Raw genomic sequence first — 57,040 nt, 5'->3', positions numbered from 1 at the left:
GCCCGCCGATGCCGATGACTATCGACGGGCAACGCAGTTTGCTGGCCAGCAGCCAGGGCGAAATTGATCGCAGCCAAGTGGTCTCGGTGACGCTGTCGATTCCGCAGCCCAATGCCGCGCAAAGCATCCTCCTGGAACGCTTCGGTGTGCAGGACGGCGCGGGTGTGATCAAGACCGTTTATGGCTCGATTGTCGATGGCTACGGCCAGTCCACTCGGGCCAAATGGCCAGAGCGTGTGTCCAGCGATGAGCAACTCAAAGCCGCAGCAGCTAAAGAGCAGCAACAGCTCAAGGGCTGGCTGGCGGCGCGCAACGGGCTGGATCAGTACGGCGGGTTGCTCAAAGGCCCGGCGTTTGAAGCGTCGGGTTTTTTCCGTACAGAAAAACGTAATGGACGTTGGTACCTGGTCACCCCAGAAGGTCATCCGTTTTACTCGTTGGGCCTGAACGCGGTGACTGCAGAGGACAGCCAGACCTACGTGACTGGGCGTGAGTGGATGTTTACCGATTTGCCCAAGCCCGGTGCGCCTTTGGCCGGTTATTACGGGACTTCGGATCATGACAGCAACAACGGCTCCTCCCAGGGGCGGGCGTTTGATTCGGGGCGCTGGTACAACTTCTACGCGGCCAACTTGCAGCGCCTCTACGGTGAGCCGTGTGCGGTCGGCAAAACCGGGCCGGGCGCCGAACCCGCAATTCCTTGTGCCCCTGAAGCCTTTGATGCCAAACGTTGGCAGGCTCACACCCTGGATCGCCTGCAAGCCTGGGGTTTTAATACGATCGGTAACTGGAGCGACCCGGCGCTGGGCCTTAACGACCGCGTGCCTTACACCTTGCCGTTGTCGATTGTGGGTGATTACAACAGCATCAGTACCGGCACCGATTGGTGGGGCGGCATGCCCGATCCGTTTGACCCGCGCTTTGCCATGGCCACCGAACGCGCAGTGGCTATTGCCGCCCGTGATCACCGTGATGACCCGTGGCTGATCGGCTACTTTGCCGATAACGAACTGGCCTGGGCTGGCGGCGGTGACGACCCTCAGTCACGTTTTGGTCTGGCGTTGGGCACCTTGCGCATGACCACGGATGCGCCGGCCAAGCGTGCGTTCCTCAAGCAACTGCGCGACAAGTACCGTAACCAGCAAGGCCTGTCCAAAGCCTGGGGTGTTGATATCCCGGCGTGGGAGTTGATGGAAGACCCGGGGTTCAAAGGCCCGCTGCCGAACGCAGAGCATCCGGAAATTGAAGCGGATTACACCTACTTCCAGAAAGTCTTTGCCGATACGTACTTCAAGACCATCTCCGATTCGCTGAAATGGCATGCGCCGAATCACTTGTTGCTGGGCGGGCGCTTTGCGGTGAGTACCCCTGAGGCAGTGGCGTCGTGCGCGCAGTATTGCGACGTGCTGAGCTTCAACTTCTACACCCTGCAACCGCAGGACGGTTATGACTTCGCCAAGCTGCGTGAACTGAACAAGCCGGTGATGATCACCGAGTTCAACTTCGGCTCCCGCGACCGTGGCCCGTTCTGGGGTGGCGTGACTGAAGTGGCCAGTGAAGAAGCGCGTGGCCCGGCGTATGCGAAGTTCATTAAGCAGGCCGTCGCCGAACCGTCGATTGTCGGGGTTCACTGGTTCCAGTACCTGGACCAGCCGGTAACCGGTCGCTTGCTTGACGGTGAAAACGGCCACTTCGGCATGATCGGCATCACCGACCTGCCGTTCACCGGTTTTGTCGACAGCGTGCGCAAGACCAACCTGCAAGCGCTCGACCAGTTGGGCCAGGAGGCGGTTAAAGCCCAAGTTGACGCCGACAAAACCCTCAAGGCTCCGGTGCAAACCCCGCAGGACGCCAACGGCGGCCGCGCTGGTGCGGGCCATGCAGGCGGGCATTCGGGCAAAGGTCACTGATATTTCTGATTAGCGGCGATACATTTTGTCGCACCAGCGGGCTTGGAGCTTCACTTCTTGGCGTCGGCGACTAAGGTTTGCGTTCCAATTGAAGGGAGTCAAACCAATGGATGCAAAAGGATCGTGTGATAGTCGGTTTGCAGCGGTGCAGCAAGCCTTTGAAGAAATCTTTGATGACCCCCAGGAACTTGGCGCAGGGCTGTGCATCCAGGTCGGCGGCGAGACGGTAGTCGATCTCTGGGCGGGCGTGGCGGATTTAGAAAGGACCAAACCCTGGAATCGGGACACCCTGGTCAATACCTACTGCGCGATAAAACCCTTTACTGCGGTTGCCACCTTGATGTTGGTGGAAGAGGGCAAGCTGGCGCTCGACCATCCGATTGCCCATTACTGGCCTGAGTTTGCCCAGGGTGGCAAGGATCAGGTCACCTTGCGCCAAGTGTTGTCACATACCTCCGGGACCCCTGCCTTGCGTCTGCCGAGTCGCACGCCCGAGATGTATGACTGGGATGAGATGGTCAAAAAAACAGCCGCAGAGCCGTTATGGTGGCAGCCCGGTACAGAACTTGGGTACGGCGCCACGACTTACGGGTGGATTCTCGGTGAATTGATCCGTCGGGTTGATGGTCGGGAGCCCTGCCGGTTTATTCGAGAGCGCATTACTCAGCCCAACGGACTGGAAGTACAGCTGGGGGTGGCTGAGCAGGACTTTCACAGAATCGCCCACTTCGGCCGGGCTGAAGGGCGAGAAGGCGACAGCTTTGCGATAGCCTTGCGGCATGTGATGTCTAAACAACCCGAGCACGTGGCGACACTGGCATTTACCAACCCTGCTGTAGGCCCTAAACAAACTACGGATCCTCGCTGGTGGTCTTACCGTCAACCGGGTGTGAACGGTCATGGCACGGCTCACGGTCTGGCCGGTTTTTACAGTGCGCTGCTCGGTGGGCGTCTGATTGGCCCTGAACTGCTCAGCGAGTTCACCCGCGAGCACAGCAACAGCATGGATCGCGTGTTATTGCGCCCGATGCGCTATGGGTTGGGCTGCATGTTGGAGCAGCAAGCTGACCAGGCCGCGTCCAAGTGCATGGGCCCCAATACCTTTGGGCATGTCGGGTTGGGTGGCCCCGTCAGTTTTGCAGACCCGGAACGGGATGTGAGCTTTGGTTTCGTGACCACGACCATCGGCAGCCATGTTTTGCTGGATCCGCGGGTCCGCAAGCTTGCCACGTTGGCCTACGCCGCACTTTAACGTCCTGGGCGGCCTGATAAGTGCTGCAGATTGCGATCTTCAACCCCGCGAAGATCGCAGTCTCTTGGCGCGTTCGACCAGGGCGCTGCCCCGGACTTTTTCACAAAAAATCCATCTCGCGCCTGATACCCTGCGCACCTCGATGAAAATGCCCAAAAATTGTGCGATCTGACCGGCTTGCTCTGTTTCAAAATCCTACGGGTACTGGAACAATGCACGCCTTGTAGAGCCATGCTTGATCCAGGAGGTAGGGGTGCACATTCAAGGGTTTCACGACCTTAAGTTCGAAGCCGTGCGTGAGGCGTTTGCTGATCTGTTTAATGATCCGCAAGAGCGCGGCGCAGCGCTGTGCATCCAGATCGCGGGCGAAACAGTGCTCGACCTGTGGGCCGGCACGGCTGACAAAGACGGCGAGCAGGCCTGGCACACGGACACCATCGTTAATCTGTTTTCGTGCACCAAGACCTTTACCGCAGTGACGGCCTTGCAACTGGTCGAAGAGGGCAAGCTGGCACTGGATGTTCCCGTTGCTCGCTATTGGCCTGAATTTGCTGCGGCTGGCAAAGAGTCCATCACCCTTCGCCAATTGCTGAGCCACCGTGCGGGTTTGCCTGCACTGCGTGAATTACTGCCGGCTGGCGCGTTGTATGAATGGCAAACCATGGTCGATGCGCTGGCTGCAGAGGCACCATGGTGGACTCCGGGCGAAGGGCACGGTTACGCCGCGATTACCTACGGCTGGTTGCTGGGTGAGCTGATTCGTCGTGCAGACGGTCGCAGTCCCGGGCAGTCGATTGTGGCCCGTACAGCCAGGCCATTGGGGCTGGACTTTCATGTCGGGTTGGCAGATGAAGAGTTTTACCGCGTCGCGCACATTGCCCGCACCAAGGGCAACATGGGCGATGAAGCGGCCCAGCGGATGTTGAAAGCGATGATGAATGCCCCGTCTTCCCTGACGACACGGGCATTTACCAATCCGCCGTCTATTATGACCAGCACCAATAAGCCGGAGTGGCGTCGTATGGAACAGCCCGCAGCGAATGGTCATGGTAATGCGCGAAGTTTGGCCGGCTTTTATAGCGGGTTGTTGGAGGGGAGTTTGCTGGAAGCCGAAATGCTTGAGCAACTGACCCGTGAACACAGTCTGGGCGAGGATAAAACCTTGCTCACCCGGACGCGTTTCGGGCTGGGCTGCATGCTGGATCAACCGGGCGTACCCAATGCCACGTTTGGCCTTGGGCCAAAGGCGTTCGGTCACCCTGGAGCAGGTGGTTCAATTGGCTTTGCCGACCCTGAACGCGAGGTTGCATTCGGGTTTGTGACTAATTCACTGGGGCCTTATGTATTGATGGACCCACGCGCGCAAAAGTTGGTGAAAGTATTGGCACAGTGTTTATAACCGGGTTTTTATAAACCGTAGGTCGGAACGCGATAGCTTTTATGTGTTCAATACGTTTTTTTATATGGGCGTAGTGCCTTTTATTTTTAATTCATTGTGTGGATATTCAATGTCATCTAATAAGACTCTCGCTCTGGCTCTTTGCCTGGCTATTACCGGTTGTGCACAAACTCCACAAAATGACGCCGAAGGTGGCCACAAATGGTGGCAGTTCGGGTCGTCTGATCAGGCTTCGACCGCTGGAGACAAAACTGCCAGCGCTTCAGCCAAACCAACGAACACGCCAGCTACGGCGCCAGCAGCCAAAACCGCTGCTGCGGCCCCAGCCCCTGCAGCGGCGCCTGCGCCAGTGGCCGCCGCAGCCAGCACGAGCAAAGACAGCGGTTCTAGCTGGTGGCCTTTTGGTGGTGGCGACACGGCCAAAAAAGACGCCCCGGCTGATAAAGCACCCGTCGTTGCCAAGGTAGCCTCGGCGCCTGCCGCGCCAAGCACGTCGAAAAACTGGTGGTGGCCGTTTGGTGGTGATGACAAAGCCACCAAGGCCGCACCTATTGGCGTGATCCCGATGCCGGATCCGAAAATCACCCAAGCCTGGCTGGACGAGTACGAGCCGCGCCTGCGTGTTGCCATCAAAGACTCTAACTTGCAGTTGGAGCGTCGCGAGAACTTGATCGTGATCGTCGCCGCTGCTGACAGCGCGTTCAAACCTACGCGTCCGGATTTGCTGATGCCGTCGATGCTCGGCCCGTTCACTCGTGTGGCCAAAGTGGTCGAAGGCGACCCTAAAACCGCTGTACTGGTACTCGGTCATGCCGACGCTTCGGGCACCATGGCAGCCAACACCCGCTTGAGCCTGGACCGCGCCAAATCGGTGGCTGCGATCTTCCGCATGAGCGGTCTGCAAGGTAACCGTCTGACCCTGCGTGGCATGGGTTCTGTCATGCCGCGTGCGGCGAACGACAGTAACGAAGGCCGTGCATTGAACCGCCGCGTAGAAATCATGATGACCCCGCAAGCCACCATGTTGGCGCTGGTCAGCAAATACAGCCAACCGGTACTAACCCCTGAAGAGCTGGTTGCCGCTCAACCGGCCGTAGCGCCTTCGACGCTGGCCAAGACAGGTTCTGTGTCGACCACCAAGAAAGCAGCACACGCCAAGAAAGCCGCACCGGCTAAAAAAGCTGCCCCGGCCAAAAAACCGGTAGTGGCCAAAGCCGCAGCGGACAAAAAAGTCGCTGCCAACGATCAGAACAAGAACTGATTGTTTTAGGGAAGGATTGCCCTCATGACCCAAGCGCTGGCCGATATGCGCCGCGATTACACCCGTGACGGGCTGGCCGAGGCGCACGCCCCGGCTGAGCCTTTTGCGCTGTTTCATCAGTGGTTCAATGACGCGGTAAAGACTGAGCAACCGCCGGTTGAGGCCAATGCCATGACCCTGGCCACGGTGGACGCCGAAGGGCGCCCGCATTGCCGGGTGCTCTTGCTTAAAGGGCTGGATGAACAAGGTTTTACCTTTTTCACCAACTACACCAGCGCCAAGGGTGAGCAGTTGGCAGCGCGTCCTTTTGCCGCCATGACGTTCTTTTGGCCCACCCTGGAGCGACAAGTGCGCATCGAAGGCCAAGTGGTCAAGGTGACACCGCAGGAGTCCGACGCTTACTATCAGGTGCGCCCCTTGGGTAGCCGGATCGGGGCCTGGGCTTCACCGCAAAGCCAGGTGATTGCAAACCGTGAGGCGTTGACCACACTGCTGGCGGCCACTCAGGCACGTTTTAGTGACACGCAGCCGCATTGCCCGGAACACTGGGGCGGTTATCGTTTACTGCCACAGCGTATTGAGTTTTGGCAGGGGCGCCCGAGCCGCTTGCATGACCGGCTCAACTATCGCCGTGAGGGCGCTGCGTGGGTGCGTGAGCGTCTGGCGCCTTGAAAACCTGATAAACAACGGTAGCGTGCAAGTCAAAACGGCTATTTCGCGCTACCCTTGTGGTTAATTTACAAGCGTCTGTCACCCACGCTGTGTCTGTACAGGCGCTGAATAAAGACCACATTGTCTGCGCTGCGCGGTGACAGGCACCCGGTTGCAGAGTTTAATGAATCCCTGATCTTTTGGAGTTGATCCTATGCGTAAGACCGCACTGTTAGTTGCAGCTTTTTCGACCATGACAGTTCTGTTGAGCGGCTGTGCCTCGAACTTGACCGGTGACACCTATTCGCGTGATGAGGCGCGTCGCGTACAAACCGTACGTACCGGCACTATCGTTGCCCTGCGCCCTGTACAAATCGAAGGTACCAAAACCCCAATCGGCGCCGCCACAGGTGCTGTGATCGGCGGCGTTGGCGGCAGCGCCATCGGTGGCGGGCGTGGCAGCATCGTGACTGCAGTGATCGGCGCAGTAGCCGGTGGCCTGCTGGGTTCGGCTGCTGAGTCGGGCCTGACCAAGACCCAAGGTGTTGAAATCACCGTGCGTGAAGACGACGGCAGCACCCGTGCTTATGTTCAACAGGTTGAGCCGAACCAGGTATTCCGTACCGGCGAGCGCGTACGCATCATGACGGTTGACGGCACTAGCCGCGTAACCCAATAAGCGTTAGTAGCGCGCTTAAACAAAACCCCGGCCAGTACGAACTGGCCGGGGTTTTTTGTGAGGCTTGAAAACCGTCGGGCTGGCTCACGACGAGCGTCTGAACGCCTGCTCGGCACCCGACAACGAGATGGCGATGCGATCCAGCAGCCTTTCGGCCGAGTATTTGGGTGCGACAGCGCACACCAGTACCACAGCCAACCCTAGCGCCAGCGCCGGGCGAGGTATTTTGCCGATGTTGGACTGGCTCAGCATGACCAGAAAAATGAATGCGGCGATCGTGCCTACCAACGCGCCCGCAATGGCTTCTGACAAGGGGTGGATGGTCAGGGCGATGTAGTTGATGCTGAACCACCAGGTCAGTACCACCCCAACCCCAAAGGCCGGCCAGCGCAAACGTGGGTTAATTTGCTGGCACAACAAGCTCAGCATCACGGTGAACACCAGGCAGGTATTGGTCGCATGCCCGCTGAACACCGCAATGTCCAGGCTGTGCAAGCCAATTCCCCAGCCCTTGAACAGAATTTTGGTCACGCCCACGATGAAGTAGGCAGACAGCAGTACGCCCAGCCATAACACCGCGATTTTTTTAGAGGCCGCAGCCCACAGCCAGGCTGCGATGACCAAGGCTGCCGGGAACATCACACTGATGCCCCCGTACTGCACAAATTGAAGTTTTGCGTCCACATTTCCCTCGTTGGGCGACAAAAAACCATCAGGGGCAACACCGGTAAACGGTGCTGCCCCTGCGAGAATCTCTGTTGATGTTGAGTTACGCGTCTGCCTGTTTACGGCTGAAGACGGCGGTAACAGCGTAGCCGATAAAAGCCGCGAGGATAGAACCGGTCAAGATCCCCATGCGGTCCATGCCGACGTACTCACTGCTGCCCGGCACAAATGCCAGCGAACCGACGAACAGGCTCATGGTGAAGCCGATACCACAGAGAATCGCCACCCCAAACACCTGGCCCCAGTTGGCACCTGCCGGCAATGCTGCCAGGCCTGCTTTGATGGCGATCCAGGTCAGACCAAACACACCCACGGTTTTGCCGATTAGCAAGCCTGCGGCAATGCCCAGCGGCACGTGGTGAGTGAAGCTGTGCAGATTGACACCGGCCAGCGAAACGCCCGCGTTGGCGAAGGCAAACAGCGGCAGAATGCCGTAGGACACCCAGGGGTGCAGGGCGTGCTCAATCGTCAGCAGCGGTGACGTTTCGGCGTTTTTTGTGCGCAACGGAATGCAGAACGCCAGGGTCACGCCTGCCAGCGTGGCATGCACGCCGCTTTTGAGCACGCAGACCCACAGGATCAGGCCAATGATCATATATGGCGCGATCTTGATCACGCCCATGCGGTTCATCACGATCAGGGCAATCAGGCAGGCCGCTGCCAGCAGTAACGACACGCCGGAGAGTTCGCTGGAGTAGAACACCGCAATAACGATGATGGCCCCCAGATCGTCGATGATTGCCAGGGTCATCAGGAACAATTTGAGTGAAACCGGTACACGCTTGCCCAGCAAAGCCAATACGCCGAGGGCGAAAGCAATGTCGGTGGCCATCGGGATCGCCCAGCCATCGAGCGCATCGGGATAGTCTTTATTGAGGAACCAGTAAATCAGTGCCGGCACTACCATCCCGCCAATGGCCGCTGCGCCGGGCAGTACGACTTGCGAGGGTTTGGACAGGTGGCCTTCAAGCAGCTCGCGCTTGACCTCCAGGCCAATCAGCAGAAAAAACAACGCCATCAGGCCGTCGTTGATCCACAGCAGCGAAGGTTTTGCGATTTGCAGGGCACCGATCTGCACGGCCACAGGCACATCAAGAAAGGCCGTGTAGTAGTGCGAAAGCGGTGAGTTATTGATGATTAACGCCAGAGCCGCAGCTGCAATCAACAGCAGACCGCTGGCAGCTTCCATCTGAAAGAAACGAGTGAAAGTGCTACGCAGAGGCAAGGTGGCTCTCCAACGAATGGTTATTAGGTGCGACACCCTAACCTGTGCGGATAGTTGTTAAAACAAAAACTATATTCTTTTTTGTTATAAGCAACGTATTGATCCCGCACCGTCTACGAGACTATCAGGTATGTATCTAAATAAGTCGGGAAACAGCGAAATACGCCGTGGGAAAGGTCTTGCTGGAGCGAGGGAAACTCGCTCCAGCAGAGGGGATATTACGCCTCGATACCGAGGATATCGCGTGCTACCGCTTCAGCGATGCGGATGCCGTCAACACCGGCAGACATGATGCCGCCTGCATAGCCAGCGCCTTCACCGGCCGGGAACAGACCTTTGACGTTCAGACTTTGCATCGACGCGTCGCGGGTGATGCGCAACGGCGACGAGGTGCGGGTTTCGATGCCGGTCAGGACGGCGTCGTGCATCGAGAAGCCGCGAATCTGTTTCTCGAATGCTGGCAGTGCTTCGCGGATCGCTTCAATGGCGTAGGCAGGCAGGGCCAGAGCCAGATCACCCAGGGAAATCCCCGGCTTATAGGACGGCTCTACGCTGCCCAGCTCAGTGGACGGCTTGCCGGCAATGAAGTCGCCCACCAACTGCGCAGGGGCTTCGTAGTTGCTGCCACCCAGCACGTAGGCGTGGGCTTCGAGGCGCTCTTGCAGCTCGATACCGGCCAACGGTCCGCCCGGGTAGTCGTCTGGCGTAATGCCGACAACGATACCGGAGTTGGCGTTGCGCTCGTTACGTGAGTATTGGCTCATGCCGTTGGTGACCACGCGGCCTGGTTCGCTGGTCGCGGCCACAACGGTTCCGCCAGGGCACATGCAGAAGCTGTACACCGACCGACCATTTTTGGCGTGGTGCACCAGTTTGTAGTCGGCGGCGCCGAGTTTCGGGTGACCGGCGTATTTGCCCAGACGTGCGCTGTCGATCAGCGATTGCGGGTGTTCAATACGGAAACCTACCGAGAAGGGCTTGGCTTCCATGTACACGCCACGGCCGTGGAGCATGCGGAAGGTGTCGCGAGCGCTGTGGCCCAGGGCCATGATCACGTGACGGGCCTTCAATTGCTCGCCGTCAGCCAGCACCACGCCTGTCAGTTGGCCGTCTTCAATCAGCACGTCAGTCACGCGCTGTTGGAAGCGCACTTCGCCGCCCAGCGCGATGATCTGCTGGCGCATGTTTTCAACCACGCCGGTCAAACGGAAGGTACCGATGTGCGGCTTGCTGACGTAAAGGATTTCTTCGGGAGCACCGGCTTTGACAAATTCGTGCAGCACTTTGCGGCCGTGGTGTTTCGGGTCTTTGATCTGGCTGTAGAGCTTGCCGTCAGAGAATGTTCCGGCGCCGCCTTCACCGAACTGCACGTTGGACTCGGGGTTCAGGACATTTTTACGCCACAGGCCCCAGGTGTCTTTGGTGCGCTGGCGCACTTCGGTGCCGCGCTCAAGAATGATCGGCTTGAAGCCCATTTGGGCCAGCAGCAGACCGGCGAAAATCCCGCAGGGGCCAAAGCCCACGACAATCGGGCGCTCGCTCAAATCCTGTGGCGCCTGGCCAACCACTTTGTAGCTGACATCCGGTGCAGGGTTGACGTTACGGTCATCAGCGAAGGTGTGCAGCAACGCCGCCTCATCCCGCACGCTCAGGTCGATGGTGTAGATGAAGCACAATTCGGAGGTTTTTTTGCGCGCGTCGTAACTGCGCTTGAACAAGGTGAAATCGAGCAAATCATCGCTGGCGATGCCCAGGCGCTGCACGATGGCAGTGCGCAGGTCTTCTTCGGGATGGTCGATTGGCAACTTGAGTTCGGTGATTCGTAACATGACGGTGTCCAGTGTCGGGGCCAGGTAAACCCCGGCAGCCTTATGCGAACCGGGGATTATAGGCGGCTTCGAACCGTTGGGTCAGGTTAAAACAGCAATCTGTGGTTACAGTTGTCGGTTAGTCGTTGCGCGCGCCACCAAAATAGCCGCAACCGCGCTGAACCTGGCCATTGACCCGCAGTTCAGCCGCCAGGTGTTGCACGCTGCCGTTGACGCTGTCGGTGCAGCGCTGCGGGGCTACCCAAAGCTCAATGCGCTGATTATTGGCTTCTGTGGACAGCGAGAAGCGGCCGTCACCGACCTGTTCTTCTACATAGGGCAGTGCCAGATCTTGTTGACCTTCGCGTTTAAGGATCAGGCCTTTGCCGCCTGCTTGTACTTCCCAGGCAGGCCCGTTGCCGTTGGCATGCACGGTTTGTAGCTTGAAGTTGGGGTCTTGGCAGGCAGCGCTGCTGCGCTCAAGGCGGTATACCTGTTGCAGCTTGACTTCACCTTGCTCACCCGCGGTTTTGGTACTGACGAAGCTGCCGCGAATATCGGCGAACAGCTTGCCAGGTTTGACGGGCATGTCGGTTGCGTCCTGGACCAGTGTGGTGCTGGCGCCATCACTGACCACATAGCGCTGTTGGCCGACGCAGGGTTGGAAAACCAGTTGGCCATTGTCTGAGACCAGTTCGCCCTGAAGGCGAGTCAGGCCGGCGTTGCTATCAACGGGTTTGCTGTTCAGCAACTGGCAGCCGGCAAAGACGGGCAACAGGGCGACTAAAACTAAGGAACGGGCAGCGCGCATTATTCGGACTCCTGACTAATGCCGTCACGTTACTTAGGCTCGCCGTGCATCACAAGCCCGCCCCTACAAATCTGACAATGTGCTTTAGCCCACCTGATAGGTCTGTCCGGTGTGCAGGCCTTCGACACTTTTGGCGTAAGCCAGGGCCACATCGGCGGCCGCTACCGGCTTGAAGCCACGGAAGTAGGGGGCGTATTTGTCCATCGCCTCTGCCAGCACCGTAGGGCTGACGGCGTTCACTCGAAGCCCGCGTGGCAGTTCAATGGCCGCTGCCCGGACAAAGCCGTCGAGCGCAGCGTTGACCAATGCCGCCGAACTGCCGGTGCGAATCGGCTCACGGTTGATCACTCCGCTGGTGAACGTGAATGAAGCATTATCGTTGGCGTACTCGCGGCCGATCAGCAGTAGGTTGACCTGGCCCATCAGCTTGTCTTGGAGGCCCAAGGCGAAGTCTTTCTCGGTCATGTCGGCCAACGGCACGAAGTTGACATTGCCTGCGGCGCAGATCAGCGCATCGAAGCGTCCGGTTTGTTCGAACAAGGCGCGAATGGAGGTGCTGTCACTGATGTCGACCTGAAAATCGCCGCTTTTACGGCCAATACGCACGATTTCATGGCGCGCCGACAACTCGCGATCAATAGCAGAACCTATGGTGCCGTTAGCGCCGATCAGCAGGATTTTCATCGGGTGTTCCTTGAGTGGGGAGGTGTGGGCTCAGTCTAGTAGTGGATTTTGGTGGCGATAAGCGCACTAATAGGCAACCTTTGGTTTTCATATGGAAACAATCCATGAGCGAGATGGATGATCTGGCAGCGTTTGCAGTGTTGGTCAATGCGGGGAGTTTTACCTTGGCCGCTCAGCAGTTGGGCTGCAGCAAAGGGCAGCTGTCCAAGCGCATCAGTCAGTTGGAGGCGCAGTTCTCGGTCGTGCTGCTGCATCGCACCACGCGGCGTTTGAGCCTTACGGCGGCGGGGGCTGCGTTATTGCCGCAGGCCCAAGCATTGGTGCTGCAGGTTGAGCGGGCGCATCAGGCGCTGGCGCGGCTTAAGGACGACATGGCGGGTCCGGTACGGTTGACGGTGCCGGTGTCGCTGGGTGAAACCTTTTTTGACGCGTTGTTGCTGGAATTTTCCAGCCACTATCCCTTGGTCCAGATCGAGCTGGAGTTGAGTAACAGCTACCGCGACCTGGCCCGGGAAGGGTTTGATTTGGCGATTCGCTCGCAAGTGGGTAGTGATGAGCGACTGGTGGCAAAGTCGGTACTGAGCTGGCACGAAATGACCTGCGCCAGCCCGGCGTACCTTGAACAGTACGGTGAACCGACCACTCCGGTGCAATTGGCCGAGCATCGTTGTTTGCTTAACAGCCATTACAGCGGCCGCGAAGAATGGCAGTATCACCAGCAGCATGAACTGCACCGTGTTCGGGTTTCAGGGCCTTTTGCCAGTAATCACTACAGTTTGCTGAAAAAAGCGGCGGTGATAGGCGCTGGTATCGCGCGGTTGCCGTCTTACATGCTCCACGCCGAATTGGCTGACGGGCGATTACGCGGGGTACTGCTCAATTATCAGACTCGCAGCAACCCGATGTACCTGGTGCACCCGTATGAGGGTGGATTGCCCAAGCGCACGCAAGTTTTGGCGGATTACCTGGTGCAATGGTTTCAGCGCAGCGTGCTGCAGCCCAATTTCCTGTAGTAGTTGCCGAGTTTTACGAGGCTACGTCCGATTGCGAAGCGGTCGTAGCAAAGTTGAACTGACGTACTGCGGCTGCTGCGCTGCCGGACGTAGCCTCGCGGTGCTCGTCAACGGCTGCAGGGCGCGGTGCGATCTGCGGCCCAATAAAAAACGGCCCCGAAGGGCCGTTTTGTGCAGCAGGCAGGGTTAACCGCCCAGGTACGCGTCACGCACTTTCGGATCGTTGAGCAGTTGCTCGCCAGTGCCTTGCATGACCACCCGGCCGTTTTCCAGCACGTAGGCGCGGTCAGCAATTTTTAGCGCCTGGTTGGCGTTTTGCTCAACCAAAAACACGGTCACGCCTTCATCACGCAGTTGTTCGATGATGTCGAAAATCTGCTGAATGATGATCGGCGCCAGCCCCAGCGACGGCTCATCGAGCAGCAGCAGCTTGGGTTTACTCATCAGCGCACGGCCAATGGCGAGCATTTGTTGCTCGCCACCGGACATGGTGCCGCCGCGCTGTGTAAAGCGCTCTTTAAGGCGCGGAAACAGATGCAGAACCTTGTCGAGTTGCTCCTGATAATCGTGCTTTTCAGTAAAGAACCCGCCCATGGCGAGGTTCTCTTCTACGGTCAAGCGGGCAAATACCCGACGACCTTCCGGCACGACCGCGATGCTTTTGCGCATGATCTGCGCCGAAGTCAGGCCCACCAGCTCTTCACCCATGTAGCGAATACTGCCGCTATGGGCTTGCGGCGAACCGCACAAGGTCATCATCAGCGTCGATTTGCCGGCACCGTTGGCACCGATCAGGGTCACGATTTCACCCTGGCGCACTTCGACGTTAATGCTGTGCAGGGCCTGGATCTTGCCGTAGAAGGTCGAGACGTTTTCGAACTGCAGCATTTACGCTTCCCCCAAATAGGCTTTGATCACGTCAGGGTTATCGCGGATTTGCTCCGGGGTCCCGTCGGCCAAAGGTGTGCCCTGATTGATCACCACGATATGGTCGGAAATGCTCATGACCAGTTTCATGTCGTGTTCAATCAGCAAGACCGTCACGTTGTGCTCGTTGCGCAACACGCTGATGAGCATCTTGAGGTCTTCGGTCTCTTTAGGGTTGAGGCCCGCCGCGGGCTCGTCGAGCATGAGCAGACGCGGGCGCGTCATCATGCAGCGAGCGATTTCCAGACGGCGTTGCTGCCCGTAGGCCAAGGTGCCCGCCGGGCGGTTGGCGAACTCGGTCAGGTTGACCTTGTCCAGCCAGTACGCGGCATATTCCATAGCCTCGCGCTCGCTTTTACGGAACGCCGGGGTCTTGAACAGACCGGCCAGGAAGTTGGTGTTGAGGTGACGGTGCTGTGCGATCAGCAGGTTCTCAACGGCAGTCATGTCCTTGAACAAACGAACGTTCTGGAAAGTGCGCACCACGCCTTTGCGGGCGATTTCATGGCCAGACAGCCCTTGAATCGGCTCGCCATCCAGCAGGATGGTGCCCGCAGACGGTTTATAAAAGCCCGTCAGGCAGTTGAACACGGTGGTTTTACCGGCACCGTTAGGGCCGATCATCGATACAACCTGTTTTTCCTGGACGGTCAGGGCTACGCCATTCACCGCCAACAAGCCGCCAAAGCGCATGCTCAGGCCGCTGACTTTCAGTAACTCGCGGCTCATTTTCGCAGCTCCAGGTGAGGACGTTGCATAGGCAGCAGACCTTGTGGCCGCCAGATCATCATCACAACCATCAAGGCCCCGAACAGCAGCATCCGGTACTCACTGAATTCGCGCATCATTTCTGGCAGCAGGATCATCACCACGGCCGCCAGAATCACGCCCAGTTGTGAGCCCATGCCGCCCAGTACCACGATGGCCAGAATGATCGCCGACTCAAGGAAGGTGAACGATTCCGGGGTCACCAGGCCTTGGCGAGCGGCAAAGAAGCTGCCTGCGAAACCGGCAAAGGTAGCGCCCAGGGTGAACGCCGACAGTTTGATAATGGTCGGATTCAAGCCCAGTGCGCGGCAGGCGATTTCGTCTTCACGCAGGGCTTCCCACGCGCGACCAATCGGCATGCGCAGCAAACGGTTGATCACGAACAGCACGATCAGCACCAGTACCAGCGCGATCAGGTACAGGAAGATGACCTTGTTGATCGAGTTGTAGGCGATACCGAAGTATTCGTGGAAGGTTTGCATACCTTCGGCAGCAGTCCGGTCGAAGCTGAGGCCAAAGAGGGTAGGTTTTGGAATGTTGCTGATGCCGTTCGGTCCGCCGGTGATGTCCGTCAGGTTACGCAGGAACAAACGGATGATTTCACCAAAGCCCAAGGTCACGATCGCCAGGTAGTCACCGCGCAAGCGCAGCACCGGGAACCCGAGCAGGAAACCAAAGGTTGCGGCCATCAACCCCGCCAATGGCAGGCACACCCAGAAGCTCAGGCCGAAGTAATGCGCGAGCAGCGCGTAGGTGTAGGCACCGACCGCGTAGAAACCCACATAGCCCAGGTCAAGAAGGCCGGCCAGGCCGACCACGATGTTCAGGCCAAGGCCCAGCATCACGTAGATCAGGATCAGGGTGGCGATGTCGACGGCGCCGCGTGAGCCATAGAACGGCCAGATCAACGCTACAACGACCAGCCCCAGAATGATCCAGCGTTGGGTACTGGGCAGGGTCAGGAAGTTGGTCGCCTTGGTCGGGACTTTCGGCAGGCCCGGTGAAGCACGCCAGGCGGCGCTTAGTTGGTGGTGGAACAGCACGCGCAAAAACATCAGCAAAGAGCAGATCGCAATCACGCTCAGGGTGAAGGTGCTGGTGTTGTGAACTTCAATGTTGATCCCGACGATTGTCAGTTTCAGGCCGAGTACCGGGTAGGCGACGGCCCAGACCAACAGGGCGCTGAAGAGCGCCGCTTTAAGATTCCTGATCATACTTTTTCAATCTCCGGACGTCCCAGAATGCCGGTCGGACGGAACAGCAGTACCAACACGAGCAGGCTGAATGCCACGACGTCTTTGTACTGGTCGCCGAAAATATCAGCACCAAAGGCCTCAGCTACGCCGAGCACCAGGCCACCGAGCATCGCGCCGGGAATGCTGCCAATCCCGCCCAATACCGCTGCTGTAAAGGCTTTAAGCCCTACAAGGAAGCCGGAACCGGGGTTGATAACACCGTATTGAACGCTGATCAGAACAGCGGCAACGGCTGCCAGGGCAGCACCAATCACGAAGGTCAGGGCGATCACGTTGTTGGTGTTGATGCCCAACAGGTTGGCCATCTTCATGTCTTCGGCGCAGGCGCGGCAGGCGCGGCCCAGGCGTGAACGGGAGATGAACAGGGTCAGGCCGAGCATGGCCACCAGAGTGACGACGAAAACCACGATTTGCATGTAGGAGACGACAACTTCGCTCGCACCACCTGGGCCGAAGCTGAAGCCGCCGGGGATCAGGTTAGGAATCGATTTGTCTTTTGAGTCCTGGGACAGCAGCACCATGTTTTGCAGGAAGATCGACATACCAATGGCAGAGATCAAGGGGATCAAGCGGTTACTGCCACGCAAGGGACGGTAAGCCACCCGTTCAATGCTGTAGCCGTAGGAACTGGTTACTACGATGCTCGCGATAAACGCCCCGGTCAGCAGCAATGGCACGCTGTCCAGGCCCATCATGGTCAGACCGGCGATGGCGATAAACGCAATGTAGGAACCAATCATGTACACCTCGCCATGGGCGAAGTTGATCATTCCAATAATGCCGTAAACCATCGTGTAGCCGATGGCGATCAGGGCATACGTGCTGCCAACGTTGAGGCCGTTAACCAGCATTTGGAAGAAGTGATAGATGTCAGGCATTACAAGCTCCTAAAAACCTGAGACGCATTTCACTGGTGGAGTCATTTTCCGGCCTGTTTCGTACGCTTTTTTAGCCGTTTGAGCACAGGTCTTTTGCCAGCGAACCGCTGGTGACGGTTTTAAAGATTTTCAGGTGGGGAGACTTTCGGATCACGAAAGCGCGGCCCAATTTCTGTGGGCCTACGGCCCGTAAAACAAAGCCCACCGTTCGCGCAGTGGGCTTTGTAGTCAGATCAAGAACCAACCCTTATTGAGGGCTTACTTCTGTTTTAGGCTTGCCGAAGTGCCATTCGTAGACCACGAACTTAAAGTTTTTCAGGTCGCCTTTATCATCAAAGCTCAGGTCGCCCATTGGGGTTTTGAATGTCCCGTCATGGATAGCTTTCGACACTTTTGCGGTGTCTTCGCTCTTCGCCTGCTCAATACCTTGGGCGATCACTTCTACTGCCGTGTAAGCAGGGAATACGAACGGGCCTGTCGGGTCTTTTTTGTCTGCGACAAATTTAGCCACCAGGGCTTTGTTCTCAGGCTGTTGGTCGAACGCTTGTGGCAGGGTTACCAGCAGGCCCTCGGAAGCGCCCTGGGCGATTTGCGAGATGGAATCGTTACCCACACCTTCTGGCCCCATGAACTTGGCTTTCAGACCTTTTTCCTGGGCTTGGCGCAAGATCAAACCCAGTTCAGGGTGGTAACCGCCGTAGTAGACGAAATCAACGTCATCTTTTTTGAGTTTGGCGATGATGGCTGCAAAGTCTTTGTCACCCGCGTTCACGCCTTCAAATACTGCGACTTTGACGCCTTTCTTTTCCAACGTCTCTTTAACCGCGGTCGCGATACCTTCACCGTACTGCTGTTTGTCGTGCAGTACAGCAACGACTTTAGGTTTCACATGGTCAGCAATGTAGTTACCCGCTGCCGGGCCTTGGGCACTGTCCAGGCCGATGGTGCGGAAGACGTTTTTGTAACCACGTGCGGTGATTTCCGGCGCCGTGGCGGCCGGGGTGATCATGATGATGCCTTCATCTTCGTAAATGTCTGAAGGAGGCTGAGTGGAACTTGAGCACAGGTGACCCACAACAAATTTAACGCCGTCGTTGACGATTTTGTTGGCTACGGCTACGGCTTGTTTTGGATCGCAAGCATCGTCGTATTCCTTCGCTTCAAGCAGCAGCTTTTTACCGTCAACATCGACACCGCCTTTAGCGTTGATGTCTGCGATAGCTTGTTTTGCGCCAGTAAATTGCATGTCGCCGTACTGGGTCACAGGCCCGGTTTTAGGGCCAGCAATACCGATCTTGATGGTGTCTGCAGCAAACGAATGGCTGGCAACCCCGGCCAAAACCATAGCGGCAAACAGTTTAGTAATCTGCTTCTTAGCCATCTTTATTGGTGCTCCACTCTTCTGTTGTAATTTTTATAGTCCTGGAAGCCAAGGCAGCCGGACCGGGTTTTTTCTGAGCGAAATTCCCGACCAATCCCCCCTGCAACTGTACCGGTACAGTGTAGAGCGCCGGTTCAACGCTTGAATAGCGGGCTACCGGGAGAAAAAGCAGGAAATGTCGCTTAAACGAAAGAAAGAGACAGAATAGCGGCGGATTATGTTGTTGATCTATATCGGGATGTTGCCAGCTCAACAGGTTCGTCCTTGGCGCGTCGCCCTTTCCTCGTTTCCATACCTCTTTTCGGGTTTTTCTACCGGGTGCGCGGCGCTATCATTGCGCCGATTTTTTTACCTGGTGAATCCCATGAATCAAGAACCTAGCACCCTCTATGCCAAGCTGCTTGGTGAGACCTCAACAATTGAATGGAAGGTGTTGCAGCCGTTCTTCGCCAAAGGTGATTTGTTGTGGGTTGACCCCGCACTGGACTTGATCGACGCGGCCATTGCCGTGACTCAGGATGAAGCAGAGAAGATCAAGGCCTGGATGGCTTCTGGCGTCTTTGGAAAGATGACTGCAGAGCACGCGCTAGACGTTAATGCACGTGATCCTGAGCTGTGGGCCGTGGTGGTTTCGCCTTGGGTGATGGTCCAGGAAAGGGCAAAAAATTAATTGAACGCACCAAACAGGAGCGTCTATAGAGGTGTGATTTGGGCGAGGTGGTGTGTAGGCCAGTAACTGGTTTCACAATAGTGGCCACTTGCCGTAGAGAAACGCCACAGTCAGTTCTGTGGCATTTCGCTAAATGGGTCGCTGCGAAATGGCAGGCGATTACGCCACTACAATTGAAGCGCCGAATAGCCCGATGCAAAGCGGTGAGATTGATTGAGGTGTTCCAGCACGCCGGGCAGCGCTTCAAACGGCACAGGGCGGCTGATCAGATAGCCCTGGATAAAGTCGCAACCGTAGTGACTTAAAAGCTCGAGTTGCTGGGTGGTTTCGACACCTTCGGTCACCACTTGCAGTTGCAGTGTGTGGGCCATGACGATAATCGCCTGAACGATTTCCATGTCCTGGCTGGAGGTTTGGATGTCCTGGATAAACGAGCGATCAATTTTCAGGGTATTGAGGGGCAGCCGCTTTAAATAGGCCAGGGACGAGTACCCGGTGCCAAAGTCGTCAATCGACAAGGACACACCCAGCGCGCGTATCTGCCTTAACAGCTGTGAGGTGTTGCTGATGTTGCCCATCAGCGCGTTTTCAGTGACTTCCAGTTCCAGCCGATGCGGGGCAATCCCGGATGCATACAGCGCATTTTCAATGTCCTCAGCCAGTTCTTCGCGCACCAGGTTGAGTGCCGAGCAGTTGACGGCAACCCCAAGCTGCTGCCAGCCGAGCCGTGAAAGCGTCGCCAGATCGGTGCAGGCTCTGCGCAACACCCAATGATCCAGTTCTGCAATCAGCCCGTTGGCCTCAGCAATATTGATAAAACGGTCCGGGCCGAGCAAGCCATGCTCCGGGTGCTGCCAGCGGATCAGTGCCTCCAGTTTGGCGACTCGCCCTTGCTTGAGGTCGATGATGGGTTGGTAGTGCAGTAGCAACCCGGTGTCTTCATTCAGCGCCTGGCGCAGTTCTTCTTCGATTTGCAGTTCCAGTGAGGCGCGGGTAGTCAGGTTCGGGCTGAAAAAATTCAGGCTGTTGCGCCCACCGCCCTTGGATTGATAGAGCGCCAGATCCGCGTGCTTGAGCAGCTCGATGCTGCTGGTACCGTCGTCCGGGAACACACTGATGCCAATGCTGGTGGTCATGACCATGCGCCTGCCGGTCAGCTCGATGGGCTCTTTGAGCGTGTGCATGATGCGCTTGGCCATGCTTTGCGCTTCGTCGCGATCGTGGATGTCGATCAAAATACAAAACTCGTCGCCGCCAAATCGCGCCACCACATCCCCGTGATTGCGGGCGGCGCCTCTGATCTGATTGGCAATGGTCTTGAGCAACTCATCGCCTGCGTCGTGGCCCAGGCTGTCGTTGATCCGCTTGAAGTGATCGATATCGAGAAACAGCACCGCCAGTTTGCTGTTCTTGGCGGCCGCGTCTGCGAGTTTTTCAGCAAAGATCTGGTTGAAGCCGCGCCGATTGATCAGGTTGGTCAGCGGGTCGTAATGCGCCACTTGCTGCAATGACATGCGGGCTTCATCAAGCTGACTGAGCAAGGCATTGACCCGTGCCAGATCGTGTTCTTTTTGCTGCAGCTTTTTATCGACCAAGGCGGCACTGATGCTGCTGCCGATCAACAGCAGCGTGATCATGGCGACCATCAGGGCGACTTGCCAGTGGTTGGTTTCAATGTGGGTCTGGTTGATGTCGCCCTCAGGCGAAAGCGTGTGCAACGCCCACATGCCAATAAAGTGGACGCATAGAATGGCGGTGCCCGCGGTGAGGCTGATGGCGTATTTAAAAAACTGATGGGCCATGCCGTGGGTCGTGCGCAGGGCTATGGCCATCTGCAAGGCCCAATAACTGGCACCCACGGCCAGGATTAAAGAAAGCGCAACGCCGATGAACTCGTAGTGCTGCTCGCTGTTGGAGTGCATGGCGGTCATGCCGGTGTAGTGCATGCCGCCGATGCCCAGGCCAAAAATCAGCGCCGCGAGCATTAAGGGTGTACGCGAAAGGCCGGGTCGGTTGAGCAAGTGCATGGCAATCAGAGCGCTGACCCAGATGATAACCAGCGAGCCGATGGTGATGCTCAGGTTGTAATGAACCTCAAGCGATGACTCAAAGGCCAGCATGCTGATGAAGTGCATGGCCCAAATACCGCCTGCCAGGCAGCTAGCGCCGAGCCATCGCCAGATCGTTTTAGCCGTGGCTTTTTCTGCATTGGCGGCACGTTCGCCCATGTGCAACGCGGCCAAACTCGCGGCGCAGGCCACCAGCCAGGCGAGAAACACCAGGTACAGGTTGTGGCTGCTGTGCAGTGTCTGGAGGCTGTGTTCAGCGTGCGCGCCGAGAAACTGCCATTCGAACCATTCCATTGCGGCCCTCGGCACTGAGTCCAAGTGTTGCTAGTCAACAGGTGCTGACGTGCTTTCAGTGTAGAGGTTGGAATAGGGTGGGGGAGGGTGGTGGCTATATGATGCTAATCATTTCGTAATAAGAATTTGGCTATTTATTACGAATATGGCAATTAATGGTCTGTAGGAGCGAGCTTGCCTCGCGATCTTTTAAGGATCAAAAGATCGCGAGGCAAGCTCGCTCCTACAGAATGCGGGTTAGCCGGCGACCAGGACGCGAATTGCTTCTAGGCGCAGCGCGGCTTTTTCAAGCATGGCCAGCCCTTGTTCGCGTTGTTTGCGCAAGGCAACCAACTCGCTGTCACGAACGGTCGGGTTGACCGCTTGCAGTGCAGTCAGGCGCGCCAGTTCTTCTTCCGTGTCGGCTGCCAGACGGCGTTGCGCTTCGGCCACACGTTCAGCATGACGTGGCGCAACCTTGGCTTCGCCGGCATTGATTTTCGGCGTCAGGTTGTCGCGCTGGGCCTGGATGAACTTGTTGGCGCTGGCACGGGGCACGCTTTCCAGTTGTTCATTCAGGGTGTCGAAGGCCACGCGCGAAGACAGATCGTTGCCGTTGGCATCGAGCAGGCAGCGCAGCGCAGCCGGCGGCAGGTAGCGGCCCAGTTGCAGGGAGCGCGGGGCAACGGCTTCGCTGACGTAAATCAGTTCGAGCAGAACGGTCCCTGGCTTGAGCGCCTTGTTTTTGATCAGTGCCACGGCGGTATTGCCCATCGAGCCCGAGAGCACCAAGTCCATGCCGCCTTGCACCATGGGGTGCTCCCAGGTGATGAACTGCATGTCTTCACGCGACAGCGCCTGGTTGCGGTCGTAGGTGATGGTCACGCCTTCGTCGTCACCCAGCGGGAAGCTGGCGTCGAGCATTTTCTCGCTCGGCTTGAGAATCAGGGCGTTCTCGGAATGGTCTTCACTGTCGATGCCGAACGCGTTGAACAGGGTTTCCATGTAGATCGGCAGGGTGAACTGATCGTCCTGCTCAAGAATCGCTTCTACCAGGGCTTCGCCTTCACCTGCGCCACCGGAGTTGAGCTCCAGCAGGCGGTCACGACCGGTGTGCAGTTCTTGCTCCAGACGCTCGCGCTCGCTGCGGGCTTCGTTGATCAGCGCTTGCCACGGGGTGTCGTCGGTTTCTTCAAGCAACGGCAGCAGGCGTGGGCCGAACTGGTGTTGCAGGGCGTTGCCGGTCGGGCACGTGTTGAGGAACGCGTTCAGGGCCTCGTGGTACCACTGGAACAGGCGCTCTTGCGGACTGGTTTCCAGGTATGGCACGTGCAGTTCGATGACGTGCTTCTGGCCGATACGGTCCAGACGGCCGATACGTTGCTCCAGTAGGTCCGGGTGGGACGGCAGGTCGAACAGCACCAGGTGATGGGCGAACTGGAAGTTGCGACCTTCACTGCCGATTTCCGAACAGATCAGCACTTGTGCGCCGAACTCTTCATCGGCGAAGTAAGCGGCTGCACGGTCACGCTCAAGAATGTTCATGCCTTCGTGGAAGACCGTGGCTGGAATACCGGAGCGAACGCGCAGGGCGTCTTCCAGGTCCATGGCGGTTTCGGCGTGGGCACAGATCACCAGTACTTTAGTGCGCTTGAGCATTTTCAGAGTGTCGGTGAGCCACTCAACGCGTGGGTCAAAGCGCCACCAGCGCTCTTCATCGCTGGCGTCCGGCTGGGCCTGGAAGCTGACTTCCGGGTACAGCTCGGCGTGATCACCGATGGGTAGTTCGAGGTATTCGTCCGGGCACGGCAGCGGGTAAGCGTGCAGTTTGCGCTCGGGGAAGCCCTGGATCGCGGCGCGGGTGTTACGGAACAATACGCGGCCAGTGCCATGACGGTCGAGCAGTTCGCGGACCAGGCGCGCGCTGGCTTCGGTATCGCCTTGGTTGACTGCGGCGAGCAGCGAGTCGCCTTCAGCACCCAGGAAGTTATGGATGGTGGTGTGCGCTTCAGGGGACAGGCGGCCTTTATCCAGCAGTTCCTGTACCGCTTGGGCGACCGGGCGATAGTTCTCACTCTCGGCGCGGAAGGCAGCCAGGTCGTGGAAACGGTTGGGATCGAGCAGGCGCAAACGTGCAAAGTGGCTGTCCTGGCCCAGTTGTTCCGGGGTCGCCGTCAACAGCAGGACGCCAGGGATTACGCCGGCCAGTTGCTCGACCAGACCGTATTCCGGGCTGACTTGATCTTCGTGCCACACCAGGTGGTGAGCTTCGTCGACCACCAGCAGGTCCCAGTCTGCGTCGAACAGGGCTGCTTGCGCTTTAGGGTCGTCAACCAGCCATTCCAGGGCCACCAAGGCCAACTGGCAGTCTTCAAACGGGTTACCGGCATCGCTTTCAATGAAGCGTTCTTCGTCAAACAGCGCGACTTCAAGGTTGAAGCGGCGACGCATTTCGACCAGCCATTGGTGTTGCAGGTTTTCCGGGACCACGATCAGCACACGGCTGGCGCGGCCACTGAGCAGTTGGCGATGAATCACCAGGCCTGCTTCGATGGTTTTACCCAGGCCTACTTCGTCAGCCAGCAATACGCGCGGCGCGATACGGTCGGCCACTTCACGGGCAATGTGCAGTTGGTGAGCGATGGGTTGCGCACGCACGCCACCCAGGCCCCACAGCGGCGATTGCAACTGGCGGCTAGTGTGTTCAAGGGTGTGGTAACGCAGCGAGAACCACGACAGCGGGTCAATTTGCCCGGCGAACAGACGGTCGCTGGCCAGACGGAACTGGATAAAGTTCGACAGTTGCGTCTCTGGCAGGGTCACCAGCTCGTTTTGTTCGTTGAAACCGTGATAAACCATCAGACCGCTGGAGTCATCGACTTCGCGGACAGTCATCTTCCAGCCTTCAAAGTGGATGATGGTGTCGCCCGGCGAGAAACGCACGCGCGTCAGTGGGGCGTTACGCAGCGAATATTGGCGGGTTTCGCCAGTGGCCGGATAGAGCACGGTCAGCAAGCGACCGTCCTGTGCCAGAACGGTGCCTAAGCCTAGCTCAGCTTCGCTGTCACTAATCCAGCGTTGCCCCGGTTGATACTGCTGCGCCATGCTGCCTGACTCCCGCTTTGAAAAAGCCGAGTATATTAACGCAGCAGAGTCCTCAGTCCAAAGGACTCTGACAAAAAGCTGCTCTACTCAAAAGAAGCCAATGGTGCTTTTCGATGAGTGGTTTTCAGCCGGACGCAGAACAGGAGCACACGATCATGCTGCCGCCGATTCTACCGCTGAGCGTTGTCCCCGTGACCTCACAACAAGACCCGGTACGCCCGCGACCTGAAATCCCGGCGGTGGTGCCTGCCCAGGCCAGTTCGGGGGACAGTACGGTCAACCTCAAACACCATGATGCTGACCAGGCAGCCTTGTTATTGCGCGAAGAGCAGCAGCGTCAGCAACACAAACGCCAGCACGAGGGCCAGCCGCCGCTGCCCGATGAAGTCCAGGCGGATCAGCCTGCCGCTGATGGCGTGGTCGATGGGACGCAGCGTCAGGGTTTATGGATTGATATCGAGGTATGACTGGATTTTTTCTGGCCTGTTGTCCGGCCTCAACGCATTATTGCGCTGTCCCTTGAACCCTTTTAGCCAACAGCCTCTGACAGTGACCTGATTTTTATGAGCCAAGACAGCAATCTGGTTGACCTGGGTGCAGAACGTGCCAAGCGTGTGCATGACCTTAAAGAGAAGCGTCTGAACGAAGTGCGTCAGGCATTCGAGCAAGCAATGCCATTGGCAAATGCCAAGAAAAAGCCGAAAAAGAAACCTAAAAAGCGCTGATCTACGGTTTTTTTGCTGATCTGCATCAACTTTTCTTCCACGTCCCCGCCGTGCCGCGACCACTATTGATCCCGGTCAAGGTATGCGCCTGCTTGTGTGGTTAATCTAGCTCCAACACAAACAGACACGAGCAGGAGGCCGTCATGTTTCTCGACAATGTGGTTATCGCAGGGGTAGTGACGGTCGGTCTCATGGTGTTGTTCTTCGCAGGTCTGGGTTTTTTTATCTGGAAAGACTCCCAGAAGCGCAATAAGTAGCGCCGGGTCTTTCTGGTACACGAGCACGCAAGGCATTTTGGGCGACTTCGGTCGCCTATTTTTTTGCCTGTAATAAACGCATAAAAAAAGGTACGCCCCGTGAGGGACGTACCTTTTTTTGTCAGGCGCTGGATCAGTTGAGGGCGATGGACGCCAACCAGAACAGTGCTGCAGACAGCCCGACAGTGGCCGGTAGGGTCAGCACCCAAGCCATCAGGATGGTCTTGATGGTGTTGCCTTGCAGGCCGCTTTTGTTGGCAACCATGGTACCCGCCACGCCTGAAGACAGGATATGTGTGGTCGACACCGGAAGGGCGAAGACGTTAGCCAGGCCAATCGCGATGGTGGTGGTGATCTGAGCGGCCATGCCTTGGGCATAGGTCATGCCTTGCTTGCCGATCTTCTCGCCGATGGTTTTAACCACGCGTCTCCAGCCAACCATGGTGCCCAGGCCCAAGGCCAGTGCAACGGCCAGAATCACCCAGAACGGGGCGTATTCAGTGGTAGTGGTCAGGTCTTTACGCAGTTTTTCGAGATCCGCTTTTTCACTGGCGTCGAGCACTGGCAGCTTGCTGACTTTTTTCGCCGTGTCATCCAGGCACAGCAGGTAGCGACGAATTTCGATGCGCTGCTCAGAGGTCATGGAGTGGTAGTCGGTCACGCCCTTGAGTGAGCTCAGCAGAGCGGCAATGGTCGGCTCGGTTTGCTGCGGGTTGCAACTGAACTTGCCCGGCAGGTCGCTTTTAACGCTTTTGCCCAGTGCCAGATATTCGTTCAGGCTCTCGTGGTTACGCTGATAGAACTGGCTCAGGTGCAGCGTCGCGTCGCGCGTTCGCTCGATCTGGTAAGTGCTGCTGTTCAAGTCCAGAACGAAGGCGCTCGGCACGATACCGATCAGTACCAGCATGATCAGGCCAATACCTTTTTGACCGTCGTTAGAGCCGTGAACGAAGCTCACGGTCATGGCAGAAATCACCAAAACCAGACGGTTCCAGAACGGTGGATGCTTTTTATCATCCAGCTTGCGGCGTTCTTCTGGCGTCTTGTGCATCTTGGAATTCGGACGCCACCACTTCAGGCCCACCAGCATGAGGCCGGCAATGATGAAGCCTGCCAGCGGCGAGAACACCAATGAAGCGCCAATCTCGATAGCCTTCTGCCAGTTAACGCCTTCGCTCACCGGGATGCCGTTGATCAGGGCGTTGGCCAGGCCGACACCGAGGATCGAGCCGATCAGGGTGTGGGAACTGGAGGCCGGGATCCCGAAGTACCACGTACCCAAGTTCCAGGTAATGGCTGCAGCCAGCAGCGAGAACACCATGGCCAGGCCATGTCCGGTATTCACGTTGACCAGAAGCTCTACCGGCAGCAAGTGGACGATGGCGTAAGCCACCCCGACTCCGCCCAGCAGAACGCCCAGAAAGTTGAATACACCGGAGAAGAACACCGCCAGGTGAGGCGGCATGGCTTTGGTGTAGATGACAGTCGCTACCGCGTTCGCGGTGTCATGAAAGCCGTTAATGAACTCGAAGGCGAGAACAAAGGCTAGGGCGAAGAAGAGGCTGATAAGAACCCAGGCATCCAATCCGCTTAGTAGATCGATCATGAAGGTTTTCTGACACGGTCATAAAGGGGGCCGGATTATGCCAGAAAACCTTGGTAATCGATGCACTTGGTGCTCGCCGGTAACATCTATAAATGAAAAAAGCGGTAGGACGCCCCGATTTCAAGAGGTCAAAAAAAGGCTCCAAGCCGCTGATAACAAAGGCTATAAGCGTTTTGGAGGAGAGGGCCTGCGCCCACGTGACGGTCTGATTTGAGTGTGTGAAATTTCTGTAATCAGACAGTCTGATGGCTTGGGCAGACCTTTTGTCGGGCAAAGGTCTGCCTTCGGTCAATCCAACGGCATGAGGCGTTGTAGCCTTTTTTGCGCAGATTTCAGGCGTGGTGATTCACGACTCTTCAGCTTTGAGTTCTTTCTCAATTTTTTGAATTTCTTGAGAAAACGCCTGATCCAGCAGGCTTGCACGTTTGCGCCAAGGCTTGCGCTCGGGCTCCGGCTTTGCGGCATAAGTGGTGACTTCGCCGCCGTAAACATCCTTGTAACGTTGTTCCTGACGCTCAAGTTCTGCGCGCAGTTCGTCTTTCGTCACAGTGCTACCTAATTAAGTAAAGATTAAACCTGGTGAACCACTCGGCAGAGAGGTTGATACATCTGACGTTTGAGTCAGCTTTAGACGGATATCTATAAGCAACGTCAAGGTTAAATCAACCACTCTGTGCACGCGGCAACGTCATTAATTAACACATGAGCGCTGCTGCACTTAAGTGCTCACCCCAGAGGGTGGACAATTCAGGTCGCACTTGGAAGTTAAGCCTTTCGGCCTATTGAGTTCAACGAGCGGGTTGGATCCAAAAGGCGGGAATGCTTGACTCTGTGCATTCAATTACTTGCGGGCCATAAAGGCTTGAGTAAGGCGTCTACTATCGCCGAAGCGCTTTAGGTCCGTCAACTTCCAAGTGCAAACTTTGTTGCAAAAATTCAGGGAATGAACAGCTTCTGGCATTTTTTAGAACTATTAATACGGGTGAAGGTAAATGTAGTGTCAAGTTGTTGAGCGCTACCGTCAGCTTAATTGACCGGGCATATAAGGAAGATGCACTCCAATGAGTGGGGGAGGCTGTTTGTCGCAGTGTAGCCGGTAAAAAAAGCTTAATGGAAATCAGACGCAGGTGTTATCTGTAGTTATAAAGTACGGCAATGGAACTTTATTAAACCCACAGGATCATGAGGCGTTGCCTACGTCGCATTCATATCCATGATGAAGGGGGAGGATGTTGCGATTATCGGTCGTCGGTTCGATAATCGGCCAATATTGCATTTGCCGTGTGTCTGTTGTTACCGGGGCCGATCTGTAATAACAATAAAAGCGACATCAGGGGGATAGGGTATGAGTGAGCAATTGCGCAATGCAGTGACTGGCCTGGCGCCACCGATTGTGGCGTCACCAGCCAAACGTATTCAGGCGTTTACCGGCGACCCCGACTTTATGGCCTCGCTGGCCCGGGGGCTGGCCGTGGTGCAGGCGTTTCAGGAGCGTAAACGGCACCTGACCATTGCCCAGATCAGCCATCGAACCGAGATCCCGCGCGCCGCAGTACGGCGCTGTTTGTATACCTTGATCAAACTGGGCTATGCCACCACCGATGGCCGGACCTATTCCTTGCTGCCCAAAGTGCTGACGCTCGGCCATGCCTATTTGTCGTCGACACCACTGGCGGTGTCGGCCCAGCCGTATCTGGACCGCATGAGCGAGCAACTGCACGAAGCCTGCAACATGGCGACGCTCGAAGGTGACGACATCCTCTACATCGCCCGTTCGGCCACCACCCAGCGGCTGATTTCCGTCGACCTTTCAGTGGGCGGTCGTTTGCCTGCGTATTGCACGTCGATGGGGCGTATTTTGCTGGCAGCCCTTGATGATGTGACCCTCAACGAATACCTGGCCCATGCTGAATTTCAGGCCAAAACCAGTCGCACCCTGCACACCCCCGAGGCGTTGCTTGAATGCTTGCAGAAAGTCCGCGAGCAGGGCTGGTGCATTGTCGATCAAGAACTGGAGCAGGGGCTGCGTTCGATTGCCGTACCCGTGTACGACGCTTCCGGCCAGGTACTGGCAGCCCTGAACGTCAGCACCCACGCCGGGCGCGTGTCACGCACAGAACTGGAGCAGCGCTTTTTGCCGATCATGCTCAGTTCAAGCCGCGAACTGAGCGCGCAGTTGTTTACCTGACACCAACGTTAATCACACGAACCCTGTAGGAGCGAGCTTGCCTCGCGATCTTTTGATCTTAAAAAATCGCAGCCTTTGAGCCGCCTTTTAGACAATTCCAAGCAGGCTAACTATGTGTTCGATTACCGAACACATCGTCGATTATCGGATTGTTTGAGCCGGGAGGGCGGCTTAACCTGCTGACAGTCCGGTGCCGCTCGACGCACCGTTTTCTATTCAGTGGCAAACAAGAAACGGGAGCTACCCCTCATGGCAGAAATCATTTCGTTACACGACGCCGTGAAACAGTTTGTGAATGACGGTGATACGGTCGCCCTCGAAGGTTTCACTCACTTGATTCCGACCGCAGCAGGTCATGAAATCATTCGTCAGGGCAAGAAAGACCTGACGTTGGTTCGTATGACACCTGACTTGATCTACGACCAATTGATCGGCGCCGGCTGTGCACGAAAGTTGATTTTTTCCTGGGGCGGCAACCCTGGTGTCGGTTCGTTGCACCGCCTGCGCGATGCCGTCGAAAAACAGTGGCCGCAACCGCTGGAAATCGAAGAACACAGCCACGCCGACCTGGCCAATGCCTATGTCGCAGGCGCTTCGGGCCTGCCATTCGCGGTACTGCGCGCCTATGCAGGTTCCGACTTGCCCAAGGTCAACCCGCTGATCAAAACCGTTACCTGCCCGTTTACCGGCGAAGTGCTGGCGGCGGTGCCTTCGGTGCGCCCTGACGTCACGGTGATCCACGCGCAAAAGGCTGACCGCAAAGGTAACGTGCTGTTGTGGGGCATTTTGGGCGTGCAAAAAGAGGCCGCCCTGGCCGCCAAGCGCTGCATCGTGACGGTTGAAGAGATTGTCGATGACTTGCAGGCGCCGATGAACGCCTGCGTCCTGCCAACCTGGGCTTTGAGCGCCGTGTGTCACGTGCCGGGTGGTGCGCATCCGTCCTACGCACATGGTTACACCGAGCGTGATAACCGTTTCTATCAGGCCTGGGACCCGATTGCCCGTGACCGCGAAACCTTTACCGCATGGATAAACGAATACATCCGCGGCACCGCCAATTTTAGTGAGTTCCAGGCCAAGCTGGCCCGCGCTTCGGAGGCAAAATAATGGCTTACTCCACCAACGAAATGATGACCGTTGCCGCCGCCCGCCGTTTGAAAAATGGCTCGGTGTGTTTTGTCGGCATTGGCCTGCCTTCGAAGGCTGCGAACCTGGCGCGCCTGACCTCGTCGCCGGATGTGGTGCTGATTTACGAGTCTGGCCCGATTGGCGCCAAGCCTAATGTGCTGCCGCTGTCGATTGGCGACGGTGAGCTGGCCGAAACGGCTGACACGGTCGTCTCCACCAGCGAGATTTTCCGCTACTGGTTGCAAGGTGGTCGGGTTGACGTCGGCTTTTTGGGTGCCGCTCAGGTAGACCGCTTCGGCAACATCAACACGACTGTGGTCGGTGACTATCACCATCCAAAGGTCCGCCTGCCGGGCGCGGGCGGCGCACCCGAGATCGCGGGCTCGGCCAAAAGCGTGCTGATCATCCTCAAGCAATCGGCCCGTTCGTTTGTCGACAAACTGGACTTCATTACCTCGGTCGGTCACGGCGAAGGCGGCGACTCGCGCAAGCGTTTGGGCCTGCCAGGCGCAGGGCCGGTGGGGATCATCACGGATCTGTGCATCATGGAACCTGAAGCGCAGACCAACGAATTCGTGGTCACCGCCTTGCACCCCGGCGTGACGCGTGAACAAGTCGTGGCGGCAACGGGCTGGGCGATTCGCTTTGCCGACAAGGTTGAGCAAACCGCCGAGCCGACCGACGTTGAGCTAAGCGCTTTGCGTGACCTGGAAGCGCGCACGGCCCTGGCCCACGGTCAGACACCAGGAGAAGCGTGATGCGTGAAGTGTTTATCTGTGACGCGATTCGCACCCCCATTGGCCGTTTTGGCGGGGGCTTGTCGGCCGTTCGTGCCGATGATCTGGCGGCAACGCCGATCAAGGCGCTGATCGAGCGCAACCCCACGGTGAAATGGGACGAAGTCGACGAAGTGTTTCTGGGTTGCGCCAACCAGGCGGGTGAAGACAACCGCAACGTCGCGCGCATGGCGGCGTTGCTGGCCGGGCTGCCGGAGAGCATCCCCGGCGTCACCCTCAATCGGTTGTGTGCCTCGGGGATGGACGCGATTGGTACGGCGTTCCGTGCCATTGCCAGCGGTGAAATGGAGCTGGCGATTGCCGGGGGCGTTGAATCGATGTCGCGGGCACCGTTTGTGATGGGCAAGGCGGATGCCGCGTTCTCGCGCAACATGAAGCTGGAAGACACCACCATTGGCTGGCGTTTTATCAACCCGTTGATGAAAGCTCAATACGGTGTCGATGCGATGCCACAAACCGCCGACAACGTGGCCGATGACTATCAGATTTCTCGCGCCGACCAGGACGCCTTTGCCCTGCGCAGCCAGCAGCGCACAGCGGCTGCACAGGCGGCGGGCTATTTTGCTGAAGAGATTGTGCCGGTACGTATCGCCCACAAAAAAGGCGAAAGCGTGGTTGAGCGCGATGAACACCCGCGTGCCGACACCAGCCTCGACACCCTGAGTAAACTCAAACCGGTCAACGGCCCGGACAAAACCGTCACCGCCGGCAATGCCTCGGGGGTCAACGACGGGGCTGCGGCGTTGATTCTGGCCTCGGCTGATGCGGTCAAGCGTCATGGCCTGACTGCCCGCGCACGGGTGCTGGGCATGGCCAGCGCCGGGGTTGCACCACGGGTGATGGGCATTGGCCCGGTGCCTGCGGTGCGCAAACTGGTTGAACGCCTGGGCCTGGCGGTCAGTGACTTTGATGTCATCGAACTCAATGAAGCCTTTGCCAGCCAGGGGTTGGCCGTGTTGCGTGAGTTGGGGCTGGCGGATGATGCGCCGCAGGTTAACCCCAATGGCGGCGCCATCGCGTTGGGCCATCCGCTGGGCATGAGCGGTGCGCGGCTGGTGCTGACGGCCCTGCACCAACTGGAAAAAACCGGCGGTAAAAAAGGTCTGGCTACTATGTGTGTAGGGGTCGGCCAAGGCTTGGCGCTGGCGATAGAGCGGGTCTGATTTGCCCTGACGACGCGCCAGGCGATTAAGGACTCAATCGTTTGGCGCATTGTGGTTGCGGGGTACTTGTTGCAAGGTATGTCTGAAAATAACTGAACAGATGAGTCTAAAATCATGACAACAGACACTCACTACACAGGAGAAGAACGTAGAAAACGGATCTTCGCGATCGTCGGTGCCTCCTCGGGTAACTTGGTCGAATGGTTCGATTTTTACGTTTACGCGTTCTGTGCAATCTACTTTGCGCCTGCCTTTTTCCCTTCCGATGACCCAACGGTGCAGTTGCTGAACACGGCCGGTGTGTTTGCGGCGGGCTTCTTGATGCGTCCTATCGGTGGCTGGCTGTTTGGCCGGGTGGCCGACAAGCACGGGCGCAAGAACTCAATGATGATCGCGGTGATGATGATGTGCGCCGGTTCATTGGTCATCGCCTTTTTGCCGACTTACGCCTCGATTGGTGCGTGGGCACCTGCATTACTGTTGCTTGCGCGGCTGTTTCAAGGCCTGTCGGTGGGTGGTGAATATGGCACCACGGCCACTTACATGAGTGAGGTTGCCCTCAAGGGACAGCGTGGTTTCTTTGCCTCGTTCCAATACGTCACCCTGATCGGCGGGCAATTGCTGGCGGTGCTGGTGGTGGTGATTCTTCAGCAGATCCTGTCAGAAGAAGAACTGCGCGCATGGGGCTGGCGCATCCCGTTTGTGATTGGCGCCATCGCGGCGGTGATCTCGTTGTTGCTGCGTCGCTCCCTGAAAGAAACCACCAGCGCTGAATCCCGTGAAGACAAGGACGCCGGTAGCATCGCGGCGCTGTTTCGTGACCACAAGGCTGCGTTTATCACCGTGCTCGGCTACACCGCTGGCGGCTCGCTGATTTTCTACACCTTTACCACGTACATGCAGAAATACCTGGTGAACACCGCCGGAATGCACGCCAAAACCGCCAGTTACATCATGACCGGCGCGCTCTTCCTTTATATGTGCATGCAGCCCTTGTTCGGCATGCTCGCCGACAAAATCGGCCGCCGAAATTCTATGCTCTGGTTTGGCGCCTTGGGCACGTTGTGCACCGTGCCGATTTTGCTCAGCCTGAAAACCATAACCAGCCCGTTTCTGGCCTTTGTGTTGATCACTCTGGCGCTGGCGATTGTCAGCTTCTACACCTCGATCAGCGGTTTGGTTAAGGCCGAGATGTTCCCGCCACAGGTGCGGGCGCTGGGTGTGGGCTTGGCCTACGCCGTGGCTAACGCAGTGTTTGGTGGTTCGGCGGAATATGTGGCTTTGGGCCTGAAGTCCATGGGCATGGAAAACACCTTTTACTGGTACGTGACGGTCATGATGGCCATCGCCTTCCTGTTTAGTTTCCGTTTGCCGAAGCAGCCTAAATACCTGCATCACGATTTGTGATGAGTTTGCGCGCGCCGATGTGCGGTGCGCGCCTGCAAAGGAAGGTTTATGAGTAACCAACTGTTCGACGCCTATTTCACGGGCAAGGCCATGGGCGCGGTGTTTTGTGATCATGGCCGGGTTCAAGCCATGCTCGACTTCGAGGCCGCCCTGGCTCGGGCTCAAGCCAGTACAGGGTTGATTCCGTCGTCAGCAGTTGCACCGATTGAAGCGGCTTGCCGCGCCGAACTCTACGACTTTGAAGCCATGGGGCTGGCCATTGCCAGCGCTGGCAACTCGGCCATCCCGCTGGTGAAAATGCTTGGCAAGCAGATTGCCAGCGTCAGCCCCGAGGCCGAGCGTTATGTGCACCTGGGCGCCACCAGCCAGGACGTAATGGACAGCGGGCTAGTGCTGCAACTGCGTGCCGCTCTCGAACTGATCGAGCAGGATTTGCAGCAGTTGGGCGAAGTCCTCGCGCAACAGGCCCAGCGCTACGCCACCACGCCTTTGGCGGGTCGCACTTGGTTGCAGCAAGCAACGCCCGTGACCTTGGGGATGAAAATCGCCGGTTGGCTGGGCGCCGTTACGCGCAGCCGTCAGCGGCTTCAAGCGTTAAAACCGCGTTTGCTGAGCCTGCAGTTTGGCGGTGCTTCGGGCACTTTAGCCGCGCTGGGTGAGCAAGCGTTACCCGTGGCGCACGCGTTGGCCGCCGAGTTGAAGCTCGCGTTGCCCGACCAGCCCTGGCACACCCAGCGTGACCGTCTGGTGGAGTTCGGTGCGGTACTCGGGTTGGTGGCGGGTAGCCTGGGCAAGATGGGCCGCGACATCAGTTTGCTTATGCAGACCGAAGCGGCGGAAGTTTTCGAGCCTTCTGCGCCGGGCAAGGGCGGGTCCTCGACCATGCCGCACAAGCGCAATCCGGTGGGTTCTGCCGTATTGATCAGCGCAGCGACGCGGGTTCCGGGGCTGCTCAGCACTTTGTTCAGCGCCATGCCTCAAGAACACGAGCGCAGTTTGGGCTTGTGGCATGCCGAGTGGGAAACCCTCCCAGAGATTTGCTGTTTGGTTGCGGGTGCGTTGGCTCAAGCCCTCAATATTGCCCAGGGGCTGGAAGTGGATGCCGAGCGCATGGCGCAAAACCTCGATTTGACCCACGGTCTGGTGTTGGCCGAAGCCGTGAGTATTGAATTGGCGCAGCGAGTGGGGCGCGAAACCGCGCATCACTTGTTGGAGCAATGCTGTAAGCGGGCCGTGGCCGAGCATCGGCACCTGCGAGCAGTGTTGGGCGATGAGCCCGAAATTACCGCGCAGTTATCGGGAGCCGAACTGGATCGCTTGCTTGATCCTGCTCATTACTTGGGGCAAGCGACGACGTGGGTCGAGCGGGCACGGGCTGAACATTTTGCGTTGGCAGTCTAAAAAGGAGATGGCCGTGGGGCGTGTACAACTGGCAGAAGGTGAACTCAACTACCAACTCGATGGCCCGAAAGGCGCCCCGGTGTTGGTGTTGTCCAACTCATTGGGCACGGACTTGGGCATGTGGGCGACGCAAGTTCCGGCGTTTGCGGAGCATTTTCAGGTACTGCGATACGACACCCGTGGCCATGGCCAGTCGCTGGTGACCGAAGGCCCGTACAGCATTGAGCAGTTGGGCGGCGATGTACTGGCGTTACTCGATGCGCTGCATATTGAGCGTGCGCATTTTTGCGGCTTGTCGATGGGCGGCCTGATTGGCCAGTGGTTGGGCATTTATGCCGGCTCACGCCTGCACTCGCTGGTGGTGTGCAACACCGCGGCCAAGATCGGTGAGTCGTCGGTGTGGAACCCGCGAATTGAAATGGTGTTGCGTGACGGTGCCGCGGCGATGGCCGGGTTGCGTGATGCGTCGATTGCCCGCTGGTTTACCGCAGATTACGCCCAGGCCCACCCAGATCAAGCCAAGCGCATTACTGACATGCTGGCGGCCACCTCGCCGCAGGGCTATGCCGCCAACTGCGCGGCGGTGCGTGATGCCGATTTTCGTGATCAGCTCGGCGCGATTCGCGTGCCGACGCTGGTGATTGCAGGCACCGAAGACGCCGTGACGCCGCCTTCGGGCAGCCATTTCATTCAGGAACACGTGGCCGGTGCCGAGTACGCAGAGTTCTACGCGGCGCACTTATCCAACGTGCAGGCCGGTGATGCGTTCAGCCAGCGGGTGCTGGCGTTTTTGTTAGCCCAACAAGCGGTTTAAGGAGCGTTTTGTGGACGAGAAACAACGTTATGAAGAGGGCATGGGCGTACGCCGCGCCGTGCTGGGCGATGCACACGTCGACCGCAGCCTGAACGCCCTGACCGAGTTCAACAGCGAATTCCAGGAAATGATCACCCGCCATGCGTGGGGGGATATCTGGACTCGGCCTGGATTGCCACGTCATACCCGCAGCCTGATTACCATTGCGATGCTGATCGGCATGAACCGCAGCGAAGAACTCAAACTGCACCTGCGCGCCGCGGCCAACAATGGCGTGACCCGTGCAGAGATCAAAGAAGTGATCATGCAGAGCGCGATCTACTGCGGCATTCCGGCGGCCAATGCGACCTTCCATTTGGCGGAGTCGGTGTGGGACGAGTTGGGCGTCGAGTCCCGGGAATAATCATATGACCAACAAAAAACCCGCCAAGTGGCGGGTTTTTTGTTTTATCGGGTCGCTATCAAGCCTTTGGTGGCTTGTCCGATACAGGCCGGTTTTGCCCGGTCTGCTCGTACCAGCCACCGCCCAGCGCTTTGTACAGCGTGACTTCGCTGGTCAGCTGCGACAGGCGATCGGTAATCAACGCCTGCTGCGCGCTGAACAACGAGCGCTGTGCATCAAGGAAGGTCAGGTTGCTGTCGACACCAATCCGATAACGACGCTCTGCCAGACGGTAGTAGTCCTGGTTGGCGTTAACGAAATCAGCTTGCGCCTGCAACTGCTGGTTGTAGGTTTGACGTGCGGCCAGGCCGTCAGAGACTTCCTGGAATGCCGTCTGGATAGCCTTCTCGTATTGCGAGACGGTGATTTCCTTCTGGATTTTCGAGTAGTCCAGGCTCGCGCGCAGAGCGCCTGCATTGAAGATCGGCAGGTTGATCTGCGGCGAGAACAGCCAGGTGCCCGAACCGCCCTTGAACAGACCCGAGAGGTCTGGGCTCAAGGTCCCGGCATTGGCGGTGAGGCTGATGCTCGGGAAGAACGCGGCGCGTGCGGCACCAATGTTGGCGTTGGCCGCCAACAATTGGTGCTCGGCCTGAAGGATGTCCGGACGACGTTGCAGCAAGTCAGACGGCAAGCCCGCTGGCATTTGGGTCAGCAAATCAGCCGACAGCGGTTTGGCTGGCGGCAGATTGTCCGGGACGGTAGTGCCGAGCAGCAGGGCCAGGCTGTTTTCATCCTGAGCAACCTGACGGGTGTACTTGGCCAATTGAACTTTGGCGTTTTCCACTGACGTGCGCGACTGGCTGAGCTCCAGTGCCGAGGCTACGCCCACTTCGTTGCTGCGCAGGGTCAGCTTGTAGCTTTCATCGAACGCCTTGAGGGTGTCTTCAGTCAGCTTGAGCAGCTCTTTGTCCGCTTGCCAGGTCAGGTAAGCGGTCGCAACGTTGGCCACCAGACTGATCTGGGTGGAACGGCGGGCTTCTTCGGTGGCGAAGTAGTTTTCCAGAGCCTGATCGCTCAGGCTGCGGATACGTCCGAACAAGTCCAGCTCATACGCACTGACCCCAAGGGTCGCAGAGTATTGGCTGCTAATGCCTGCCTTGCCGGTTTGCGACATGCGCGCCGGGGTGCGTTGACGGCTGCCGCTGGCATCTGCCGTTACAGCCGGGAACAGGTCCGCACGCTGGATGCGGTACTGCGCGGCGTAGGCGTCGATGTTCAGCGCCGCGACCCGAAGGTCGCGGTTGTTGACCAGCGCTGTCTGGATCAGCTGTTGCAGGGCAGGGTCATGGAAAAACTGACGCCAGCCTTGTTCTGCAGCGGCCTGGTTTGGCGCCTCGTTCGGCGAGTAGGCCGGGCCCTGCGGGTATTGCGCGGCTATCGGCGCTTCAGGGCGCTGGTAGTCCGGTATCAGCGAGCAGCCACTCAGCGTAAACGCTGCAACCGCTACTGCGAGAAGCGACTTGCTCATTGGCCAGCCTCTTTGTTTGGAGTGTTAGTCAGTTCTTCTTTTTGCTCAGTGTCTTTTTTATTGCCAATCGAGGAGACGGCAACAAAGAACAGCGGCACCCAGAAAATAGCCAGCAGGGTCGCACTCAGCATACCGCCGATGACACCTGTACCAATGGCGTGCTGGCTGCCCGAGCCTGCGCCGTGGGAGATGGCCAGCGGCACGACACCGAGGATGAACGCCAAGGACGTCATGATGATCGGTCGCAGACGCATCCGGCACGCTTCAATCGCGGCATCGTACAGACTACGCCCTTGTTCATGCAGCTCCTTGGCAAATTCGACGATCAGAATGGCGTTTTTCGCTGCCAGACCGATTGTCGTCAATAGACCTACCTGGAAGTACACGTCGTTGGACAGGCCACGCAGGCTGGTAGCCAGCAGTGCACCAATAATCCCCAGCGGTACAACAAGCATGACCGCGATCGGAATCGACCAGCTTTCATACAGTGCGGCAAGACACAGGAAGACCATCAGCAAGGAAATCGCGTACAAGGCAGGGGCTTGCGAGCCCGACAAACGTTCCTCGTAAGACAGACCTGTCCAAGAGATACCCACACCTGCCGGGAGTTTCTTGGCGAGGGCTTCAACCTCGGCCATGGCCTCACCACTGCTGTAGCCCGGTGCCGGTGTACCCAGAATTTCCATGGCTTCTACGCCGTTATAACGCGACAGCTTGGGTGAGCCGTAAATCCACTCGCCCTTGGCAAAGGCCGAAAACGGCACCATGGTTCCCTGATCGTTACGCACGTACCACTTCTTCAGGTCTTCCGGGCTCATACGGGAGGAGGCGGTACCTTGCAGGAACACCTTTTTCACCCGGCCGTGGTCGATGAAGTCGTTGACGTAGCTGGCACCCAGCGCGATGGACAGCGTGCTGTTAAGGTCCGCCAGGCTCACGCCCAGCGCTTGTGCGGCTTCATCGTCGATGATCAGTTTGTACTGAGGTTCGTCGTTCAAGCCGTTTGGACGCACTCCCGCCAGCACTTTGCTTTGCGAAGCCATACCGAGGAACTGGTTACGCGCTTCCAGCAATTTCTCGTGGCCAATGCCTGCCTGGTCTTGAAGGAAAAAGTCAAAACCGGTGGCGTTACCCAACTCCATGACCGCTGGCGGAGCAAACGCAAACACCATTGCATCGCGGAAAGTGAAGAAGTGCTGCTGGGCACGTGCTGCCAGCGCAAACACGCTGTTGTCGGCATCACGCTCGCCCCACGGTTTGAGCATGATAAATGCCAGACCCGAACTTTGGCCGCGACCTGCGAAGTTGAAGCCGTTCACGGTAAATACCGAAGACACCGCCGATGTTTCATCGGTCAGCAGGTATTCACGCATCCGGTCGATGACTTCCTGAGTCCGCTCGGCTGAGGTACCCGGTGGGGTTTGAACCTGAGCAAAGAGTACACCCTGGTCTTCTTCCGGAAGGAAGGAGGTCGGAATGCGGGTAAACAGGAACACCATGCCCACAACGATCAGGACATAGGCCAGCAGGTACGGTGCTTTGTGGCGCAGAATGCTGCCTACGCTTTTTTCGTAGCCGCGTACGCCGCTGTCAAAGGTACGGTTGAACCAGCCGAAGAACCCACGCTTGTTCTGACCGTGATCACCCTTGGTGATCGGTTTGAGCATCGTGGCACACAGAGCCGGGGTGAACACCAGGGCGACCACAACCGACAGGGCCATGGCCGATACGATGGTGATCGAGAACTGACGGTAGATCACACCGGTGGAACCACCGAAGAACGCCATCGGCAGCAATACCGCCGACAGTACAAGGGCAATACCTACCAGAGCGCCCTGAATCTGGCCCATGGACTTCTTGGTGGCTTCTTTGGGCGGCAGGCCTTCCTCGGCCATTACCCGCTCGACGTTTTCCACCACAACGATGGCATCGTCCACCAGCAAGCCGATGGCCAGGACCATACCGAACATGGTCAGGGTGTTAATGCTGAAGCCTGCAGCGGCGAGGATCCCGAAGGTACCCAGCAATACAACCGGTACGGTCATCGTGGTGATGATGGTGGCGCGGAAGTTTTGCAGGAACAGGAACATCACCAGGAACACCAGCACGACTGCTTCTACCAGTGTTTCAACAACCCCTTTGATAGAGGCCGAGATCACCGGAGTGGTGTCATACGGGAATACGACTTCCATCCCTGGCGGGAAGAAGGGTTCCAGGTCAGTAATGGTTTTGCGAACGGCTTTGGCTGTGTCCAGAGCGTTAGCGTCAGACGCCAGTTTGATTGCAATACCGGAAGATGGCTTACCGTTGTACTGGGCGCTGATGCTGTAGTTCTCACCGCCCAGGCCCACTTCGGAGACATCACCCAGACGAACCTGAGAGCCGTCGGTGTTCACTTTCAGCAGGATCTTTTTAAACTCGTCTGCGGTTTGCAGGCGGGTTTTACCAATGATCGTTGCGTTCAGTTCCTGGCCTTTCAGCGCAGGCAGACCACCCAGTTGACCGGAAGACACCTGTACGTTCTGCGCCGAGATCGCGGATTTAACATCCACCGGGGTCAGGTTGTACTTGTTCAACTTGGCCGGGTCCAGCCAGATACGCATGGCGTACTGAGCACCGAACACCTGGAAGTCACCCACACCTGCCGTCCGCGACAGCGGGTCTTGCATGTTGGAGACGATGTAGTTCGACAAGTCGTCCTTGTTCATGCTGCCGTCGGTGGACACCACGCCGACTACCATCAGGAAGTTTTTCACTGCCTTGGTAACCCGGATACCCTGCTGCTGCACTTCTTGCGGCAGCAGCGGGGTGGCCAGGTTCAGCTTGTTCTGGACCTGGACCTGAGCGGTGTCAGGGTTGGTACCCTGGTCGAACGTTACGGTAATGGTCATGCTGCCGTCGGAGTTACTTTCCGATGACACGTAACGCAAGTGGTCAATACCGTTAAGTTGCTGCTCGATCACCTGAACCACGGTGTCCTGTACGGTTTGTGCCGAAGCACCCGGATAGGTCACGGAAATCGAGATGGCCGGTGGTGCGATGCTCGGGTACTGGTTTATCGGCAGCTTGAGGATCGATAAAGCCCCGACCAGCATGATCACCAGGGCTATTACCCAGGCGAAAATTGGACGGTCGATAAAAAATTTCGACATGGTTTATTCCCCTTTACTGCCCGAAGCTTTATCAGTGGCCGGGGCCGATGCCGGGGTTGCGCCTGGAGTCTTGTCCATGATTTTGACTTCAGCGCCTGGACGGACGTACTGCAGGCCGTCTGTAATCAGACGGTCACCGGCGTTCAGGCCTTTTTCTACCAGCCAGTCGCTGCCAACCGTGCGCGTTGCTTGCAACACACGCAGCTCAACTTTGTTGTCCGGACCGACGATCAGGGCCGTTGGCTCGCCTTTGGCGTTGTGGGTCACGCCAATTTGTGGGGCCAGAATGGCATCGCTGTTGATGCCCGCTTCCAGTTGGGCGTGAACGAACATACCAGGCAACAGAACGCTGTCAGGGTTCGGGAACACCGCACGCAGGGTGACGGAACCGGTAGTCTCGTCTACCGAGACTTCGGTGAACTCAAGACGACCTTCCAGTGGGTATTCACTACCGTCCGGCAGGGTCAGTTTGACCTTGGCAGCGTTCTCACCGGCCTTTTTAAGACGGCCATCTGCCAGGTCGCGACGCAGTTCCAGCATCTCTACCGAGGACTGGGTCACGTCTACGTAAATCGGGTCCAGTTGAGTAATCACGGCCAATGCATTGGCCTGGCCACTGGTTACGAGTGCGCCTTCAGTGAACAGCGAGCGACCAATACGACCTGACAGCGGCGCCAGGACCTTGGTGTAGCGCAGGTTTACCTGAGCGGTTTTCAATGCAGCTTCGGCTTCAAGGCGAGCAGCTTCGGCGTTGTCGTATTCCTGACGGCTCACGGCTTGCTCTGCAACCAGTTGCTTGTAGCGATCAGCCAGGGATTTGGCCGATTGCAGGGTCGCCTTGGCGCTCAGCACGCTGCTCTCGTAGATCGCCGGATCGATTTGATACAGCTGCTGGCCTTCTTTAACGTCGCTGCCTTCTTTGAAGTAGCGCTTAAGGATAATGCCGTTCACTTGAGGGCGGACTTCTGCCGAACGGTATGAAGTCGTTCGACCAGGAAGATCGGTAGTCAAGGTAAATGGTTGGGTTTTCAGCGTCACGACGCCGACCTGAGGGGTTTGTGGGGCAGGTGCTGCCTCTTCCTTCTTACATCCGCTGAGCAGCGAAGCTAGGGTGATGGCAGCAACCAGAGCGGTAACAGCTGGCTTAAATTGCATGAAGATCCTCGGGTCAGGCACGCGAAAGCGCACAAGAATAGTGGAAGGGTATAGAAAGCTGTTCCGGGTGGATAAAGAGCTTGCTAAGGAATATACTTACATTCATGTCTGTTTGTAAACAGTGGGAATCTGTCGCAAGCAGCGTTCCAGAGTCCATTTTTGAGTCCGTAGTAGACCGGGATAAGGCAGAACAAACGCCACCCGATGCCGGTTTGGATACCGAACTGAAATTGTCCAGACCCTCCTGATTGAGGTTGTGATTGTTATGGTGCGTCGTACCAAAGAAGAAGCTCAGGAAACCCGGAGCAAAATCCTCGAAGCAGCCGAGCAGGCCTTTTATGAAAGAGGGGTTGCCCGCACCACGTTGGCTGATATCGCTGCGTTGGCGGGTGTCACCCGGGGCGCTATCTACTGGCATTTCAGCAACAAGGCTGACCTGGTTCAGGCCATGCTGGACAGTCTGCGTGAACCTTTGGAAGAGCTGGCCAAAGCGAGCGAGAGCCAGGAGGAGCTTGATCCGCTGGGTTGCTTGCGCAGTTTGTTGGTTCATCTGTTTCGTCAGGTGGCGACTGATCCGAAAACTCGGCGTATCAATGAGATTTTGTTTCATAAGTGCGAATTCACTGACGAAATGTGCGATTTGCGCCGTCAACGCCAAATGGCAAGTGTTGACTGTAACAGCCGGATCGAGCTCACGCTGAGTAATGCAGTCCATCGCGAACAACTCCCTTCGAACCTGGATGCCCGTCGTGCGGCAATCGCTTTGCACGCCTATATAGACGGTATTCTTGGGCAATGGCTGCTGGTTCCCGACTGCTTTGAACTCTATAAAGAAGCCGAAACCTGGGTCGACACCTGCATTGACATGCTGCGTCTCAGTCCTAGCCTGCGTAGCCCGCAGCTCAATAGAGCTTGAGTCTAGTTGCCTGAAGGCATAAGGCTAGTGAAGTTTTTACCCGTGGCGTGAATTGATACCAGATGGCCTTTATATATGTCTACGCTGCGGGTTTAAAGTTAGTCAGCTAAGTATTTTGTAGTGTAATTGTTACCAGTCGGATGTCCTTATCGCCCTTAAACGCAAAAAGCCCCGGCTCGCAAGAGACCGGGGCTTTTTGGTGCAGCGTGAATCAGCGTTCGAGATCTTTGATCTTGCCTGCCACGCCATCCCACTCTTCCGCGTCCGGCAGAGCGTCTTTCTTTTCAGTGATGTTTGGCCAGATTTCAGCCAACTCAACATTCAACTGAATAAATTGTTCCATGCCGGCAGGCACTTCATCTTCCGAGAAGATGGCTTGTGCAGGGCATTCAGGCTCACAAAGCGCGCAGTCAATGCACTCATCCGGGTGAATTACCAGGAAGTTCGGGCCTTCGTAGAAGCAGTCCACCGGACAGACTTCTACGCAGTCGGTGTACTTGCACTTGATGCAGTTGTCGGTGACGACGAAGGTCATTTCTAATTTTCTCCTCAGGCGGCGGCAGCGAAGCCCTTACAGTTCGGGTTCGCAGGGCTCAGGAGTGATATCTACTGACCAGGCTAAAAGGCCAGTAGCATCCCGAACCGCGCGCGATTCTAGCAGCTTTTAAAGGCGTGTCTTTAATGTGTAGAGCAAATCAAGTGCTTTACGCGGCGTCATGTTGTCCAGATCGAGCTTGGACAGGTCATCCAGTACGGGGTGCGGCAGGCTGGCAAACAGATCGCTTTGCTGCGGTACTGCTTTTTTGCCAGGTGCTGGTCGCGGTACTTCATGAGGCAGGCTGGTCGTTTCGAGTCGGCTCAAATGTTCACGTGCCCGGGTGATGACATTGGCTGGAACCCCGGCCAATTGTGCAACGGCCAAACCATAGCTTTGACTGGCCGGGCCTGGCAAGACATGGTGCAAAAACACGATGCGTTCATTGTGTTCGGTTGCGCTCAAATGCACGTTGGCGACCAGCGGTTCGTTCTCGGGCAGAACAGTCAGCTCAAAGTAGTGCGTGGCAAACAGGGTGTAAGCGCGCAAGTGAGCGAGGCGTTCGGCGGCTGCCCACGCCAGGGACAAACCATCGAACGTACTGGTGCCACGGCCCACCTCATCCATCAGCACCAGGCTGCGATCGGTCGCGTTGTGCAAAATATTGGCTGTTTCGCTCATTTCCACCATAAAGGTAGAGCGGCCGCCTGCCAGGTCATCGCTGGAGCCGATCCGGGTGAAGATCCGGTCGACCAGTGACAGCTCGCAACTGGCAGCCGGTACAAAGCTGCCGATATGGGCCAGCAGGACGATCAATGCCGTCTGACGCATGTAGGTCGATTTACCGCCCATGTTAGGACCGGTGATCACCAGCATGCGGGTTTTGTCATCCAGCGCCAGATCGTTGGCCACAAACGGTGTTGTCAGCACTTGCTCGACCACTGGGTGGCGGCCCTGTTCGATACGCATGCACGGCTCGTCGACAAAGCGCGGGCAGTTCAGGTCCAGGTTCAGTGCTCGTTCGGCCAAATTGCTCAGCACATCGAGCTCTGCCAGCGCGGCGGCGGTGTCCTGCAAAGGCGGCAACTCGCCGATGAGGGTTTCCAGTAGTGCTTCGTAGAGCATTTTTTCGCGGGCCAGCGCGCGGCTTTTGGCCGACAGGGCTTTATCTTCGAAGGCTTTTAGCTCAGGCGTGATAAAGCGCTCAGCGCCTTTGAGGGTTTGCCGGCGAATGTAGTCAGCAGGTGCTTGTTCAGCCTGTTTGCTTGGCAGCTCGATAAAGTAGCCGTGCACGCGGTTGTAACCCACCTTGAGGTGGCTCAGGCCGGTTCGGGCTTTTTCACGCGCTTCAAGGTCAATCAGGAACTGCCCGGCGTTCTCGCTCAGCGATTGCAGTTCATCCAGCTCAGAGTCATAACCGGTTTTCAGCACGCCGCCGTCACGGATCACAGCAGGCGGGTTGTCGTTGATGGCTTTTTCCAGTAGTGCCGCCAGTTCCGGGTAGGTGCTGGTGATGATGGCCAGTTGTTGCAGATGTGGGGCTTCGAGGCCGATCATCGCATCTTGCAGTTCAGGCAACGCGCCCAAGGCATCACGCAAGCGCGCCAGATCTCGCGGGCGAGCATTGCGCAGGCCGATACGCGCAAGTATCCGCTCCAGATCACCGATCTCTTTAAGCTGTGGTTGCAGCTTTTCAAAGCGATACCCATCGAGCAGGCAGGTAATCGACGATTGACGGGCCAACAACACGCTCAAGTCACGCAGCGGACGGTTCAGCCAGCGGGTTAGCAGGCGGCTGCCCATCGAGGTCTGGCAACGGTCGACCACAGATTGCAAGGTATTGTCACGACCACCGGCCAGGTTGGTGTCCAGTTCCAGGTTACGACGGCTTGCGCCATCCAGCACCACGGTGTCATCCAGGCGCTCATGGCGCAGGCTGCGCAAGTGGGGCAGGGCGGTGCGCTGGGTTTCTTTGGCGTAGCTGAGCAGGCAGCCGGCGGCGCCAATCGCCAGGGTCAGGTTTTCGCAACCGAAGCCTTTAAGGTCTTGGGTCGAAAACTGCTGGCACAGGCTTTTAAACGCCGAATCACGTTCAAAGTCCCACGGCGCGCGGCGACGAACTCCACGGCGTTTTTCGGCAGGCAGGCCTTGCGGCCAGTCGTCCGGAATCATCAGCTCCACCGGGTTGATGCGTTCCAGTTCGGCCAACAGGTTTTCCCAGCCTTTAATCTCCAGCACCGAGAAATTGCCGCTGGTGATGTCCATCACCGCCAGGCCAAACAGACGCTCATCGCCCAGTACGGCGGCAATCAGGTTGTCACGGCGTTCATCCAGCAGCGCTTCATCGCTGACGGTGCCCGGCGTGATGATACGCACCACTTGACGCTCAACCGGGCCCTTGCTGGTTGCCGGGTCGCCGATCTGTTCGCAAATCACCACCGACTCGCCCAGCTTGACCAACTTGGCCAAGTAGCCTTCGGCCGCGTGATAAGGAATTCCGCACATCGGAATCGCCTGTCCGGCCGACTGCCCGCGAGCCGTCAGGGTGATGTCCAGCAACTTGGCCGCCTTCTTCGCGTCTTCGTAGAAAATCTCGTAGAAGTCGCCCATGCGATAGAACATCAACTGGTCGGGGTGCTGGTTTTTGAGGCGCCAGTACTGCTGCATCATCGGCGTGTGTGAAGACAGGTCGGAAGTATTCTTACTCATGAGAAGGCTTAGGCGGATTCGATTAAAAGGTGGGTGAAAAGCGGGCGTCAGGCGCGGCTATTTCGCAATGGGCGCAAGGTTAACATGTCAGCCCCCTGCATCTACAGGTGCGTGCCGGGCGTGCTGACGCGTTGCTATAAATAGAAGAAATAGCATTTGCCATCTATAAACACGGCCAGCACTATTCCCGGCATGTCCAAACGAAATGTTTCAACGGTCTTGAAAGAACTGCTTTCCCGGCACCAGATCAGCGCGATGGCGCTGCATCGGAGTACGGGAGTCCCGCAGTCCACACTCTCGCGGATTTTGAGCGGGAAAATTGTCGATCCTTCCGACAGGCATATCTCCAAAATTGCCGAGTACTTCCACATCAGCACTGATCGCCTGCGGGGGCGAGATGATCGCGCCGGCTCAGGCTTTTCTGACAATCCACCCAGGCATGCTGAGTTGCGGGACATTTTGTTGTGGGATGACGACACCCCCGTGGCCGATGACGAAGTGTCCATTGCGTTCTTGCGCCAGGTCGAATTGGCCGCAGGCTCGGGGCGTTTTGCCATTGAAGAGAGCGAGCGGGCCAAGTTACGGTTCGGCAAGCGCAGCCTGCGCCACAACGGCGTGGAGTTTGACCAGGCGAAATGCGTGACGGTGCGCGGTGAGAGCATGCTCCCGGTGCTGCGTGATGGCGCCACAGTGGGTGTCAATGTCGGCAAGCGCTCACTTGAAGAGGTCATCGACGGTGACCTGTATGCGCTCAACCACAACGGCCAGTTGCGCGTGAAACAGTTGTATCGTCTGGCCTTTGGCATTCGTTTACGTAGTTTTAATTGCGATGAGTATCCCGATGAGGACTATGACTACGCCGATCTGGAGGATGAGCAACTGGTGATTCTGGGCCATGTCTTCTGGTGGGGCATGTACGCTCGCTAGCCTGCAGTTTTAAGAATGAGCCCACGTCTAAGTGGGCTTTTTCTTGCCTATTGAAAGACTGATCGCACTGCTCACGTTGCCTTTTCTGGCTGATAGCGGCGTTCAAAACAAATATATGCATTGGTGCATTGACTGTATATCCATACATGCATAGTCTTTGTCACATCGCGGTTCCCCGATCTGACTCGCGCAGGGATGCGACGCGGCGGGCAGCGCGCCCGCTGTTCAGCTCAGGCCAGACACTGGCTTTTATCAGTAAGGATTCAGGAGTGATGGCACGATGAATGAGCCGCAAATATTGCAGGATATGCCGCTGCTGCTGGTCATCCTTCTCGCTTTGGTGGGCGGCGTCTTTGGCGAGATGTGGCGCGCTGATAAAGAAGGTGCCAGCGGCTGGCTGCTGGTCCGGCGGCTGGCGTTGCGTTCCGGTGCCTGCATGGTGTGTGGTGTTTCCACCTTTATGCTGTTGTACGCCGCCGGGATGTCGATTCTGGCGGCTGGTGCCTTTGGTTGCCTGACCGCGCTGGCGGGGGCCGATGCTGCAATTAGCGTGTATCAGCGTTGGGCCGCCAAGCGCCTGGGGGTCGACAGCGCAGCGCCGGACTCGCGTAGCGAACGCTAGGCTTGAGTGGCATCGCCTTGCAACGCTCACCGGCTCGTGTAGGTTATGGCGCTTGGGCGCATCCACAGGAGAACCTCATGGACCCACTCTCTCAACTGGCGGCTGAACTTGGGCGCCACCTTCAGACTCTTAACGCTCACGTGACAACCGCAGAGTCGTGCACGGGCGGGGGCATTGCCGAGGCCATCACCCGTATCGCCGGCAGTTCTGCCTGGTTCGAGGCGGGGTTTGTGACCTATTCCAATCAACAAAAGACCCTGCAGCTTGATGTGCCGCAGGCGCTGTTTACTCAGGTTGGAGCCGTCAGCCGCGAAGTGGTCGAGGCGATGGTCCGCGGCGCGCAGGCGCACAGTGATGCACGCTTTGCTGTCGCCGTCAGTGGCGTCGCCGGCCCTGGCGGCGGTTCGCCAGAGAAACCGGTAGGCACGGTCTGGCTGGCGTGGGGCGTTGATGACGAGGTGACGGCCGAGTGCAGGCACTTCCGGGGCGATCGCGACGAGGTCCGTCGACAAACCGTAATTGCGGCGCTGGAAGGCCTAATACGCCGAACGGTACGAGAAATAGAAAATCAGGGGTAGGCGATCGTTTAACCCTGTGGAATAATACTGGCTACTTATACAGTTATCGGCCGTCATGGCCTTATTGATTTTGAGAGGACTTTAATGGACGACAACAAGAAGAAAGCCTTGGCTGCGGCCCTGGGTCAGATCGAACGTCAATTCGGCAAAGGCGCCGTCATGTTGATGGGCGATCAAGATCGCCAGCCAATCCCTGCTATTTCTACAGGTTCGCTGGGTCTGGACATCGCGCTGGGCATCGGCGGTCTGCCAAAAGGCCGTATTGTTGAAATCTACGGTCCAGAGTCCTCGGGTAAAACCACCCTGACGTTGTCTGTGATTGCACAAGCGCAAAAAGCGGGTGCAACCTGTGCCTTCGTTGACGCCGAGCACGCGCTTGACCCTGAGTATGCGGGCAAGCTGGGTGTAAACGTAGATGACCTGCTGGTTTCCCAGCCCGATACGGGCGAGCAGGCACTGGAAATCACCGACATGCTGGTGCGTTCCAACGCTGTTGACGTGATCATCATCGACTCCGTGGCCGCGCTGACCCCTAAAGCTGAAATTGAAGGCGACATGGGCGACGCACACGTGGGCCTGCAAGCCCGTTTGATGTCGCAAGCACTGCGTAAAATCACCGGTAACATCAAAAACGCCAACTGCCTGGTGATCTTCATCAACCAGATCCGTATGAAGATCGGCGTAATGTTCGGTAGCCCCGAAACCACCACCGGTGGTAACGCCCTGAAGTTCTACTCGTCTGTTCGTCTGGACATCCGTCGTACGGGTGCCGTGAAAGAAGGCGACGTGGTGGTGGGTAGCGAAACCCGCGTCAAAGTGGTCAAGAACAAAGTGGCACCGCCATTCCGTCAGGCCGAATTCCAGATTCTTTACGGCAAGGGCATCTACCTCAACGGTGAGATGATCGACCTGGGCGTATTGCACGGCTTCGTTGAAAAAGCGGGTGCCTGGTACAGCTACAACGGCAACAAAATTGGTCAGGGCAAGGCAAACTCCGCCAAGTTCCTGGACGATAACCCGGACATCAAAGATGCCCTCGAGAAACAACTGCGCGCCAAGCTGTTGGGTCCAAAAACTGACAGCGAGCTGGCCGAGCTGAAAGTTATGCCGAAAATGAGCAAGGCTGCCAAAGCGGCTGCTGAAGAAGCAGAAGCGGCAGAAATCGAGTTCGAAAACTCTGCAGAAAACGATAACTGATACAACTCATGACTGTCGTTTTGGATAACCTCGTCGCGGTGCGACGAGCTGCAATGGACCTGCTCGCACGACGCGAGCATGGTCGAGTCGAGCTGACACGTAAGTTGCGTCAGCGCGGAGCTTGCCCTGACATGATCGACATCGCCCTCGACCGTTTAACGGAAGAAGGGCTGTTGTCGGAGTCGCGTTACCTCGAAAGCTATATCAATTACCGTGCAGGCTCTGGCTATGGCCCTTTGCGTATTCGCGAAGAGCTTGGACAGCGTGGTTTGTCGCGTGGCGATATTGAAGAGGCGTTGCGCGAAAGTGGCTTTAACTGGCAAGAACAGCTGGAAGACACCTGGCGTCGCAAGTTTGCAGGCAAGTTGCCTGAAGATGCAAAAGAGCGTGCCCGCCAAGGCCGCTTCTTGAGTTATCGCGGTTATACGATGGACATGATTGGTCGCGTATTAAGCGGCCGAGAATTCGACGACTAGCGACTACCTGTAGCCGCTGCCGAAGGCTGCGATGGGTCGCGAAGCGGCCCTGTTTTAATCCAGACACCCAACTCTGACGTCAGACTAGTCCGCCAGCGACTCACACTCTGCCGACGTGGCTGCCATGTCGGTCATTTCCCAGTGCTGCGTCAGATTGATAAAGTCGACCAACTCCCGCAAACGTCCCTGGTTACGCCCACTGAATGCAAAGCTCAAACGGTATAAGTTGAGTGACGCGTCATGGTCTATGCCGTCATCCGGCGACTGACAAAACCCATTGCTCAAGCAGATATCGGCGAATGCTTTTTGGATATGCGCGAGCGCGTGCACATTGAGCGGGTACTTCATGCGCACAACGAACGTTTTATTCAGCCAGCGGGTGGAATGGAAGTTGTTATAAAACTGATTGATCTCAGCCAATGCCTCTTCGGCACTAGAGGCAAAGCGCATCAGTTTCAGGTCGTTAGGCAGAATGTACTGATTGGCTTCCAACTCGTTGTGGACGAACTCCAGCGCACTTTTCCAATAGGTGCCGCCCGGCATGTCCAGCAACACGATGGGCACCAAGGGCGACTTGCCGGTTTGAATCAGCGTCAACACTTCTAAGGCTTCATCCAGCGTGCCAAAGCCACCAGGGCACATGACCAGAGCGTCCGCTTCCTTGATGAAAAACAGCTTGCGGGTGAAGAAGAAGTGGAAGGCCAATAGATTGGCAGAACCATTGATCGTCGGGTTGGCGCGCTGTTCAAAAGGCAGGGTGATATTAAAGCCCAGGCTGTGCTCAAGCCCCGCGCCTTCATGGGCGGCGCCCATGATGCCGGCACCGCCTCCGGTAATGACCATCATGTCGGCGCGTGCCAGTGTCGCACCCACTTCACGGGCCAGTGCATACAGCGGGTGTTCTACCGGCGTGCGTGCCGATCCGAAGACCGTGACTTTGCGGCGGCCTTTGAAGGTTTGCAGCACACGGAAGGTTTTTTCCAGCTCGCGAACAGCTTGCAACATGATCTTGGCGTTCCAGCGATCAAGATCATCGTGGGCCATGCGCAAAACAGTGAACAACATGTCGCGATACAGCGGCCGGTTGGGGCTGTCAGGTGCGACAAGCTGCAACTGCGCGTCCACGTGTTGAGCAAGGTCAAGGCCCTGGCCCTCGAAATACAGGGGCAGGGAATCACTGGATTGATCGGGCATGCATTACTCCTTCAACACAACATCCTTTAAAACGCCGTACGTGGGGCAGCCCCCAAGACACAGCGTGTCACCATCATGCCTTGATAATGGTCCTGAGTTGACGGCGCTGGCAACCGCTAATTGGCTGATGTAAATGAAGAATTGGAGAGGAAGAGGCTGCGCACCGTCGCAAAAAACGGCGTGCAGCAGACGCGTGATCAGCCTTTGGGCTTGCAGTCATCGGCGCGGATGTCTTGGGTCAATACGGACTTGTTCGTGTGGTACTCCCGAATGTCAAAGCGCATGATGGCACCACGGGCCAACAGCTTGCGGAAGTTGCGGTCGTTGCAAACGCTACGGCCCAACTGCGGAACGGCCACTTCAGGGGCCGAGCGCAGTTGAGCGGCCATGTTCGGGCTGGCTTCCAGATTGTTAATCAGTACGGTGCCATCAACTGTGAAGCCTTTGTCCAGCAGGTCGGGGCTGATAGCCCGTGGTTTCCCAACGTTGCTGGCTTCTGCGGTCGCTTGCAGGGACTTGTTCAGATTGAATTCTGCAAGAGAGGCCGCTTGCGCGCCCAAAGGCAGTGCCAGCATTAAGGCTACGGTTGGAATAATAGTGCGCAACATGAAACTCTCCTGTTGTACGTGACGCAGGCTTTGACCCACCATCGATCTGTGCGTTCAGTGGCGCAGGAGTATAGGTCAGCATTGTGTGTCAGGAAATGCCCGTGGTCATGGTTTGGCATGCAGGCGTGCGGCCTCTGGTAGACTGCGCGCCTTCCTCTATTGAATCCGCTTCTGCGCCAAACCGTGGCGAATCAGCGGTTGCTGGCGTAAGTAAAAACCCATGACCTTGATGACCTTTTCCCCTAACGCTGTGGCCCGTTTGCGAGACGAGCACGAAGAGGAAAGCACTAAACCTTATTTGGCGCGTGGCTCACGTGCACCGCGTTGCCATACCTGCCGTGTGATCGAAAGCCATTGTCTGTGCCGGTGGCGGCCAAAGGTCAACACGCGCGCGGGCGTTTGCCTGCTCATGACTAAAAAGGAAGTGTTCAAGCCGAGTAATACCGGCTGGTTAATCGCGGACGTGGTCAGCGACAACTTCGCCTTTATCTGGTCGCGTACTGAAACCGATAAAGACCTGCTGGCATTGTTGGCTGATCCGCAGTGGCAACCTTATCTGGTGTTTCCCGGCGAGTATGTAGCGGCTGAGCGAGTCACCCACACCGTCGAAGTCGACAGCAGCAAGCGGCCGCTGTTTATTCTGCTGGATGCGACCTGGACTGAAGCGCGCAAGATCTTTCGCAAAAGCCCGTATCTGGATGGCTTGCCGATCCTGAGCCTTTTGCCAGAAAAGCTCTCACGCTATCGGTTGCGCCGATCAACGCGCAGTGAGCATTTGTGTACCGCCGAAGTGGCCAGTTTGTGCCTTGATCTGGCTGGCGATACGCAAGCATCGGCTGCTCTGGATGCGTACTTTGACGTGTTCAGCCAGCATTATCTGGATGCCAAAAACCAGTTGCCGGTGAATGAGTCGAGTACAGCGCATCAAGAACTGGGCTTTTTTGTAAAAGACCTTTCTCAGAACCGGGCTCAATAGACTAAAGAAGTAGCGCTACAATTTTCGAAGCGAAATAAGCGGCTGGCTCCATTCCATTTGAATGCTGGCGCAGTAATGGCTGTTACTGGACCTCGGTGTCAGGTTTTACGCTTGACCCTACCGTTTTGGCTGGGCATGCTTGGCGCCGATTCGGCGGCAGATGCTGCTCAAACGCTTATATGTTCTAACTTTTTAGCGTAAATCTTGCCCTTTGATGCACAGTTTTAGACTGTTGCTCGAGTTGCCTTAGCGGGTTCTGACTTAAACCGGGCCCGCCTGAAAAACAGGATCATTTAAACAATGGCCACATACGAAATCCTGATTGCTGATGACCATCCGTTGTTTCGCAGTGCTCTACACCAAGCCGTTGCTCTGGGATTGGGTTCTGATGTTCGCTTGGTCGAGGTCGCCAGTATTGCCGAGCTGGAAAAACAGCTGGCGATAAAGGCCGATTGGGATCTGGTGCTGCTCGACTTGAACATGCCAGGTGCTTACGGTTTTTCCGGGTTGGTGTTGTTGCGCGGTCAGTACCCGCAAATCCCGGTAGTGATGGTGTCTGCTCAAGAAGAAGCCTCGGTCATGGTGCGCTCGCGAGAGTTTGGCGCCAGTGGCTTTATCCCTAAGTCCAGTTCAATGGAAGCCATTCAAAACGCTGTGCGCACGGTACTGGATGGCGATGTTTCCTGGCCGCCCCAAGCCTTTGAAGAAGTGCCGGTGTCGGCAGAAGCCAAAGCGGCCAGCGAAGGCCTGGCCAGCCTGACACCTCAACAGTTCCGGGTTTTGACAATGGTTTGCGAGGGGTTGCTGAACAAGCAGATCGCCTACGAGTTGAGCGTTTCGGAAGCGACGATCAAAGCGCACGTGACAGCGATTTTCCGCAAGTTGGGGGTGCGTACCCGCACTCAGGCCGCGCTGCTGCTGCAACAACTCGAATCTATTTCGAGCCATTAAACTGTCAAACTTCACGCATTTTTGACGCGGCCTGATTTAGTTTTTTCCACTCATTTTTTACGCAGTTGCCTATCTATGTCGCCTTTCAAGGGTAAAACCGGATTTAAACGGATTTTGAATGCTGGCGGTTACTCGCTGGACGGTTTGCGTGCAGCCTTTACCGGTGAGGCGGCATTTCGCCAATTGGTGTTGCTCAATGTGGTGCTGATCCCGCTGACGTTCCTCCTGGATGTCAGCCGGGTCGAGCGAGCACTGCTGATAGCGGTATGCCTGTTGGCGTTGATTGTCGAGCTGCTTAACTCGGCCATTGAAGCGGCGATCGATCGAATTTCCCTCGACTTGCACCCGCTGTCAAAGAACGCCAAGGACATGGGCAGCGCCGCACAGTTTGTGGTATTGACCCTGATTGCCGTGGTGTGGGCGGTCATTCTGCTTTAAGCGATCGCAGGCAGAACAATTTCGTCGCTGCGCTGAACCCCGGCGGTAAAGGCACGGCATAGCTCCAAAAATTCGCGCATGGCGGAGGTTTGATACTTCTTCTTGTGCCAGATAAAGAAAAACTGCCGCGCCAGATCCAGGTCAGGGGTTTCGACCGCCACCAGGCTGCCGCGACGAAAAGCATCACGCAGTGCCAGGCGCGAGATACAGCCGATGCCCAAGCCGGACTCAACGGCCCGCTTGATTGCTTCGGTGTGTTCCAGCTCCAGGCGAATGTTAAGCGCGCTTTGATGATGGCGCATGGCTTGATCGAACGTGAGGCGCGTGCCCGAACCTTGTTCACGTAAAATCCAGGCTTCGCGGGTGAGTTCTTCGAGGGTGGCATGCCCACGGGCGGCCAGAGGGTGTTGAGGGGCGCAAAAGACCACCAGCTCGTCTTCAACCCAGCTCTGAACGTCGATGTCCGGATGGCTGCAGTCGCCTTCGATTAGACCCAGATCAATTTCATAATGAGCAACTTGTTGCACGATATGAGCAGTGTTCTGGACAATCAGTTTGACTTGGCTTTCCGGGTGAGCCTGCATGAAGCTGCCGATCAGCAGGGTCGCCAGGTAATTGCCAATTGTCAGGGTCGCGCCCACGGTCAGTGAGCCAAAGCCGGACTTGCCGTTGAGCAGGTCTTCGATCTCTTTGGCCTGGTCCAGCAAGGCGACGGCCTGTGGCAATAACTGCCGGCCCAGGGCGTTGAGGCTTAAGCGCTTGCCCGCGCGATCGAACAGTTGGCAACTGGTCTGGCGCTCCAGTTCGGTGATTGAGGTACTGGCTGCCGATTGTGAAAGGGCCAACAAGCCTGCCGCACGGGACACGCTCTCTTGTTGGGCGACGGTAACGAACACCTGGAGTTGTCTGAGAGTAAATCGCATATCGATATAACCGATAACCCTTATCTTAATAATTCAGTTAACAGATATTGTCGTCGCCATTAGAATGCTGTGCAATTGCGCTCATAGTCAGCGCTGGCGAATTTAGGAGCCCCGTACATGAGCAACATGAACCACGAACGTGTCCTCAGTGTTCACCACTGGAACGACACCCTTTTCAGTTTCAAGTGCACCCGTGATCCGGGCCTGCGCTTTGAGAACGGTCAGTTCGTGATGATCGGCCTGCAACAGCCCAATGGCCGTCCGCTTATGCGCGCCTACTCCATTGCCAGCCCGAACTGGGAAGAGCATCTGGAGTTCTTCAGCATCAAGGTGCCGGATGGTCCGTTGACCTCCCAGTTGCAGCATTTGAAAGAAGGCGACGAGATCATCATCAGCAAGAAGCCTACGGGTACGCTGGTGCTGGACGACTTGAAGCCTGGCAAGCATCTGTACCTGCTGAGCACGGGCACTGGCCTGGCTCCTTTCATGAGCGTGATTCAGGACCCGGAAACCTACGAGCGTTTCGAAAAAGTGATCCTGTGCCATGGCGTGCGTTACGTCAACGAAGTTGCGTACCGTGAGTTCATCACCGAGCACCTGCCGCAGAACGAATTCTTCGGTGAAGCGCTGCGTGACAAGCTGATCTACTACCCAACCGTGACCCGCGAGCCGTTTGAAAACCAGGGTCGTCTGACTGACCTGATGCGCAGCGGCAAACTGTTCAGCGACATCGGCCTGCCGCCGATCAACCCGCAGGACGACCGTGCCATGCTGTGCGGCAGCCCAAGCATGCTCGACGAAACCAGCGAAGTGCTGAACAGCTTCGGCCTGACCGTTTCGCCACGTATGCGTGAGCCGGGTGATTACCTGATCGAGCGCGCCTTCGTCGAGAAGTAAGCGTCGCTGCACAAAAAAGCCCGCGCTACCTCAAGGTAGCGCGGGCTTTTTATTGTCCGCGACGACAGCCCCTTAAGAGCTGCCGCCCCGTCTACGACGCCGCGCTGTCGCGCAGCAAACAGGACAGCGAGTATCTTCAGCATCCCCCAATCGGTTCCCTCTCCTTCGGGAGTGTATGGACCGGGGACATAGCGAACACAATGTTCGGAGACATCGCGAACACTTTTAATAGGACACATTGACCCCTTAGGAGGTGTGATGTGTCCTGGAAAGAGGTGTCCGCCATGGATCTTCGTCTCGAATTCGTCGCCTTGGCTTTGGCTGAGGGCGCTAACATCAAAGCATTGTGCGAGCACTTCAATATCGGCCGCACCACTGCCTATAAATGGCTCAAACGCTTCCAATGTGAGGGTAAAGACGGGCTGAGAGATCGATCACGTCGCCCCCATAGTTCGCCTAATCGAACTGCTCACGAGTCCGAGAAGCAGATACTGGCGCTCAATATCGAGCACACCGGCTGGGGAGCGCGCAAGATCAAGGGATGCCTTGAACGGCGCGGCAGCAACATGCCTGCAGCCAGTACGGTTCATGCCATTCTCAAGCGCAATGAGCGCATCGACCCTCATGCAGGCCTAGTCAAA

At 57.1% G+C, this 57,040-nt stretch carries 53 protein-coding genes (1 of these 53 cut by a window edge); 30 read left to right on the top strand and 23 right to left on the bottom strand.

All coding sequences use genetic code 11. The features are described from left to right. The 6 genes from AAEZ03_RS11200 to AAEZ03_RS11175 all read left to right on the top strand — a co-directional run. Positions 1-1,910, top strand: the 3' portion of a protein-coding gene (locus AAEZ03_RS11200) for a beta-galactosidase (RefSeq protein ID WP_350578511.1). Its footprint begins 442 nt before the window's first position; the window shows 1,910 of its 2,352 coding nt (coding positions 443-2,352); its start codon lies beyond the left edge, outside the window; the stop codon is at positions 1,908-1,910. Between the two features lie 106 nt (positions 1,911-2,016). Continuing rightward, a complete protein-coding gene (locus tag AAEZ03_RS11195) occupies positions 2,017-3,162 on the top strand; it encodes a serine hydrolase domain-containing protein (protein WP_350578509.1) in 1,146 nt (381 codons plus the stop codon). Positions 3,163-3,415: 253 nt separating this feature from the next. After that, positions 3,416-4,561, top strand: a complete 1,146-nt coding sequence (locus tag AAEZ03_RS11190; protein WP_350578506.1) for a serine hydrolase domain-containing protein — start codon at positions 3,416-3,418, stop codon at positions 4,559-4,561. A gap of 109 nt (positions 4,562-4,670) precedes the next feature. Next, complete coding sequence (locus AAEZ03_RS11185) at positions 4,671-5,822, top strand: OmpA family protein (protein ID WP_048386513.1); 1,152 nt, start codon at positions 4,671-4,673, stop codon at positions 5,820-5,822. Between the two features lie 24 nt (positions 5,823-5,846). Then, a complete protein-coding gene (gene pdxH, locus AAEZ03_RS11180; RefSeq protein WP_048386515.1) occupies positions 5,847-6,494 on the top strand; it encodes a pyridoxamine 5'-phosphate oxidase in 648 nt (215 codons plus the stop codon). 193 nt (positions 6,495-6,687) lie between these two features. Further along, a complete protein-coding gene (locus AAEZ03_RS11175) occupies positions 6,688-7,152 on the top strand; it encodes an outer membrane lipoprotein (RefSeq protein ID WP_048386517.1) in 465 nt (154 codons plus the stop codon). 84 nt (positions 7,153-7,236) lie between these two features. Here the strand turns inward: AAEZ03_RS11175 and AAEZ03_RS11170 are convergent, their stop codons facing one another. From AAEZ03_RS11170 to AAEZ03_RS11150, 5 genes are all read right to left on the bottom strand, one after another. Next, positions 7,237-7,836 carry a hypothetical protein gene (locus AAEZ03_RS11170; protein WP_082148714.1) on the bottom strand — a complete coding sequence of 200 codons (600 nt, stop codon included), beginning with the start codon at positions 7,834-7,836 and terminating at the stop codon, positions 7,237-7,239. Positions 7,837-7,921: 85 nt separating this feature from the next. After that, a complete protein-coding gene (gene nhaA, locus AAEZ03_RS11165) occupies positions 7,922-9,103 on the bottom strand; it encodes a Na+/H+ antiporter NhaA (RefSeq protein ID WP_350578501.1) in 1,182 nt (393 codons plus the stop codon). 218 nt (positions 9,104-9,321) lie between these two features. After that, complete coding sequence (locus AAEZ03_RS11160) at positions 9,322-10,932, bottom strand: NAD(P)/FAD-dependent oxidoreductase (protein ID WP_153332090.1); 1,611 nt, start codon at positions 10,930-10,932, stop codon at positions 9,322-9,324. Positions 10,933-11,050: 118 nt separating this feature from the next. Continuing rightward, entirely contained in the window at positions 11,051-11,722 is a 672-nt protein-coding gene (locus AAEZ03_RS11155; RefSeq protein ID WP_350578498.1) for a COG3650 family protein, read from the bottom strand. Between the two features lie 84 nt (positions 11,723-11,806). Next, the gene (locus tag AAEZ03_RS11150; protein ID WP_350578495.1) at positions 11,807-12,406 is read right to left on the bottom strand and encodes a short chain dehydrogenase; all 600 of its coding nucleotides are present in this window, start codon (positions 12,404-12,406) and stop codon (positions 11,807-11,809) included. Positions 12,407-12,510: 104 nt separating this feature from the next. On the opposite strand from AAEZ03_RS11150, the gene AAEZ03_RS11145 reads away from it, so the two are divergent. Then, positions 12,511-13,419 (top strand): LysR family transcriptional regulator, encoded by a 909-nt coding sequence (locus AAEZ03_RS11145; protein ID WP_123751930.1) that lies wholly within the window; start codon positions 12,511-12,513, stop codon positions 13,417-13,419. Between the two features lie 186 nt (positions 13,420-13,605). Here the strand turns inward: AAEZ03_RS11145 and AAEZ03_RS11140 are convergent, their stop codons facing one another. The 6 genes from AAEZ03_RS11140 to AAEZ03_RS11115 form a co-directional block, all read right to left on the bottom strand. After that, positions 13,606-14,307 (bottom strand): ABC transporter ATP-binding protein, encoded by a 702-nt coding sequence (locus tag AAEZ03_RS11140; protein WP_350578492.1) that lies wholly within the window; start codon positions 14,305-14,307, stop codon positions 13,606-13,608. Beyond that, entirely contained in the window at positions 14,308-15,075 is a 768-nt protein-coding gene (livG, locus tag AAEZ03_RS11135) for a high-affinity branched-chain amino acid ABC transporter ATP-binding protein LivG (RefSeq protein WP_123751932.1), read from the bottom strand. Beyond that, positions 15,072-16,328 (bottom strand): high-affinity branched-chain amino acid ABC transporter permease LivM, encoded by a 1,257-nt coding sequence (locus tag AAEZ03_RS11130; protein ID WP_123751933.1) that lies wholly within the window; start codon positions 16,326-16,328, stop codon positions 15,072-15,074. The genes livG and AAEZ03_RS11130 overlap by 4 nt, the downstream gene beginning before the upstream one ends. Further along, positions 16,325-17,248 (bottom strand): high-affinity branched-chain amino acid ABC transporter permease LivH, encoded by a 924-nt coding sequence (gene livH / locus AAEZ03_RS11125; protein WP_123751934.1) that lies wholly within the window; start codon positions 17,246-17,248, stop codon positions 16,325-16,327. Before livH ends, AAEZ03_RS11130 begins: the two co-directional genes overlap by 4 nt. 247 nt (positions 17,249-17,495) lie before the next feature. Continuing rightward, complete coding sequence (locus tag AAEZ03_RS11120; protein ID WP_350578545.1) at positions 17,496-18,635, bottom strand: branched-chain amino acid ABC transporter substrate-binding protein; 1,140 nt, start codon at positions 18,633-18,635, stop codon at positions 17,496-17,498. Further along, entirely contained in the window at positions 18,622-18,882 is a 261-nt protein-coding gene (locus AAEZ03_RS11115; RefSeq protein WP_148070730.1) for a hypothetical protein, read from the bottom strand. The genes AAEZ03_RS11120 and AAEZ03_RS11115 overlap by 14 nt, the downstream gene beginning before the upstream one ends. Before the next feature lie 111 nt (positions 18,883-18,993). Here AAEZ03_RS11115 and AAEZ03_RS11110 point away from each other — a divergent pair, with 111 nt between their 5' ends. Then, complete coding sequence (locus AAEZ03_RS11110; RefSeq protein WP_123751965.1) at positions 18,994-19,299, top strand: DUF2288 domain-containing protein; 306 nt, start codon at positions 18,994-18,996, stop codon at positions 19,297-19,299. A gap of 167 nt (positions 19,300-19,466) precedes the next feature. On the opposite strand, the gene AAEZ03_RS11105 is transcribed toward AAEZ03_RS11110, so the two are convergent. Beyond that, positions 19,467-21,662, bottom strand: a complete 2,196-nt coding sequence (locus AAEZ03_RS11105) for a putative bifunctional diguanylate cyclase/phosphodiesterase (RefSeq protein WP_123751936.1) — start codon at positions 21,660-21,662, stop codon at positions 19,467-19,469. 237 nt (positions 21,663-21,899) lie between these two features. Further along, complete coding sequence (gene rapA, locus AAEZ03_RS11100) at positions 21,900-24,746, bottom strand: RNA polymerase-associated protein RapA (protein WP_123751937.1); 2,847 nt, start codon at positions 24,744-24,746, stop codon at positions 21,900-21,902. Between the two features lie 155 nt (positions 24,747-24,901). Here rapA and AAEZ03_RS11095 point away from each other — a divergent pair, with 155 nt between their 5' ends. The 3 genes from AAEZ03_RS11095 (at position 24,902) to ccoM (ending at position 25,728) form a co-directional block, all read left to right on the top strand. Continuing rightward, positions 24,902-25,213 (top strand): aspartate-semialdehyde dehydrogenase, encoded by a 312-nt coding sequence (locus AAEZ03_RS11095; protein WP_350578542.1) that lies wholly within the window; start codon positions 24,902-24,904, stop codon positions 25,211-25,213. A gap of 96 nt (positions 25,214-25,309) precedes the next feature. Then, positions 25,310-25,471, top strand: coding sequence for a hypothetical protein (locus AAEZ03_RS11090; RefSeq protein WP_088500241.1), 162 nt, complete (start codon positions 25,310-25,312; stop codon positions 25,469-25,471). A 143-nt stretch (positions 25,472-25,614) separates the two neighbouring features. Beyond that, positions 25,615-25,728 carry a cytochrome c oxidase subunit CcoM gene (gene ccoM / locus AAEZ03_RS11085; protein WP_048386544.1) on the top strand — a complete coding sequence of 38 codons (114 nt, stop codon included), beginning with the start codon at positions 25,615-25,617 and terminating at the stop codon, positions 25,726-25,728. A 133-nt stretch (positions 25,729-25,861) separates the two neighbouring features. Here ccoM and AAEZ03_RS11080 read toward each other — a convergent pair whose 3' ends face one another. Further along, entirely contained in the window at positions 25,862-27,334 is a 1,473-nt protein-coding gene (locus AAEZ03_RS11080; RefSeq protein ID WP_123751938.1) for an inorganic phosphate transporter, read from the bottom strand. Positions 27,335-27,680: 346 nt separating this feature from the next. After that, the gene (locus tag AAEZ03_RS11075; protein ID WP_048369479.1) at positions 27,681-27,881 is read right to left on the bottom strand and encodes a hypothetical protein; all 201 of its coding nucleotides are present in this window, start codon (positions 27,879-27,881) and stop codon (positions 27,681-27,683) included. Positions 27,882-28,679: 798 nt separating this feature from the next. Between AAEZ03_RS11075 and pcaR the strand changes: the two genes are divergently transcribed. The 8 genes from pcaR to pcaC all read left to right on the top strand — a co-directional run bounded on the left by pcaR (position 28,680) and on the right by pcaC (position 36,635). Next, positions 28,680-29,522: a pca regulon transcriptional regulator PcaR gene (pcaR, locus tag AAEZ03_RS11070; RefSeq protein WP_048386546.1), complete on the top strand. Its 843-nt coding sequence runs from the start codon at positions 28,680-28,682 to the stop codon at positions 29,520-29,522. A 249-nt stretch (positions 29,523-29,771) separates the two neighbouring features. After that, positions 29,772-30,629, top strand: coding sequence for a CoA transferase subunit A (locus AAEZ03_RS11065; RefSeq protein ID WP_123751940.1), 858 nt, complete (start codon positions 29,772-29,774; stop codon positions 30,627-30,629). After that, positions 30,626-31,408 (top strand): CoA-transferase subunit beta, encoded by a 783-nt coding sequence (locus tag AAEZ03_RS11060; protein WP_278941485.1) that lies wholly within the window; start codon positions 30,626-30,628, stop codon positions 31,406-31,408. Before AAEZ03_RS11065 ends, AAEZ03_RS11060 begins: the two co-directional genes overlap by 4 nt. After that, positions 31,405-32,610, top strand: a complete 1,206-nt coding sequence (gene pcaF / locus AAEZ03_RS11055; protein WP_173430588.1) for a 3-oxoadipyl-CoA thiolase — start codon at positions 31,405-31,407, stop codon at positions 32,608-32,610. Before AAEZ03_RS11060 ends, pcaF begins: the two co-directional genes overlap by 4 nt. A 114-nt stretch (positions 32,611-32,724) precedes the next feature. Next, positions 32,725-34,017 carry an MFS family transporter gene (locus AAEZ03_RS11050; protein ID WP_153335696.1) on the top strand — a complete coding sequence of 431 codons (1,293 nt, stop codon included), beginning with the start codon at positions 32,725-32,727 and terminating at the stop codon, positions 34,015-34,017. A gap of 48 nt (positions 34,018-34,065) precedes the next feature. Further along, positions 34,066-35,418, top strand: coding sequence for a 3-carboxy-cis,cis-muconate cycloisomerase (locus AAEZ03_RS11045; protein ID WP_350578481.1), 1,353 nt, complete (start codon positions 34,066-34,068; stop codon positions 35,416-35,418). Positions 35,419-35,431: 13 nt separating this feature from the next. Further along, positions 35,432-36,232, top strand: a complete 801-nt coding sequence (gene pcaD, locus AAEZ03_RS11040; protein WP_350578479.1) for a 3-oxoadipate enol-lactonase — start codon at positions 35,432-35,434, stop codon at positions 36,230-36,232. Positions 36,233-36,242: 10 nt separating this feature from the next. Next, complete coding sequence (gene pcaC / locus AAEZ03_RS11035; RefSeq protein WP_048369492.1) at positions 36,243-36,635, top strand: 4-carboxymuconolactone decarboxylase; 393 nt, start codon at positions 36,243-36,245, stop codon at positions 36,633-36,635. Between the two features lie 58 nt (positions 36,636-36,693). Here pcaC and AAEZ03_RS11030 read toward each other — a convergent pair whose 3' ends face one another. Genes AAEZ03_RS11030 through AAEZ03_RS11020 form a run of 3 tightly spaced genes read right to left on the bottom strand, consistent with a single transcriptional unit; the run spans position 36,694 to position 42,452 of the window. Continuing rightward, entirely contained in the window at positions 36,694-38,145 is a 1,452-nt protein-coding gene (locus AAEZ03_RS11030; protein ID WP_153433710.1) for an AdeC/AdeK/OprM family multidrug efflux complex outer membrane factor, read from the bottom strand. Further along, a complete protein-coding gene (locus AAEZ03_RS11025; protein WP_123751944.1) occupies positions 38,142-41,297 on the bottom strand; it encodes an efflux RND transporter permease subunit in 3,156 nt (1,051 codons plus the stop codon). Before AAEZ03_RS11025 ends, AAEZ03_RS11030 begins: the two co-directional genes overlap by 4 nt. A gap of 3 nt (positions 41,298-41,300) precedes the next feature. After that, positions 41,301-42,452 (bottom strand): efflux RND transporter periplasmic adaptor subunit, encoded by a 1,152-nt coding sequence (locus AAEZ03_RS11020; RefSeq protein ID WP_048369498.1) that lies wholly within the window; start codon positions 42,450-42,452, stop codon positions 41,301-41,303. A 265-nt stretch (positions 42,453-42,717) separates the two neighbouring features. On the opposite strand from AAEZ03_RS11020, the gene AAEZ03_RS11015 reads away from it, so the two are divergent. Then, a complete protein-coding gene (locus AAEZ03_RS11015) occupies positions 42,718-43,368 on the top strand; it encodes a TetR family transcriptional regulator (protein WP_123751945.1) in 651 nt (216 codons plus the stop codon). 211 nt (positions 43,369-43,579) lie between these two features. On the opposite strand, the gene fdxA is transcribed toward AAEZ03_RS11015, so the two are convergent. Together fdxA and mutS are read right to left on the bottom strand one after the other, a co-directional pair. Further along, positions 43,580-43,903 (bottom strand): ferredoxin FdxA, encoded by a 324-nt coding sequence (gene fdxA / locus AAEZ03_RS11010; protein ID WP_123751946.1) that lies wholly within the window; start codon positions 43,901-43,903, stop codon positions 43,580-43,582. A gap of 129 nt (positions 43,904-44,032) precedes the next feature. Further along, entirely contained in the window at positions 44,033-46,612 is a 2,580-nt protein-coding gene (mutS, locus tag AAEZ03_RS11005; RefSeq protein ID WP_350578472.1) for a DNA mismatch repair protein MutS, read from the bottom strand. Between the two features lie 192 nt (positions 46,613-46,804). Between mutS and AAEZ03_RS11000 the strand changes: the two genes are divergently transcribed. The 5 genes from AAEZ03_RS11000 to recX all read left to right on the top strand — a co-directional run bounded on the left by AAEZ03_RS11000 (position 46,805) and on the right by recX (position 50,412). Then, a complete protein-coding gene (locus AAEZ03_RS11000; RefSeq protein WP_350578469.1) occupies positions 46,805-47,539 on the top strand; it encodes a LexA family transcriptional regulator in 735 nt (244 codons plus the stop codon). Between the two features lie 280 nt (positions 47,540-47,819). Next, on the top strand, positions 47,820-48,161 hold the full coding sequence (locus AAEZ03_RS10995) for a phage holin family protein (RefSeq protein ID WP_048386556.1): 342 nt from the start codon (positions 47,820-47,822) through the stop codon (positions 48,159-48,161). A 77-nt stretch (positions 48,162-48,238) separates the two neighbouring features. Continuing rightward, entirely contained in the window at positions 48,239-48,739 is a 501-nt protein-coding gene (locus AAEZ03_RS10990; RefSeq protein ID WP_123751950.1) for a CinA family protein, read from the top strand. 84 nt (positions 48,740-48,823) lie between these two features. Further along, on the top strand, positions 48,824-49,936 hold the full coding sequence (gene recA / locus AAEZ03_RS10985; RefSeq protein WP_048369508.1) for a recombinase RecA: 1,113 nt from the start codon (positions 48,824-48,826) through the stop codon (positions 49,934-49,936). Positions 49,937-49,944: 8 nt separating this feature from the next. After that, the gene (gene recX, locus AAEZ03_RS10980) at positions 49,945-50,412 is read left to right on the top strand and encodes a recombination regulator RecX (RefSeq protein ID WP_048369509.1); all 468 of its coding nucleotides are present in this window, start codon (positions 49,945-49,947) and stop codon (positions 50,410-50,412) included. A gap of 84 nt (positions 50,413-50,496) precedes the next feature. Here recX and AAEZ03_RS10975 read toward each other — a convergent pair whose 3' ends face one another. Both AAEZ03_RS10975 and AAEZ03_RS10970 read right to left on the bottom strand, forming a co-directional pair. Continuing rightward, the gene (locus tag AAEZ03_RS10975; protein ID WP_350578464.1) at positions 50,497-51,606 is read right to left on the bottom strand and encodes an LOG family protein; all 1,110 of its coding nucleotides are present in this window, start codon (positions 51,604-51,606) and stop codon (positions 50,497-50,499) included. Between the two features lie 197 nt (positions 51,607-51,803). Then, on the bottom strand, positions 51,804-52,214 hold the full coding sequence (locus AAEZ03_RS10970; protein WP_278941424.1) for a PA3611 family quorum-sensing-regulated virulence factor: 411 nt from the start codon (positions 52,212-52,214) through the stop codon (positions 51,804-51,806). A gap of 229 nt (positions 52,215-52,443) precedes the next feature. Here AAEZ03_RS10970 and AAEZ03_RS10965 point away from each other — a divergent pair, with 229 nt between their 5' ends. The 3 genes from AAEZ03_RS10965 (at position 52,444) to AAEZ03_RS10955 (ending at position 54,579) form a co-directional block, all read left to right on the top strand. Beyond that, positions 52,444-53,190, top strand: coding sequence for a tRNA-uridine aminocarboxypropyltransferase (locus AAEZ03_RS10965; protein ID WP_350578539.1), 747 nt, complete (start codon positions 52,444-52,446; stop codon positions 53,188-53,190). 300 nt (positions 53,191-53,490) lie between these two features. Next, on the top strand, positions 53,491-54,141 hold the full coding sequence (erdR, locus tag AAEZ03_RS10960) for a response regulator transcription factor ErdR (RefSeq protein WP_048369516.1): 651 nt from the start codon (positions 53,491-53,493) through the stop codon (positions 54,139-54,141). A 75-nt stretch (positions 54,142-54,216) separates the two neighbouring features. Beyond that, complete coding sequence (locus AAEZ03_RS10955; protein ID WP_048369518.1) at positions 54,217-54,579, top strand: diacylglycerol kinase; 363 nt, start codon at positions 54,217-54,219, stop codon at positions 54,577-54,579. On the opposite strand, the gene AAEZ03_RS10950 is transcribed toward AAEZ03_RS10955, so the two are convergent. Further along, positions 54,576-55,502: a LysR family transcriptional regulator gene (locus tag AAEZ03_RS10950; protein ID WP_048369520.1), complete on the bottom strand. Its 927-nt coding sequence runs from the start codon at positions 55,500-55,502 to the stop codon at positions 54,576-54,578. The two genes, AAEZ03_RS10955 and AAEZ03_RS10950, sit on opposite strands and share 4 nt — an antisense overlap. 117 nt (positions 55,503-55,619) lie before the next feature. On the opposite strand from AAEZ03_RS10950, the gene fpr reads away from it, so the two are divergent. After that, the gene (fpr, locus tag AAEZ03_RS10945; RefSeq protein ID WP_048369522.1) at positions 55,620-56,399 is read left to right on the top strand and encodes a ferredoxin-NADP reductase; all 780 of its coding nucleotides are present in this window, start codon (positions 55,620-55,622) and stop codon (positions 56,397-56,399) included. 284 nt (positions 56,400-56,683) lie between these two features. Beyond that, positions 56,684-57,040 (top strand): helix-turn-helix domain-containing protein (locus tag AAEZ03_RS10940; protein WP_350578457.1); only part of this gene is annotated, 357 nt, incomplete at its 3' end.

Source organism: Pseudomonas sp. HY2-MNA-CIBAN-0224 (assembly GCF_040310285.1).
In the GTDB taxonomy this organism is placed as follows: domain Bacteria; phylum Pseudomonadota; class Gammaproteobacteria; order Pseudomonadales; family Pseudomonadaceae; genus Aquipseudomonas; species Aquipseudomonas helleri.
Note: the sequence above shows the minus strand (reverse complement) of the source record. Positions and strands in the feature narration are given on the sequence as shown.

Excerpts from the sequence above, each read along its gene's own strand:
- AAEZ03_RS11195 (WP_350578509.1), top strand. The coding sequence starts at position 2,017 with ATGGATGCAAAAGGATCGTGTGATAGTCGGTTTGCAGCGGTGCAGCAA.
- AAEZ03_RS11185 (WP_048386513.1), top strand. The coding sequence starts at position 4,671 with ATGTCATCTAATAAGACTCTCGCTCTGGCTCTTTGCCTGGCTATTACC.
- pdxH (WP_048386515.1), top strand. The coding sequence starts at position 5,847 with ATGACCCAAGCGCTGGCCGATATGCGCCGCGATTACACCCGTGACGGG.
- AAEZ03_RS11175 (WP_048386517.1), top strand. The coding sequence starts at position 6,688 with ATGCGTAAGACCGCACTGTTAGTTGCAGCTTTTTCGACCATGACAGTT.
- AAEZ03_RS11160 (WP_153332090.1), bottom strand. The coding sequence starts at position 10,932 with ATGTTACGAATCACCGAACTCAAGTTGCCAATCGACCATCCCGAAGAA.
- AAEZ03_RS11155 (WP_350578498.1), bottom strand. The coding sequence starts at position 11,722 with ATGCGCGCTGCCCGTTCCTTAGTTTTAGTCGCCCTGTTGCCCGTCTTT.
- AAEZ03_RS11150 (WP_350578495.1), bottom strand. The coding sequence starts at position 12,406 with ATGAAAATCCTGCTGATCGGCGCTAACGGCACCATAGGTTCTGCTATT.
- AAEZ03_RS11145 (WP_123751930.1), top strand. The coding sequence starts at position 12,511 with ATGAGCGAGATGGATGATCTGGCAGCGTTTGCAGTGTTGGTCAATGCG.
- AAEZ03_RS11140 (WP_350578492.1), bottom strand. The coding sequence starts at position 14,307 with ATGCTGCAGTTCGAAAACGTCTCGACCTTCTACGGCAAGATCCAGGCC.
- livG (WP_123751932.1), bottom strand. The coding sequence starts at position 15,075 with ATGAGCCGCGAGTTACTGAAAGTCAGCGGCCTGAGCATGCGCTTTGGC.
- AAEZ03_RS11130 (WP_123751933.1), bottom strand. The coding sequence starts at position 16,328 with ATGATCAGGAATCTTAAAGCGGCGCTCTTCAGCGCCCTGTTGGTCTGG.
- livH (WP_123751934.1), bottom strand. The coding sequence starts at position 17,248 with ATGCCTGACATCTATCACTTCTTCCAAATGCTGGTTAACGGCCTCAAC.
- AAEZ03_RS11110 (WP_123751965.1), top strand. The coding sequence starts at position 18,994 with ATGAATCAAGAACCTAGCACCCTCTATGCCAAGCTGCTTGGTGAGACC.
- AAEZ03_RS11105 (WP_123751936.1), bottom strand. The coding sequence starts at position 21,662 with ATGGAATGGTTCGAATGGCAGTTTCTCGGCGCGCACGCTGAACACAGC.
- rapA (WP_123751937.1), bottom strand. The coding sequence starts at position 24,746 with ATGGCGCAGCAGTATCAACCGGGGCAACGCTGGATTAGTGACAGCGAA.
- AAEZ03_RS11095 (WP_350578542.1), top strand. The coding sequence starts at position 24,902 with ATGCTGCCGCCGATTCTACCGCTGAGCGTTGTCCCCGTGACCTCACAA.
- AAEZ03_RS11090 (WP_088500241.1), top strand. The coding sequence starts at position 25,310 with ATGAGCCAAGACAGCAATCTGGTTGACCTGGGTGCAGAACGTGCCAAG.
- ccoM (WP_048386544.1), top strand. The coding sequence starts at position 25,615 with ATGTTTCTCGACAATGTGGTTATCGCAGGGGTAGTGACGGTCGGTCTC.
- AAEZ03_RS11080 (WP_123751938.1), bottom strand. The coding sequence starts at position 27,334 with ATGATCGATCTACTAAGCGGATTGGATGCCTGGGTTCTTATCAGCCTC.
- pcaR (WP_048386546.1), top strand. The coding sequence starts at position 28,680 with ATGAGTGAGCAATTGCGCAATGCAGTGACTGGCCTGGCGCCACCGATT.
- AAEZ03_RS11065 (WP_123751940.1), top strand. The coding sequence starts at position 29,772 with ATGGCAGAAATCATTTCGTTACACGACGCCGTGAAACAGTTTGTGAAT.
- AAEZ03_RS11050 (WP_153335696.1), top strand. The coding sequence starts at position 32,725 with ATGACAACAGACACTCACTACACAGGAGAAGAACGTAGAAAACGGATC.
- AAEZ03_RS11045 (WP_350578481.1), top strand. The coding sequence starts at position 34,066 with ATGAGTAACCAACTGTTCGACGCCTATTTCACGGGCAAGGCCATGGGC.
- AAEZ03_RS11030 (WP_153433710.1), bottom strand. The coding sequence starts at position 38,145 with ATGAGCAAGTCGCTTCTCGCAGTAGCGGTTGCAGCGTTTACGCTGAGT.
- AAEZ03_RS11025 (WP_123751944.1), bottom strand. The coding sequence starts at position 41,297 with ATGTCGAAATTTTTTATCGACCGTCCAATTTTCGCCTGGGTAATAGCC.
- AAEZ03_RS11020 (WP_048369498.1), bottom strand. The coding sequence starts at position 42,452 with ATGCAATTTAAGCCAGCTGTTACCGCTCTGGTTGCTGCCATCACCCTA.
- AAEZ03_RS11015 (WP_123751945.1), top strand. The coding sequence starts at position 42,718 with ATGGTGCGTCGTACCAAAGAAGAAGCTCAGGAAACCCGGAGCAAAATC.
- fdxA (WP_123751946.1), bottom strand. The coding sequence starts at position 43,903 with ATGACCTTCGTCGTCACCGACAACTGCATCAAGTGCAAGTACACCGAC.
- mutS (WP_350578472.1), bottom strand. The coding sequence starts at position 46,612 with ATGAGTAAGAATACTTCCGACCTGTCTTCACACACGCCGATGATGCAG.
- AAEZ03_RS11000 (WP_350578469.1), top strand. The coding sequence starts at position 46,805 with ATGTCCAAACGAAATGTTTCAACGGTCTTGAAAGAACTGCTTTCCCGG.
- AAEZ03_RS10995 (WP_048386556.1), top strand. The coding sequence starts at position 47,820 with ATGAATGAGCCGCAAATATTGCAGGATATGCCGCTGCTGCTGGTCATC.
- AAEZ03_RS10990 (WP_123751950.1), top strand. The coding sequence starts at position 48,239 with ATGGACCCACTCTCTCAACTGGCGGCTGAACTTGGGCGCCACCTTCAG.
- recA (WP_048369508.1), top strand. The coding sequence starts at position 48,824 with ATGGACGACAACAAGAAGAAAGCCTTGGCTGCGGCCCTGGGTCAGATC.
- recX (WP_048369509.1), top strand. The coding sequence starts at position 49,945 with ATGACTGTCGTTTTGGATAACCTCGTCGCGGTGCGACGAGCTGCAATG.
- AAEZ03_RS10975 (WP_350578464.1), bottom strand. The coding sequence starts at position 51,606 with ATGCCCGATCAATCCAGTGATTCCCTGCCCCTGTATTTCGAGGGCCAG.
- AAEZ03_RS10970 (WP_278941424.1), bottom strand. The coding sequence starts at position 52,214 with ATGTTGCGCACTATTATTCCAACCGTAGCCTTAATGCTGGCACTGCCT.
- AAEZ03_RS10965 (WP_350578539.1), top strand. The coding sequence starts at position 52,444 with ATGACCTTTTCCCCTAACGCTGTGGCCCGTTTGCGAGACGAGCACGAA.
- erdR (WP_048369516.1), top strand. The coding sequence starts at position 53,491 with ATGGCCACATACGAAATCCTGATTGCTGATGACCATCCGTTGTTTCGC.
- AAEZ03_RS10955 (WP_048369518.1), top strand. The coding sequence starts at position 54,217 with ATGTCGCCTTTCAAGGGTAAAACCGGATTTAAACGGATTTTGAATGCT.
- AAEZ03_RS10950 (WP_048369520.1), bottom strand. The coding sequence starts at position 55,502 with ATGCGATTTACTCTCAGACAACTCCAGGTGTTCGTTACCGTCGCCCAA.
- fpr (WP_048369522.1), top strand. The coding sequence starts at position 55,620 with ATGAGCAACATGAACCACGAACGTGTCCTCAGTGTTCACCACTGGAAC.